The organism is Bradyrhizobium sp. JYMT SZCCT0428 (assembly GCF_018131075.1).
In the GTDB taxonomy this organism is placed as follows: Bacteria; Pseudomonadota; Alphaproteobacteria; order Rhizobiales; family Xanthobacteraceae; genus Bradyrhizobium.
The window spans coordinates 57,672-114,015 of record NZ_JAFCLS010000027.1; the positions used below are offsets into that span (position 1 = coordinate 57,672).

General features: G+C 58.1%; 57 protein-coding genes and 4 pseudogenes (2 of these 61 only partly in view). 27 read left to right on the forward strand and 34 right to left on the reverse strand.

Annotated features, from left to right (window positions below; genetic code table 11):
• Nucleotides 1-590, forward strand: partial view of a threonine/serine exporter family protein gene (locus tag JQ575_RS25700; RefSeq protein WP_212035928.1) — the 3' portion only. It extends 175 nt beyond the left edge of the window; 590 of the gene's 765 nt are visible here — the last part of the coding sequence; its start codon lies off the left edge, out of view; it ends in the stop codon at nt 588-590.
• 187 nt (nt 591-777) lie between these two features.
• On the opposite strand, the gene JQ575_RS25705 is transcribed toward JQ575_RS25700, so the two are convergent.
• A complete protein-coding gene (locus JQ575_RS25705; protein WP_212035929.1) occupies nt 778-1,044 on the reverse strand; it encodes a hypothetical protein in 267 nt (88 codons plus the stop codon).
• A 982-nt stretch (nt 1,045-2,026) separates the two neighbouring features.
• Here JQ575_RS25705 and JQ575_RS25710 point away from each other — a divergent pair.
• Entirely contained in the window at nt 2,027-3,280 is a 1,254-nt protein-coding gene (locus JQ575_RS25710) for an NAD(P)/FAD-dependent oxidoreductase (RefSeq protein ID WP_312016025.1), read from the forward strand.
• A 58-nt stretch (nt 3,281-3,338) separates the two neighbouring features.
• The gene (locus JQ575_RS25715; protein WP_212035931.1) at nt 3,339-3,785 is read left to right on the forward strand and encodes a hypothetical protein; all 447 of its coding nucleotides are present in this window, start codon (nt 3,339-3,341) and stop codon (nt 3,783-3,785) included.
• A 112-nt stretch (nt 3,786-3,897) separates the two neighbouring features.
• On the opposite strand, the gene JQ575_RS25720 is transcribed toward JQ575_RS25715, so the two are convergent.
• The 15 genes from JQ575_RS25720 to JQ575_RS25790 all read right to left on the reverse strand — a co-directional run bounded on the left by JQ575_RS25720 (nt 3,898) and on the right by JQ575_RS25790 (nt 19,492).
• Complete coding sequence (locus JQ575_RS25720) at nt 3,898-5,415, reverse strand: carbohydrate porin (protein WP_212035932.1); 1,518 nt, start codon at nt 5,413-5,415, stop codon at nt 3,898-3,900.
• 129 nt (nt 5,416-5,544) lie between these two features.
• A complete protein-coding gene (locus JQ575_RS25725) occupies nt 5,545-6,105 on the reverse strand; it encodes an NADPH-dependent FMN reductase (protein ID WP_212035933.1) in 561 nt (186 codons plus the stop codon).
• 28 nt (nt 6,106-6,133) lie between these two features.
• Nucleotides 6,134-6,919 (reverse strand): enoyl-CoA hydratase, encoded by a 786-nt coding sequence (locus tag JQ575_RS25730; RefSeq protein WP_212035934.1) that lies wholly within the window; start codon nt 6,917-6,919, stop codon nt 6,134-6,136.
• 83 nt (nt 6,920-7,002) lie between these two features.
• Nucleotides 7,003-8,229: a CaiB/BaiF CoA-transferase family protein gene (locus tag JQ575_RS25735; RefSeq protein ID WP_212035935.1), complete on the reverse strand. Its 1,227-nt coding sequence runs from the start codon at nt 8,227-8,229 to the stop codon at nt 7,003-7,005.
• 10 nt (nt 8,230-8,239) lie between these two features.
• Nucleotides 8,240-9,175 carry an alpha/beta fold hydrolase gene (locus JQ575_RS25740; RefSeq protein ID WP_212035936.1) on the reverse strand — a complete coding sequence of 312 codons (936 nt, stop codon included), beginning with the start codon at nt 9,173-9,175 and terminating at the stop codon, nt 8,240-8,242.
• A 32-nt stretch (nt 9,176-9,207) separates the two neighbouring features.
• On the reverse strand, nt 9,208-10,059 hold the full coding sequence (locus JQ575_RS25745) for an enoyl-CoA hydratase-related protein (protein ID WP_212035937.1): 852 nt from the start codon (nt 10,057-10,059) through the stop codon (nt 9,208-9,210).
• A gap of 57 nt (nt 10,060-10,116) precedes the next feature.
• Nucleotides 10,117-11,337, reverse strand: coding sequence for an acyl-CoA dehydrogenase family protein (locus JQ575_RS25750; protein WP_212035938.1), 1,221 nt, complete (start codon nt 11,335-11,337; stop codon nt 10,117-10,119).
• Between the two features lie 198 nt (nt 11,338-11,535).
• The gene (locus tag JQ575_RS25755; protein ID WP_212035939.1) at nt 11,536-12,513 is read right to left on the reverse strand and encodes a 3-hydroxyacyl-CoA dehydrogenase NAD-binding domain-containing protein; all 978 of its coding nucleotides are present in this window, start codon (nt 12,511-12,513) and stop codon (nt 11,536-11,538) included.
• Between the two features lies 1 nt (nt 12,514).
• Nucleotides 12,515-13,345: a 3-hydroxyacyl-CoA dehydrogenase gene (locus tag JQ575_RS25760; protein ID WP_249166897.1), complete on the reverse strand. Its 831-nt coding sequence runs from the start codon at nt 13,343-13,345 to the stop codon at nt 12,515-12,517.
• A 363-nt stretch (nt 13,346-13,708) separates the two neighbouring features.
• Entirely contained in the window at nt 13,709-14,020 is a 312-nt protein-coding gene (locus tag JQ575_RS25765) for a hypothetical protein (protein WP_212035941.1), read from the reverse strand.
• Nucleotides 14,021-14,547: 527 nt separating this feature from the next.
• On the reverse strand, nt 14,548-14,943 hold the full coding sequence (gene cyoD / locus JQ575_RS25770) for a cytochrome o ubiquinol oxidase subunit IV (protein ID WP_212035942.1): 396 nt from the start codon (nt 14,941-14,943) through the stop codon (nt 14,548-14,550).
• The gene (gene cyoC / locus JQ575_RS25775; RefSeq protein ID WP_212035943.1) at nt 14,940-15,572 is read right to left on the reverse strand and encodes a cytochrome o ubiquinol oxidase subunit III; all 633 of its coding nucleotides are present in this window, start codon (nt 15,570-15,572) and stop codon (nt 14,940-14,942) included. Before cyoC ends, cyoD begins: the two co-directional genes overlap by 4 nt.
• Complete coding sequence (cyoB, locus tag JQ575_RS25780; RefSeq protein WP_212035944.1) at nt 15,569-17,554, reverse strand: cytochrome o ubiquinol oxidase subunit I; 1,986 nt, start codon at nt 17,552-17,554, stop codon at nt 15,569-15,571. The genes cyoC and cyoB overlap by 4 nt, the downstream gene beginning before the upstream one ends.
• Nucleotides 17,551-18,429, reverse strand: a complete 879-nt coding sequence (gene cyoA / locus JQ575_RS25785; protein WP_212035945.1) for a ubiquinol oxidase subunit II — start codon at nt 18,427-18,429, stop codon at nt 17,551-17,553. The genes cyoB and cyoA overlap by 4 nt, the downstream gene beginning before the upstream one ends.
• Nucleotide 18,430: 1 nt before the next feature.
• Nucleotides 18,431-19,492: a heme o synthase gene (locus JQ575_RS25790; protein WP_212035946.1), complete on the reverse strand. Its 1,062-nt coding sequence runs from the start codon at nt 19,490-19,492 to the stop codon at nt 18,431-18,433.
• Between the two features lie 627 nt (nt 19,493-20,119).
• Here JQ575_RS25790 and JQ575_RS25795 point away from each other — a divergent pair.
• From JQ575_RS25795 to JQ575_RS25805, 3 genes are all read left to right on the forward strand, one after another.
• Nucleotides 20,120-20,851 carry a sensor histidine kinase gene (locus JQ575_RS25795; protein WP_212035947.1) on the forward strand — a complete coding sequence of 244 codons (732 nt, stop codon included), beginning with the start codon at nt 20,120-20,122 and terminating at the stop codon, nt 20,849-20,851.
• A gap of 273 nt (nt 20,852-21,124) precedes the next feature.
• Nucleotides 21,125-21,634: a hypothetical protein gene (locus JQ575_RS25800; protein WP_212035948.1), complete on the forward strand. Its 510-nt coding sequence runs from the start codon at nt 21,125-21,127 to the stop codon at nt 21,632-21,634.
• Between the two features lie 154 nt (nt 21,635-21,788).
• Nucleotides 21,789-22,508, forward strand: coding sequence for a superoxide dismutase (locus JQ575_RS25805; RefSeq protein WP_212035949.1), 720 nt, complete (start codon nt 21,789-21,791; stop codon nt 22,506-22,508).
• Nucleotides 22,509-23,394: 886 nt separating this feature from the next.
• Here JQ575_RS25805 and JQ575_RS45780 read toward each other — a convergent pair.
• Complete coding sequence (locus tag JQ575_RS45780; RefSeq protein WP_283842644.1) at nt 23,395-23,835, reverse strand: LysR family transcriptional regulator; 441 nt, start codon at nt 23,833-23,835, stop codon at nt 23,395-23,397.
• A gap of 938 nt (nt 23,836-24,773) precedes the next feature.
• Between JQ575_RS45780 and JQ575_RS25815 the strand changes: the two genes are divergently transcribed.
• Both JQ575_RS25815 and JQ575_RS25820 read left to right on the forward strand, forming a co-directional pair.
• Nucleotides 24,774-25,190, forward strand: a complete 417-nt coding sequence (locus tag JQ575_RS25815) for a cupin domain-containing protein (protein WP_212035950.1) — start codon at nt 24,774-24,776, stop codon at nt 25,188-25,190.
• A 100-nt stretch (nt 25,191-25,290) separates the two neighbouring features.
• Nucleotides 25,291-26,259 carry an ABC transporter substrate-binding protein gene (locus JQ575_RS25820; protein WP_212035951.1) on the forward strand — a complete coding sequence of 323 codons (969 nt, stop codon included), beginning with the start codon at nt 25,291-25,293 and terminating at the stop codon, nt 26,257-26,259.
• A 235-nt stretch (nt 26,260-26,494) separates the two neighbouring features.
• Here JQ575_RS25820 and JQ575_RS25825 read toward each other — a convergent pair whose 3' ends face one another.
• Nucleotides 26,495-27,412 (reverse strand): LysR family transcriptional regulator, encoded by a 918-nt coding sequence (locus tag JQ575_RS25825; protein WP_212035952.1) that lies wholly within the window; start codon nt 27,410-27,412, stop codon nt 26,495-26,497.
• A gap of 108 nt (nt 27,413-27,520) precedes the next feature.
• On the opposite strand from JQ575_RS25825, the gene JQ575_RS25830 reads away from it, so the two are divergent.
• The 4 genes and pseudogenes from JQ575_RS25830 to JQ575_RS44890 form a co-directional block, all read left to right on the forward strand.
• Nucleotides 27,521-28,498, forward strand: coding sequence for a tripartite tricarboxylate transporter substrate binding protein (locus JQ575_RS25830; protein WP_212035953.1), 978 nt, complete (start codon nt 27,521-27,523; stop codon nt 28,496-28,498).
• A 27-nt stretch (nt 28,499-28,525) separates the two neighbouring features.
• Nucleotides 28,526-29,575, forward strand: coding sequence for a methyltransferase (locus tag JQ575_RS25835; RefSeq protein WP_212035954.1), 1,050 nt, complete (start codon nt 28,526-28,528; stop codon nt 29,573-29,575).
• A 404-nt stretch (nt 29,576-29,979) separates the two neighbouring features.
• Nucleotides 29,980-30,171 (forward strand): hypothetical protein, encoded by a 192-nt coding sequence (locus tag JQ575_RS25840; RefSeq protein WP_212035955.1) that lies wholly within the window; start codon nt 29,980-29,982, stop codon nt 30,169-30,171.
• Nucleotides 30,147-30,269 (forward strand): annotated as a pseudogene (locus tag JQ575_RS44890) (Crp/Fnr family transcriptional regulator); the annotation flags it as partial. The gene JQ575_RS25840 and the pseudogene JQ575_RS44890, both read left to right, overlap by 25 nt.
• Before the next feature lie 78 nt (nt 30,270-30,347).
• On the opposite strand, the gene JQ575_RS25845 reads toward JQ575_RS44890, so the two are convergent.
• Both JQ575_RS25845 and JQ575_RS25850 read right to left on the reverse strand, forming a co-directional pair.
• The gene (locus tag JQ575_RS25845; protein WP_212035956.1) at nt 30,348-31,559 is read right to left on the reverse strand and encodes a sensor histidine kinase; all 1,212 of its coding nucleotides are present in this window, start codon (nt 31,557-31,559) and stop codon (nt 30,348-30,350) included.
• Between the two features lie 105 nt (nt 31,560-31,664).
• Nucleotides 31,665-31,934 (reverse strand): hypothetical protein, encoded by a 270-nt coding sequence (locus tag JQ575_RS25850; RefSeq protein ID WP_212035957.1) that lies wholly within the window; start codon nt 31,932-31,934, stop codon nt 31,665-31,667.
• 33 nt (nt 31,935-31,967) lie between these two features.
• Between JQ575_RS25850 and JQ575_RS25855 the strand changes: the two genes are divergently transcribed.
• Nucleotides 31,968-32,354: a response regulator gene (locus JQ575_RS25855; RefSeq protein ID WP_212035958.1), complete on the forward strand. Its 387-nt coding sequence runs from the start codon at nt 31,968-31,970 to the stop codon at nt 32,352-32,354.
• Between the two features lie 163 nt (nt 32,355-32,517).
• A complete protein-coding gene (locus JQ575_RS25860; protein ID WP_212035989.1) occupies nt 32,518-33,282 on the forward strand; it encodes a Crp/Fnr family transcriptional regulator in 765 nt (254 codons plus the stop codon).
• Between the two features lie 135 nt (nt 33,283-33,417).
• Here the strand turns inward: JQ575_RS25860 and JQ575_RS44895 are convergent.
• The 5 genes and pseudogenes from JQ575_RS44895 to JQ575_RS25875 all read right to left on the reverse strand — a co-directional run.
• Nucleotides 33,418-33,534, reverse strand: a pseudogene (locus tag JQ575_RS44895) (ATP-binding protein); the annotation flags it as partial.
• 197 nt (nt 33,535-33,731) lie between these two features.
• The gene (locus JQ575_RS25865) at nt 33,732-34,637 is read right to left on the reverse strand and encodes a YihY/virulence factor BrkB family protein (protein ID WP_212035959.1); all 906 of its coding nucleotides are present in this window, start codon (nt 34,635-34,637) and stop codon (nt 33,732-33,734) included.
• A 55-nt stretch (nt 34,638-34,692) separates the two neighbouring features.
• A complete protein-coding gene (locus JQ575_RS25870; RefSeq protein ID WP_212035960.1) occupies nt 34,693-34,932 on the reverse strand; it encodes a hypothetical protein in 240 nt (79 codons plus the stop codon).
• Between the two features lie 177 nt (nt 34,933-35,109).
• Nucleotides 35,110-35,325 (reverse strand): hypothetical protein, encoded by a 216-nt coding sequence (locus JQ575_RS44900; protein WP_249166898.1) that lies wholly within the window; start codon nt 35,323-35,325, stop codon nt 35,110-35,112.
• Nucleotides 35,326-35,443: 118 nt separating this feature from the next.
• Nucleotides 35,444-35,887: a hypothetical protein gene (locus JQ575_RS25875; RefSeq protein WP_212035961.1), complete on the reverse strand. Its 444-nt coding sequence runs from the start codon at nt 35,885-35,887 to the stop codon at nt 35,444-35,446.
• 317 nt (nt 35,888-36,204) lie between these two features.
• Here JQ575_RS25875 and JQ575_RS25880 point away from each other — a divergent pair, with 317 nt between their 5' ends.
• The 4 genes and pseudogenes from JQ575_RS25880 (at nt 36,205) to JQ575_RS25895 (ending at nt 38,781) form a co-directional block, all read left to right on the forward strand.
• The gene (locus JQ575_RS25880; RefSeq protein ID WP_212035962.1) at nt 36,205-36,585 is read left to right on the forward strand and encodes a response regulator; all 381 of its coding nucleotides are present in this window, start codon (nt 36,205-36,207) and stop codon (nt 36,583-36,585) included.
• A gap of 96 nt (nt 36,586-36,681) precedes the next feature.
• Complete coding sequence (locus tag JQ575_RS25885) at nt 36,682-37,407, forward strand: PRC-barrel domain-containing protein (protein WP_212035963.1); 726 nt, start codon at nt 36,682-36,684, stop codon at nt 37,405-37,407.
• A 32-nt stretch (nt 37,408-37,439) separates the two neighbouring features.
• Nucleotides 37,440-38,407: pseudogene (locus JQ575_RS25890) on the forward strand (sensor histidine kinase).
• A 173-nt stretch (nt 38,408-38,580) separates the two neighbouring features.
• The gene (locus tag JQ575_RS25895) at nt 38,581-38,781 is read left to right on the forward strand and encodes a hypothetical protein (RefSeq protein ID WP_212035964.1); all 201 of its coding nucleotides are present in this window, start codon (nt 38,581-38,583) and stop codon (nt 38,779-38,781) included.
• Between the two features lie 221 nt (nt 38,782-39,002).
• Here JQ575_RS25895 and JQ575_RS25900 read toward each other — a convergent pair whose 3' ends face one another.
• Nucleotides 39,003-39,389, reverse strand: a complete 387-nt coding sequence (locus tag JQ575_RS25900) for a hypothetical protein (RefSeq protein WP_312016026.1) — start codon at nt 39,387-39,389, stop codon at nt 39,003-39,005.
• A 1,722-nt stretch (nt 39,390-41,111) separates the two neighbouring features.
• Here JQ575_RS25900 and JQ575_RS44905 point away from each other — a divergent pair.
• Nucleotides 41,112-41,318: a hypothetical protein gene (locus tag JQ575_RS44905; protein ID WP_249166899.1), complete on the forward strand. Its 207-nt coding sequence runs from the start codon at nt 41,112-41,114 to the stop codon at nt 41,316-41,318.
• A 285-nt stretch (nt 41,319-41,603) separates the two neighbouring features.
• Here JQ575_RS44905 and JQ575_RS25910 read toward each other — a convergent pair whose 3' ends face one another.
• Together JQ575_RS25910 and JQ575_RS25915 are read right to left on the reverse strand one after the other, a co-directional pair.
• Entirely contained in the window at nt 41,604-41,783 is a 180-nt protein-coding gene (locus JQ575_RS25910) for a hypothetical protein (RefSeq protein ID WP_212035965.1), read from the reverse strand.
• Nucleotides 41,784-41,840: 57 nt separating this feature from the next.
• Nucleotides 41,841-42,212, reverse strand: coding sequence for a hypothetical protein (locus tag JQ575_RS25915; protein ID WP_212035966.1), 372 nt, complete (start codon nt 42,210-42,212; stop codon nt 41,841-41,843).
• 1,316 nt (nt 42,213-43,528) lie between these two features.
• Here JQ575_RS25915 and JQ575_RS46565 point away from each other — a divergent pair.
• Nucleotides 43,529-43,762 carry a DUF3606 domain-containing protein gene (locus JQ575_RS46565; RefSeq protein ID WP_212002177.1) on the forward strand — a complete coding sequence of 78 codons (234 nt, stop codon included), beginning with the start codon at nt 43,529-43,531 and terminating at the stop codon, nt 43,760-43,762.
• Between the two features lie 115 nt (nt 43,763-43,877).
• Complete coding sequence (locus JQ575_RS25925) at nt 43,878-44,075, forward strand: hypothetical protein (protein WP_212035967.1); 198 nt, start codon at nt 43,878-43,880, stop codon at nt 44,073-44,075.
• A 329-nt stretch (nt 44,076-44,404) separates the two neighbouring features.
• On the opposite strand, the gene JQ575_RS25930 is transcribed toward JQ575_RS25925, so the two are convergent.
• From JQ575_RS25930 to JQ575_RS25940, 3 genes are all read right to left on the reverse strand, one after another.
• On the reverse strand, nt 44,405-45,868 hold the full coding sequence (locus tag JQ575_RS25930) for a sensor histidine kinase (RefSeq protein ID WP_212035968.1): 1,464 nt from the start codon (nt 45,866-45,868) through the stop codon (nt 44,405-44,407).
• 318 nt (nt 45,869-46,186) lie between these two features.
• Entirely contained in the window at nt 46,187-46,651 is a 465-nt protein-coding gene (locus tag JQ575_RS25935) for a TspO/MBR family protein (protein ID WP_212002181.1), read from the reverse strand.
• A gap of 169 nt (nt 46,652-46,820) precedes the next feature.
• Complete coding sequence (locus JQ575_RS25940; protein WP_212035969.1) at nt 46,821-47,324, reverse strand: fasciclin domain-containing protein; 504 nt, start codon at nt 47,322-47,324, stop codon at nt 46,821-46,823.
• A gap of 205 nt (nt 47,325-47,529) precedes the next feature.
• Here JQ575_RS25940 and JQ575_RS25945 point away from each other — a divergent pair, with 205 nt between their 5' ends.
• The 4 genes and pseudogenes from JQ575_RS25945 to JQ575_RS44910 form a co-directional block, all read left to right on the forward strand.
• Nucleotides 47,530-48,129, forward strand: a complete 600-nt coding sequence (locus JQ575_RS25945) for a helix-turn-helix domain-containing protein (RefSeq protein WP_212035970.1) — start codon at nt 47,530-47,532, stop codon at nt 48,127-48,129.
• 531 nt (nt 48,130-48,660) lie between these two features.
• A complete protein-coding gene (locus JQ575_RS25950; RefSeq protein ID WP_312016027.1) occupies nt 48,661-49,230 on the forward strand; it encodes an Hsp20 family protein in 570 nt (189 codons plus the stop codon).
• A 68-nt stretch (nt 49,231-49,298) separates the two neighbouring features.
• Complete coding sequence (locus tag JQ575_RS25955; protein WP_212035971.1) at nt 49,299-49,625, forward strand: hypothetical protein; 327 nt, start codon at nt 49,299-49,301, stop codon at nt 49,623-49,625.
• A gap of 150 nt (nt 49,626-49,775) precedes the next feature.
• A pseudogene (locus JQ575_RS44910) lies at nt 49,776-49,973 on the forward strand (sigma-70 factor domain-containing protein); the annotation flags it as partial.
• Between the two features lie 478 nt (nt 49,974-50,451).
• Here JQ575_RS44910 and JQ575_RS25965 read toward each other — a convergent pair.
• Complete coding sequence (locus JQ575_RS25965) at nt 50,452-50,667, reverse strand: hypothetical protein (protein ID WP_212035973.1); 216 nt, start codon at nt 50,665-50,667, stop codon at nt 50,452-50,454.
• Nucleotides 50,668-51,099: 432 nt separating this feature from the next.
• Nucleotides 51,100-51,459 (reverse strand): hypothetical protein, encoded by a 360-nt coding sequence (locus JQ575_RS25970; RefSeq protein ID WP_212035974.1) that lies wholly within the window; start codon nt 51,457-51,459, stop codon nt 51,100-51,102.
• 36 nt (nt 51,460-51,495) lie between these two features.
• On the opposite strand from JQ575_RS25970, the gene JQ575_RS25975 reads away from it, so the two are divergent.
• Entirely contained in the window at nt 51,496-54,330 is a 2,835-nt protein-coding gene (locus JQ575_RS25975; RefSeq protein ID WP_212035992.1) for a helicase-related protein, read from the forward strand.
• 685 nt (nt 54,331-55,015) lie between these two features.
• Nucleotides 55,016-55,561, forward strand: coding sequence for a fasciclin domain-containing protein (locus tag JQ575_RS25980; RefSeq protein WP_212035975.1), 546 nt, complete (start codon nt 55,016-55,018; stop codon nt 55,559-55,561).
• Nucleotides 55,562-55,758: 197 nt separating this feature from the next.
• Here the strand turns inward: JQ575_RS25980 and JQ575_RS25985 are convergent, their stop codons facing one another.
• Nucleotides 55,759-56,344, reverse strand: the final stretch of a protein-coding gene (locus tag JQ575_RS25985; protein WP_212035976.1) for a cyclopropane-fatty-acyl-phospholipid synthase family protein. The gene runs 674 nt beyond the window's last position; the window shows 586 of its 1,260 coding nt (coding positions 675-1,260); its start codon lies beyond the right edge, outside the window — the gene reads right to left on this strand; its stop codon occupies nt 55,759-55,761.

Consider the following 56,344-nt stretch of genomic DNA (forward strand, 5'->3'; position numbering starts at 1 on the left):
CCGTAAAGCCGCTCGGGGTCGACATGGGCAAGGTGCTGGCCGTCACGACCGTCGTGGATCAGGTCTGCGATGGCAAGCTGGAGGCTGACGCTGCGCGGTCTGCACTCGCGTTGGCAGGCCGTCTGCCGCCGGTTTCGACGCTGCGCTTCACATTGTTGGCAGCCGTCGGCGCGGCGTCGCTCGGTGTCATATTCGGCGTGGCTGACGCAGTGAGCCTGCTGCTGATTGCGGGGAGCGCGGCGATCGGCGCGCTTGTGCGCCGGCGGCCGGGTTTCAGCGCCAATCCGTTCATCAAGCCGCTTTGCGCCGCGACCATCGCAGGTGCCGTGGCTGGCGCCGGCCGCTTGAAGTTGTCGGAGGCGATAACGCTGATCGCGTTCTGTCCCTGCATGGTGCTGGTGCCTGGTCCGCATCTCCTCAACGGCGCTATCGATCTTGCGCGCACGCGCGTCGCGCTCGGCATCGCGCGCCTGGCCTATGCTTGTGTCTTCGTGCTGATGATCTGCGCCGGGCTCTGGTTCGGGCTCGTCGTCACCGGCGCAAACCCTTCCGGCCGCCGAAGCGGCGGCGCCGACGCCGCTGGCCGCTGACTTGATTGCGGCAGGATGCGCCGTCGCCGCGTTCGGCACCTTCTTTTCGATGCCATGGCGTCTGCTGCGTTCCACCGATCGGGGTCGGCATGTTCGCGCATGCGATGCGCTGGGCCGTGATCTCGATGGCATCGGACAAATGTTGCAACTGGTGCCTTCATCGCCTGCTTCATTGTCAGCGTCATCGTCACGCCGGTCGCCGACCGTCTGCTCTTCCGTTGGCCGCGCTCGGCTTCTCCGCCGTCGTCTCGATGATGCGGGGTTTCTTCTTGTTCCACACCGCCAGCACCCTTGTCGAGTTGGTCTCGATCGGGCCGGGCGCGCCGGCAGTCCTGCTGACGAGCGTTGCCGTGAACGGGACCACGGCATTGTTGCCATGACGCTGGGGTTGATCCTGCCGCGCCTGCTGTTCGAGCACTTTCTGCCCGCGTCCAAATGAAATGAAACGCGACAAGGATGTTCTATGGATCGCAACGCCGTTCAATATGCATCGGCCCCGCCGCGATACCAAGGATCGGGCAGGGCTTCGTGAGCGCACTATCAGGACACCATTGACGGGCCCTGTTTCGCTTTGGGATGTTTCGAATGGGTGGAGACAAATGGATGCGACTTGGTTTGAAAGCGTTTTCACGCGTTGCTTGGCTAACATTGATGGTTTTACCCGTTTCTGCGGTCGCGCAAGAGGCTCTGGAGGAGCGACGCGCCTGCACCCCCGACGTGCTTCGCCTTTGTAGTGCGTTCATCCCCGATTCGGCCCAAATCACTGCCTGTCTTAGACAGAAGAACGCGGAGCTCGGTGACGCATGCAGGCAGATCATCCTGGCGGGAATGAAACCATCCGACAGAAGCGGGAGCGCCGGGACAGGAGGACGTATCGCCCGATGAAACGGGTAGCGAAAACGACCTAAGGACGGCCATGAATTTCGTGCTGGTGAACCACAGGACTCCACGCAAGCCGTCGTTTTGCGCATCGTGCTCGCAGCCGCTTCAGCGAAGCTACTTGCATGATCTGTCCACGCGCAGCCGGTATTGCAGCGTCGAATGCTATTCCGATCGTGCTGCCGGCAGCATGGTGCGATCGCTCGCCACGGCGGATCCCTACAATCTTGTTATTCTATCCATGGTATTGCCGATGCTCAGCATCGAGGTCGCGTCTGCAGTGTTCGACTGCACATGGCGCAGTTAAGCTCACCCGCGAAACTCATCCGTCATTTCCGGGTGCTCGGTCCATCGAACCGAACCTCGTAACATCTGCACGGCAAGGATGTCCTATGCATCGCAACGCAGTTCAAGAAGTAGCATGGACGTCGCGATAGGAATGAGCGGCGGGGGCGCGTACAACATCATCGGGTGCAGCATTGAGCACAGTTCTGACCAAGTCCTTGCCGGAGGAAAAGCCGGCAGCAGCGAATGAAGCTCCCCGGAAGAAGCGCGTTGTGATCGTTGGCGGCGGATTTGCCGGCATTGCGGCGGCGCGTGCGCTGAAGCGAGCCGACGTCGAGATCACGCTGATCGACCGGCGTAATCACCATATCTTTCAGCCGCTCCTGTACCAGGTCGCCACCGCTGTTCTTGCACCATCCGAGATCGCGGCGCCGATCCGTCAGCTCGAGGCGAAACAGAGGAACCTCAGCGTGTTGCTGGCGGAGGTCAGGGGCATCAATCTCGGAGCTCGCACCGTCGAAGCCGCTTGCCCCGGGATTGGCAGTCGAAAGCTCGAGTACGACTTCCTGGTAATCGCCACTGGAATGCGGCCGAGCTATTTCGGTCATGACGAGTTTGCGCGGTTCGCACCCGGCCTCAAAAGCCTCAACGACGCTGAGACGATCCGAACCAAGATTCTGAGCGCGTTTGAATTGGCTGAATCGACTCATGACCCGAAAGAGCGTGCTCGCCAGATGACGTTCGTGTTGGTGGGCGGTGGCCCGACCGGCGTCGAGCTTGCTGCTTCGATCGCTCAACTGGTCTCGGTGACCCTGCGCAAGAATTTCCGCAAGATCGACCCTGCCAAGAGCCGAATTGTGTTGCTGGACGGCGGGGCTCGTATTCTGCCGACTTTTGCAGAGAAGCTGTCACGAAAGGCTGCCAAGCGGCTAACCAGGCTCGGGGTTGAAGTATCGACGGGCGTAAAGGTCGAGAAGGTTGACGACCAGGGCGTGATCGCGGCTGGCGCCCGGATTCCCAGCGCCACCGTGCTTTGGACAGCAGGCGTCAGCGCCTCGCCGGTTGTGAAGATGCTCGGGACGACCACGGACCGCGCCGGGCGCGCATTGGTTGGCGCTTTCATGGACATCCCCGAGGCGCCCAATGTGTTTGTGGCGGGTGACATAGCCGCGATGACCCAGGATGGTCACCCCGTGCCGGGAGTGGCACAGGCAGCCATTCAGCAGGGAAGGTTTGTCGGGCATGTCATTGCCAACCGTGTCAGGGGACGAAAGGATGGTCGACCGTTTCGGTACCGCAACAAAGGCAATATGGCGGTGGTCGGCAAAAACTTCGCCATCCTCGAGGCCGGCCATTTCCGCAGCAGCGGCTTTGTGACTTGGCTGGTGTGGGCCGCACTCCATGTGCTCGCCCTCCCGCAACTCCAGAATCGGTTTCGCGTCCAAACGCAATGGTTCTGGTCCTATCTGTCAGGCCAACGGAGCTCACGGCTGATTTCCGAGGGGCCGCGGTCGTCCGCGTCATAGTCGTCGCCAGGCCGGCGGTCATCACCGTCGGGCTCTGAAGCTGGTTGGGATTGCAACTGTGGACGTCTCGATTATCTCCGCGCTCGCCGCGCTCACCGGAGCAGCTGTCGGCGGCTTGACGAGCGGAATCGCAACTTGGCTGAACCATCGAAGCCAGGTCCGGGTCGAGTGGATTCTTCACGAGAAGAGCCGCCGGCAGATCCTCTACAGGGATTTTATCGAGGAAGCTGCCAGGTGTTACATGGATGCACTGCAGCACGATAAAGCTGACATTCCCAGCCTGGTCGGCGTTTACGCGAAGCTGAGCGCGATGCGGGCGCTGTCCTCGAAGTCGGTGGTCCACTGCGCCGAAGACGTCGCCCGAAAAATCCTGGACACCTATTTGGAGCCAGACAAGAGCTTCGTCGAACTGCGCGAAATGGCGATCGATGGCACGATCGATCTGTTACGAGGCTTCAGCGACGCGTGCCATGACGAATTCGAGGAAATGCGGCCACTATTTTGAGCTTCACCAGCGGTTCAATCCGCTTCTTTCAGCATTCGCAGTCGCCTTGTCGGCCACTGCAACGCGCGCCAAATGAAACCAACAACCGGAAGATTGCCCTTGTTATGGCAATTCACCACGCCACGGTGAGGCGCGTCAGAAAGAGATCAGCGTGATCCTGGCCTTTGGCGACCTGGGCCCCAAGCGGATGCCATATGTGCTGGTAGCTGGGGATCAATCGGATCGCCGGCGTGACGGCAAAATTGTAAAAGACCTCGATGCCGCTCTCGTCGCGCGCGCGGGCATTTCCCAGCGTAAGCTGGGCGATGTCTGCCTTCAGATTGCCGCTGATCCTGTTGTAGTAAAATCCCGCTCCGAAGCTGTCGTACTCCCTGCCGCTGAACAGACCATGCGCAACCAGCCCGACGCTTGCGTAGCTGGTCACCGGATTGGTGGCTTCTGGGGCATATCCAGCCCTGCCAAAGATCCCGATCCCGCGGAGCGGTTGGCCACTCCTGAGCTTCTCGGCAATCGTTGTGGCGTCGTCCATGACATAGAGATATTGCGAAACGTTGGCGATCGCGGCCCAGCTATTATCCTTGAAATAGGCGGGTAGGCCGTCGGTCGGGGAGCCACCAATGAGAGCGCCAACGGCCTGGCTCGTCGCGGCTAACGTCGTCAACGGTCCGAAGGGCTGCTCGAGATTGAGTTTCGGCTTGTTCGACCAATTGAAGGCCGGTGAGAATTGACCAGGGAGACCTCCAACCGTGTAGGACAGGATGGAGGAAATGTAGAGATTAACCGTGTCGAAGACGTGGTCGGCGAAGTTGTCTGCCTTGGAATTCGGATCGAGCACACCGCCGTAGACGGTAAGCTGTGGACTGGGCGCCCACACGCCCAGCGCCGCCCATGAGACAGCATTGTAGAAATTGAGCGCTACGGGGCTCTTGTTGAAGTTGAAGTTGGCAAAGTAGTACTTGTAGCTGTCGCCGAACAGGGTTTGGTCGGGGAGGTAGACAACAGCAATTTTTCCGACCAGGACGCTGACTTCCTTGGTGAGTGATTGGGTCAGAAAGAATTGTGCGGGCAGGACATCGTTTGCGCGGAGCGGGTCGGGAAACGCCAGCCCGGTATACTGGGGAACCGCAGCGCCCGCCGTGAAGGTATTCGCCGGCGTGTCGCCGTAGCGCGAATGCAGCGTCAGATGCAGCAGGCCGCCAGACCAAAGGCCCGCACGCCCGGTGTCGATATTGAGCGAAGCCTGTGTGCTCTGCACAAAGGCGGCTCCGGTTTGTAGCCCGCCCGATGTGACGTTTTGATAGTAGCTCGTCGAGTAAACGTCGATGAAAACGCCGTGGCGCGCCCAGTCTGTTCGGACGCCACCCCAGTCGCCGGTGAGCTGGGTACGGTGCCAAATGTCCCCGGTCACCGTCCCCGGAATTCCGAATGCCGGTCCATTATTGAAGTAAGGCAAGAGGCCGGGAGCTAAGTCTGTCAGGGACACGTATTTCGTCGGAATTGGCTGCCCAGGATCAATTGGTCGATTCCGGCGCTGTATGGCGGCGGGCACAGTTTTTCGCTTGCGAGGTGCAGCCGCATGTTTCTCTTTTGTCGCGCGCTGCTCGCCCGCAAGATGATCAAAGTTGCTCAATCCAGCGTCCGCTGACGCCGTCCGCCCTAGGGCAAGGCAGAAACAAATGCCAAGCGCAACACGTCCCGCCTTCATCGTAGTCGTAGGTCCTCTTTAGCTGGATACCGTGGCCGCCGGCATTCGGCGGCCTCAGGATCGGGTCCTCTCGACCCAATTCGCGAATGCCTGCATGAACTCCTGCAGGAATTTGCGCGTGCCGTCGTTGACGAGCTTGCCGTTTTCATCGAACAGCTTGTCGGCGTGGCCGACATAAGCTTCGGGCTGCTGCATGGTCGGCACGTTCAGAAACACGAGCGACTGCCTCAGATGATGGTTGGCGCCGAAAGCCCCGATCGCGCTCGGCGAGCAGCTGGCAATCGCACCAGGCTTGCGGTCCCAGACGCTGCTGCCATACGGCCTGGAGCCGACATCCAGCGCATTCTTGAGAGCAGGCGGCACCGAACGGTTATATTCGGGCGTGACGAACAGCACAGCGTCAGCGGCCTTGACGCGCTCCCGAAACGCGGTCCATTGCGCGGGCTGAGATTCGGTCTCTAGGTCCTGATTGAAAAAGGGCAATTGCCCGATCTCGACGATTTCGAGCTTCATCGAAGCCGGCGCGAGCGACATGAGCGCATTTCCCAGCATCCGGTTGAGCGACGCCTTCCGCAGGCTTCCAACCAACACGCACACGTTCATCGGCTTATCCATGGTCATTTTCCCTTTCGATGTCTCGCGCCTATGTGGTCGCTGGAGATTTGATGTTCTTCGTGAAGTCGGGCTTTCGCTTTTCCAGGAACGCCGTAAGCGCCTCTTTCGCGTCTTCAGAACGGACCTGCGTACTGAACTCTCCGTTCTCAGCTTTCATCGCCGCCTTGATTTGCTCGCGAAATGGCTGCTTCATGAGCCTCTTGCTGGCCTGCAGCGCAGCGGCCGGCTTCGCTGCCAATTTCCGCGCCGTATCCGTCGCTCTCGCCAATGCGTCCTTGTCGGATACGACTTCGGTAACCAGACCCATCTCCGCGGCGCGCCTGGCGTCAAACGGAGTTCCCAACAAAATCAACTCCGCCGCACGGACATGACCGATCCGCGCCGGCACGGAGCAGCTCGATCCGAATTCCGGCACGAGAGCAAGATTGATGAAGGGCATATGGAATTTCGTGCTCTCGGCCGCGTAGATGAAGTCGCAGTGCGTCAGCATGGTGGTGCCGCCACCGATCGCGGCGCCTTGGACCGCAACGACGATCGGTTTGTCGAAGTTGACCAGCGCTTCCATCAGTTTTGCTTGCGGAGATTCCCCGGGTCCGGGAGGATTCTTCAGAAAATCCTGGATATCGTTTCCCGCGCAGAACGAATCTCCCGCGCCGTGCCAGAGAACGACGCGCGTGTTCTCGTCCTTCGCCGCCTCGTTGAAAATGCCCGCGAGAGCCACGTACATGGCTGACGTCATCGCATTGCGCTTGGTCGGACGGTTGAACTGGACCCGCAGGACGCTGCCTGCGTGTTCGGTAACAATATCATCCATGTCGAACTCCTGTTTCCTTAGGTGAATTTCGTTGCAAGTCGAATGTTCGGGGCAGCTCCCGCCGCCCCGACAGTGTCGTCATGCTAGACGGCATGTTCCTTTGCTTTGGGAACGGTGCCGCTCGCCCGCAACCCGTCGATTTCGGCCGCGCTAAATCCGAGCTGCCGGAGAACCTCCTCATTGTGTTCTCCGATCTTCGGGGCGCGCTTCGCAGACACTTTGGCGACGCCATGGACCTGAAGCGGACTGCTGATCGTCGAGGTCAGCTTGCCGCCGGCGCCCTCGAGCGGAACGACGATGTCGTTCGCCCGGAGCTGGGGATCGTTGATCACCTCTTGCGGCTCACGCACGGCGCCGAATGTCACGTGAACGCCGTTGAACACCTCGTACCAATGCGCCATCGGCTTCGAGCAGAAGATTTTGTCCAGAATGGCGGTGAGTTCTGACATGTTCGCCATCAGCTTCGCAGGGTCGGAAAACCGCGGATCCGTCAGGAGATCCGTTCGGTCGAGGGCTTTCGCGACGGCCGCCAGCTTGTCCGGCGTGACGATCAGAACGAACCAGGTGCCATCCTGGGCGCGATACACGTTCATTGCCGCATTGGCGGGGTGCATACGATCATGCAGACCGAAGAACTTCGCCTCGCAAAGTGCAGCCTGGATCGAGACGCTGGCGGACCACACGCCTTCGGCGAGCAGCGACGTCGTGACATGTGCTCCCTCGCCGGTGCGCTCGCGACGATAGAGCGCGGTGACAATCGCCGAATACAGCCCGACGGCGGTGGCGTTGTCGCCGCTGCCGGCCACCGGCCAGGTTGGGGAGGCTCCGGCGTCGCGCGTCATCGACAACAGGCCGCTGCGCGCCCAGTATGAAGTGATGTCGAAACCGGGGAGATTCGCATCCGGTCCCTTATCGCCGAAGCCCGAGATGTCCGCGTAGATCAGCCGCGGATTCCACCGCACCACATCCTGATATTCGAGCTTCAATTTTGCACGGGCGGGATGCGGCGTATTGACGACGAGCACGTCGGCCCATTTGACGAGCTTTTCGAGAACCTGCTGCGCGCTCGGGGATTTCAGATCAAGCGTGATGCCGCGCTTGTTGCGGTTGGCGAGGTGCCACGGGTAGGCTTCCTCGGCGACCGGCTGCGGTGGCAAGTGGTTCGCAATTCGCCACAGGTCGCCGCTCGGTGGCTCCACTTTGATGACGTCGGCGCCAAAGTCGGACAGAATTACGGCAGCGCTTGGGCCCGCGATGAAGCTCGCGAGGTCTACCACCTTGAGTCCTGAAAAAATATTGTCGCTTGGCATGTTTGTCTCCTTAGTGTTGAAGTTCGACCGCGATTGAAACGCGGCGGTCATCGTCGTTGAGTTTTTCCAGTGTCCGGGAAATCCAGCGGAGCAGGCGGGTTTGGACCTGGCGGCGGTTAATCTCGTTCAGCATCTCGTGTCGACCGCCCGGATAAAAATCGAAGGCTATGTCACGCAGCCCGGCATCACGGTACCGGCCGATCAGCCTGTGGAGTCCCCGCAGGTGCTGCCCGACGGGATCGTCGCTTCCGGAGAGCAAATAGATCGGGAGATCACCACGGATGTTCCGGAGTGCGACCGGATCGCACAACCGCGGCGCGGTGCCGAGGAAGGATTCGAGAGAGTCGCGATGAAGGTCTTCAAAGCAGAGGGGATCTGCCATGAACGCATCGACGATCGCCTGATCGCGGCACAGCCAGTCGAAGGGAGTGCGGGCCGGCTCGAATGCGGCGTTGAGGAGGTTGCTGCCCGCGGCCTCCGGACGCGCGGTCCGCGCCAGGCCTTCCAGCACTCCAGATCCCGAGAGGATCAAGCCATCGATCTCATAGCTGTGGTCGATGACATATCGCTGCGCGGCAAAGGATCCCATGCTGTGGCCCAACAGGAGCAGCGGCAGCTCGGGATTCTCTTCTCTGGCGATCTCGCTCAGGCGGAGCATGTCCTGGACGAGAAGTTCGAAGCCTCCCCTGCCAAATTCTCCTAATTGCGCGTGGGCCGAGAGGCCGTGCCCGCGATGATCGTTGGCGTAGACTGTGAGACCTGCCGCAACGAGTGCATCGACGGTGTCGGCGTAGCGCCCCATGTGTTCGCCCATCCCATGGGCGATCTGAACAACGCCGCGGGCCGGACCGCGACTGTCCCAGCGGGCGCACGCGATGCACAGCCCATCGGAGCCGGTCAGCCGGAATCGCTCTGTCGGGACTGGAGTGGGAGAAGCCGTTGCCATGATGGATGTCCAGTCTCGCTTGCGCGCGAAAGTCAGCGTCCGTGAAACTGCGGCGCGCGTTTCTCGAGGAAGGCGGAGGTGCCTTCTTTCTTGTCCTCGGTTGCCGCGCAGATGCCGAAATAGGATGCTTCGAGCGCAAACCCCTCGGCCTGGCTGGTGTCCATCCCCTTGTTGGCCGCCTCCAGCGAGAACTTGACAGCGATCGGCGCGTTGGCCGCGATCTGCTTCAGGATCGTCTCGGCACGCGCGATGAGATCGGCCGCAGGAACAACTTCGTTGACGAGGCCGATGCGATAGGCTTCCTGGGCAGAGATCGTTTCGCCGGTGAGGATCAGCTGCAGCGCGCGGCCCTTGCCGACCAGCCGCGGCAGGCGTTGCGTGCCGCCGCCGCCCGGCAACAGCCCGAGCTTCACCTCGGGCTGCCCGAACTTGGCGTGCTCCACGGCGATCCTGATGCTGCAAGCCATCGCCGTCTCGCAGCCTCCGCCGAGCGCAAAGCCATTGATGGCTGCGATTACCGGCTTGCCCAGATTTTCGATCAGATCGAGCACGCCCTGACCGAACCGGCTGGATTCTTCCGCCTCGTAGGCGTCAACATGCGCGAGTTCGCTGATGTCGGCGCCGGCAATAAAGGCCTTGTCGCCGGCGCCGGTCAGGATCACGCCATGCACGGACGCATCAACCTTTGCGTCTTCGAAGGCCGCCTTCAAATCCGTCCAGGTCGGCGTGTTGAGCGCGTTGAGCACCTTGGGCCGATTGATCGTCACGTAGGCGATCGGCCCTTTTTTTTCGTACTGGACGTTCGCAAGCGCCAACGTTGCCCTGGGCAAAGCGGTGGGTGCTGTTGCCGGTGAAGGGGTGAACGATGCAGTTTCTGAAACCATAGTCATATCTCCTGGATAGGGGGAGCAGCCGGCGTCGGTGCGTCGGCCGCCGTGAAATCACACGAAGGCGCCGTGACCGGTGATGGCTTTGCCGACGATCAGATTTTGCATCTGATACGTGCCTTCGTAGGAGTAGAGCGCCTCGGCATCGGCGAAGAAGCGCGCGACGTTGTAGTCGGCCACGATGCCGTTGCCGCCCAGGACCTCGCGTCCCCATGAGACCGTCTCGCGCGATTTCGCCGTGCAGAACGCCTTCGCCAGCGCGGCATGATGGTCGCCGAGCTTGCCTTCGTCATCGAGCTGCGCCAGGCGGAGCATCAGGCACTGGCACGCGGTCAGATTGCCAAGCATCTTGGCGAGCAGATCCTGAATCAACTGGAACGAAGCGATCGGCCTGCCGAATTGCAGACGCTCCTGGGCGTATTTGAGGGTTGCTTCGAATGCGCCCATCTGGATGCCGGTCGACGCCCAACCCACCATGTATCGCGTCATCCGCAGCACGCGTGCGGTATCGCGGAACGAATTGCCGCCCTGCAGGCGGTTCGCTTCGGAAACCCGTACATCCTTCAGCGTGATCTGGCCGTTCTGGACCACCTTGAGCGCAATCTTGTGCTCAATCTTCTCGACGCTGAAACCGGGCGTCGACTTGTTCTCAACGATGAACCCCTTCACCTGGTTGTCCGCGAGATCGCGTGCCCAGATGATGGAGAGGTCGCACCATGGCGCGTTGCCGATCCACCGCTTCTGTCCATTGAGAATCCAGGTATCGCCTTCGCGCTTGGCCGTCGTGGTCAGGCCGCCGCTCGTTCCGGAGCCGACCAGCGGCTCGGTGAGGCCGAAGCAGCCGATCTTTTCGAAACGCGCCATTTGCGGCAGCCATTTCTGCTTCTGCTCCTCGGATCCATCGAGATAGATCGAGCCCATGGCAAGGCCGCTGTGTACGCCCCAGAACGTGCAAAACGACGCGTCGGTGCGCGCGATCTCCATTGCGACGAAGCCGAAGAGCTTTTGGCTGCCCCCGGCGCAGCCGTAACCCTCAAAGCCGAGCCCGCCGATGCCGAGCTCCTTGAACGAGGGCAGCAGCTCGAACGGAAACGCGTCATCGGACCAGTATTTGTTGATAACCGGCTGGACCTTGGTCTCCATATAGGTCCGCACCTTCTTGACGATCGCCTTCTCCTCAGGGGTGAGATGGTCGACCAGCTGATAGAAGTCGCCGTTCGGTACGGGCGCCGGCTTCGGGGCTGCGGTCTTGCTTGCGGTGGTTGCGGTGGGCATGTCGCGTCTCCTTGCGTGAGGTGGATCGTGATCTCGACGACCAATCTGATGCGGAAGCGATCAGCGTTCTTGAAGCAGCTTGCGGTCTCGGGGACGTCTTTGCCCTCTTGTCTGCTCACGCTTCTGCGAGTCCTCGAATCGAAAAAAGCCCCGAAAGGCGGTTGCCTTTCGGGGCCTTGATTGGATGGTCGGCAGATCCTAGAGGACCCGCTCTCGCAATATCGGAGAGCTGGTCTTTCCGACTTGCTTGCGCAGCTCGATCAGGCCGAGCAGGACCTCGTCGCGCTCCGCCTCCAGCTCCTCGATGGTGCGCGATCCGGCCTCGGCATGGACGCTGTCGATCAGCTTCTTTTGTACTTCCGGAGTCAGCACCGGCGAGCCGAGGGTCTTCCACCAGGCCGTCATCGGGCCGGTAAACTGCTGGAAGAAGTGCTCGATGCCGCCTGGACCGCCGCCGAGATGGTTGAGCATCAACCCGCCCATAACGCCCCAGCGCAGGCCCGGACCCCAGGAGAGAGCCGTGTCGACATCGGCGGCGCTCACGACGCCCTCCGCAACCAGGTAATAGATTTCCCGGCTCAGCGCCGCCTGCAGCCGGTTCGCGACATGCCCCGGCATTTCCTTGTTGACGCGCACCGTCCGCTGTCCGATCGAGGTGTAAAATTCATCCGCGCGCCGGATTGTCGCTTCCGAGGTCTTTGCCCCGCCCACGATCTCGACCAGCGGGATCAAGTGGGGCGGATTGAACGGGTGGCCGATCACGCAGCGCTCGGGATGGGACGCGGCGCCCTTCTGGATCTCGCTCATGGTGAGCCCCGACGAGCTCGATGCGATGATCACGTCGGGCGGCAGCAGCTCGTCCAGCTGCCCGTAGAGCTTCTGCTTGAAATCGATTCGCTCGGGGCCGTTCTCCTGGACGAGGTCGGCGCCGGCGAGCGCCTGCGCGAGGTCGGGCGTGAACGTCAGGTTCGACTGCGACGCTCCGGGCGACAGGCCCAATCGCTTGAGCGCCGGCCAGGCGGCTTCAACGAACTTCCTCAGCGCAACTTCCGCATTCGGCGCGATGTCCGTCGCGACGACTTGGAGTCCCTTGGCGAGAAACAGCGCACTCCAACTCGCGCCGATCACACCGGTGCCGATAATGGCGATGCGGCGAATAGGTTTGGTTTGCGACATGTCACTTCTCCTTCGGGATTTCGGCATATGCGATGCCGGTGAGGTTGCCTTGCGCGTAGAGGAAATTTCGTTCGCCGGATCCATCGAGCCGTGCGGAATAAATCGAGCCGGCAAAATCGGTGACGAACATGCGATCGCCAGGTACATCCAGCGCGATGCCGATTCCCTCCATCAGATGGGTCACGACGATCTCAGGTTCGGTCGGCTTGTTGTCGATGGAGGCGCGGTTCACCGTGTTGCCGCGTGGCGGATCGCCACGGTCGGTCCAGTACATGACGCGGTTCTCGTGATCGAGTTCGAGATCGATCGGCTCCGGCAGCGCGTCGAAGAAGACCTCGATGTCGGTGCGATTGGCCGGCGTCTCGCCGGCGGGTATTTCAACATTGGCTCGGGAGATGCGGCCGCGTCCGGCATTGTCGGGGCCCTTTTGCGACCAATAGATCTTCCCGTGCTTCCGATCAATCGAGAGCCCGACGCACCATTTTGTCGAGTCCCGGCTGTCAGCATCTCCACGTCCGGTCTCGATAAGCGTCTCGAGTTGCGACCCGTCGAGATTGCAGCGCATGACGCGCATGCCCTCGCGGTCGCACCAGTAGAGCTTGCTGGCCTTCTTATCGAGAATGACCTGCTTCGGGGTGTGGGTAGCTCCAACAGGAACAATCACCTTGCGGTTCTTGCCGTTGAGATCGGCGCGTTCAACGGACCCGTCGTTCAGGCTGGGAACGCCCATATTGGTCCAGTAAATATGACCAGCCTCTACGTCGACGACGATACCGTCGGGAAGGTGACAGCCGGTCACGATAGTCGCACGATCGGAACCGTCCGTGTTCATCACGTGGATTTTCCCGGCGTTGATCTCGAGAACGAACAGGCGTGGGATCGTTGTTTGCGTGCTTGCACTTTTGACAATGTTCAAGGCCGCTTTTGGCATGGAGTCACCTTTGTACTTTCTTGATCCAAAGTGAGATCGATCATTCGGGTTGAACTGTGACGCAGCGGCGCTGCGCCTTATTGAACGGGATTGCCGCCGTCGGAATGGGCTTGCTTCGCATTTGGTCGTGCATCAGGAACTAGAATTGGCTTCCGCTTCAAAAGCGTTACGGAGGTGAAGACCTGAAGCCAGATCAAGAATGTGAAAAGTGGAAAGAGGATCATTGGATCAACCTCTCGAGAAGGAATGCGCCAAAGCGACGGCTCACCCGCCGCACCTGGTCGCCAGCAGGTCGTTGAAGGCGTTGATATCCGTATCGAGCGCAGTGATATCTGCATCGCCAGCGCAGCCGGCAGCCGCCTGACGTGTCGTTACCGACTGGTAGAACGCAGCCGCATAGGCGCGGCATGCGGCGTCATGGTCGGTGGCTTTGCTGAGCTGACTGCGCACGGCAGCCCAGTGCGTCCGAATGGCGGTGATTGCGGTCGGCGAGGTGCATTGCGCCGCGGCGGCAGGAACGGTGGATGCATTGATCGTTGCTGACGTCAGTAGAATGGCAAGCCTGATCATCATCATGGGGCGCTCCAGTATTGCGGGATGCTGCGATGACTTTTAGGACTCAACCGAACTGATCGCGCGAATGTCTTTGCTGGGTTTGGGACGCGCTTGTTCAAAGGGCATTTGCGGGATGTGTTCGGCAGATCGCCAAATGCGGCTTGCGGCTACAATTCGAGGCAAGTTTGTACAAGAGGCCAGCGTCCCGCTCGCTTAGGGTTGGTTGCGTCGGATCGATCTCGACGATAGCCCTCGAATCGACGAGGCCCCGACATCTGACCTGTAAGGCCGAGCGCCTGTCCTCCCGGGACGCTCAAATGTTGACGCCGGCACAAGATCAGCGACGTCAACCAGGTCGTTCAGGCCGATAGCGAGCGATCGCTATCGGCCTCTTTTTTGATGGTTGGGGAGTTGTGCCGGCCTCTGCGCCAGTTTGAATTCGTCGGCCACAGTCGGATATTGAAACGGGACCAGCTCGCCGCTGGTCCCGCCAGGCGCCTGAATCGCAAGCGCGTACGCCTATTGGATACCCCTTGCGGTGTTGCGGCTCAACGCTGCATATGCAGATTCATCAGCTCAGCTGGAAGCATCATGTTGTCGTTCAGATCTGCCATGATCAGGAGCGACCCGACGACGACCAGGACGACGATCAGCACACCGAACGCCAGCGCCATCACGTTGTTGGTGTTGTCCGGCCCCGTCGTAACATGCAGGAAGAAAACCAGGTGGATGCCCATTTGCGCGATCGCGAGCACGGTCAAGCCGAGTGAGACGCCGCCGATCCAGAGCAGCGATGTGTTGGCAACCCAGAACGACATGGCCGTGAGGACCACCGCGAGAGCCAGTCCGATCGTGTAGACAAGCAGGCCGGACGACGTCCCCTGTTCCACGTCGGGAAGCGCTGACGCGTCTCCGGGCGCGCGATCGTATTGCATATCGGTCATGAAAGGACTCCCATCAGATAGACCACCGTAAACAGCCATACCCAGACGATGTCGAGCGCATGCCAGAACAGTGAAAAGCAGAGCAGACGCCGCTCCACGGTCGCGTTAATGCCCTTGATGGCGACTTGAGCCATCATCACCGCCAGCCAGACCAGGCCGGCCGCGACGTGAAGCCCGTGACAACCGACCAGCGTAAAGAAGGCGGAGAGGAAAGCGCTGCGCTGCGGGCCGGCTCCAACGGCGATCATGCCCATGAACTCCCGCACCTCGAGCGCCAGGAACGCGGCTCCCAGCAGGAAGGTGACAAGGGCAGCCAGATAGGTAACGCCAAAGCGCCGCGAGCCAATCGCCAGCGACATCAATCCGCAGGTGTAGCTCGACGCGAGAAGGCAGCCGGTTTCGATCGCAACGCTGGGCTGGCTGAACAGCTGCACGCCGCTTGGACCGCCGGCGGTGGCGTGCGCGAGCACCGCGTACGCGGCGAAGAACGCCGAGAACATCACGATGTCGCTCAGGAGGAATACCCAGAAGCCGTAGCCGACCACGATCCGCTTTGTGGCGGGACCAGCCTCGCTTGCACTCGGCCGCGCCTCGTGACGACCCTCATCAACTGCAACAGCGATGTTCATGCTGTAATCTCCGCCTGGTGCGCCTGCTCGAACCGGGCAATCTGCTCGGCCGGAATTTCGACTTCCTCTTCGTCGCGAAATGCGAAGGCGAGCATGGTCAGAAATATCCCGATTGCCCCGAGACCCGCCATCCACCAGATGTGCCAGATCATGGCAAAGCCGGTGACGACCGCAAAGAACGCGGTGATGAAGCCGGTCGCGCTGTTCTTCGGCATTTCGATCGGATCGAACTTGCGATCCTTCGGCGCCTGGGTTTGTTGGGTGCGTTCACGCTGCTTCCTGTTCCAGAGGGCATCGAGGTCTGCGACCTGCGGAAGCGCAGCGAAATTCCAGGCTGGCGGCGGCGAAGCGGTCGCCCATTCCAGCGTGCGGCCATTCCACGGGTCCGCGGTCACCTTCAATTGTTCGCGGTTGCGGATCGAGACCACAAGCTGGATGACCTGGGCGACGATGCCAACCAGGATGATGGCGACGCCGACCGCCGCCACCACCAGCCACGGTTGCCAGCTGGCAACGTCGTAATGTTGCATGCGGCGGGTCATGCCCATGAGACCGAGCGCGTAGAGCGGCATGAAGGCGACATAGAAGCCGATCAGCCAGCACCAGAACGAAACCCGGCCCCAGCGTTCGTCGAGCTTGAAGCCGAATGCCTTCGGGAACCAGTAATTGTAGCCCGCCATCAGGCCGAACACCGTGCCGCCGATGATGACATTGTGGAAATGCGCGATCAGGAACAGGCTGTTGTGCAGCTGGAAGTCGGCGGGAGGCACGGCCATCAACACGCCGGTCATGCCACCGATCACGAACGTTACCATGAAGCCGATCGACCACAGGATCGGAACGGTGAACCGAATGCGGCCGCCGTACATCGTGAACAGCCAGTTGAAGACCTTGACGCCCGTCGGCACGGCGATGATCATCGTCATGACCCCGAAGAAACCGTTGACGTTCGCGCTGGCACCCATGGTGAAGAAGTGGTGCAGCCAGACAAAGAATGACAGCACGCAAATCGCCATCGTCGCGGCCACCATGGAGCGATAGCCAAACAGCGGCTTGCCGGAGAAGGTCGAGACAACCTCGGAAAAGATGCCGAACGCCGGCAACACGAGGATATAGACCTCCGGGTGACCCCAAACCCAGAACAGGTTGATGTACATCATCGGGTTACCCCCGGCATCTGTCGTGAAGAAGTGAAAGCCGAGGTAGCGATCGAGCAGCAGCATCGCAAAGGTGGCGGTTAGAACCGGGAAGGCCGCAACAATAAGAAGGTTTGCGGCGAGCGACGTCCAACAAAAGACCGGCATGCGCATGAGGCTCATGCCCGGCGCCCGCGTTTTCAGGATCGTCGCGACGAAGTTTATTCCCGTCATCAGCGTGCCGACGCCGGAAATTTGCAGCGCCCAGAGATAATAGTCCACGCCGACGCCGGGTGAGTATTGCAACTCGCTCAGGGGCGGGTAGGCGACCCAACCGGTTTTGGCGAATTCGCCAACCCCGAGCGAGACGTTCGTCAGGAGGATGCCCGACGCGGTCAGCCCCAGGGCTACCGAGTTCAAGGTTGGAAATGCCATGTCACGCACGCCGAGCTGCAACGGTACCGCGAAATTCATCATCCCGATCACGAACGGCATCGCCATGAAGAAGATCATGATGGTGCCGTGGGCCGAGAAGATCTGGTCGAAATGCTCGGGCGGCAAATATCCCTGCGCGCCGCCCGCTGCGACCGCCTGTTGCCCCCGCATCATGAGGGCGTCGGCAAATCCGCGCAGCAGCATGATCAGGGCCAGGATGATGTACATGATACCGATGCGCTTATGGTCAACTGAGGTGATCCACTCGTGCCACAGATAAGGCACGTAGCCCTTCAGGGTGATCCACCCGAGGACCACCGCGATGACCAGGACCATTCCGCCTGTCGCGCCCATGATGATCGGCTGGTCGAGAGGGATCGCGCTCCAATCCAGCTTGCCAAGTAGATTCATTTTTCTGCCCTCATTGACGTCGGATTTTTGCGGCACATCGCATCGTCGGATTGCATTTCGGAGACAATGATGCTGTCGAATAAGCCGGGCGCGACCGCGCGATAGGTGAACGGCGCCACCTTGGTGCTGGGCTTCGCCAGCTCCGCGTAAGTCGTGCCATTCAGTTCCACGCCAACGCTGCGCGTCGCATCGACCCACTCCGAGAATTTGTCGGGAGCAACGGCTTCGACGTTGAAGGTCATGTCGGCAAAGCCTTCGCCGCTGTATTGCGCGGACATTCCGCGGTAGCTGCCCGGCTGGTCGGCCTGCAGGTGAAGGCGGGTTACCATTCCGGCCATGGTGTAAATCTGGCTGCCGAGTTGCGGCACAAAGAAGCTGTTCATCACACCCGAAGACGTCAGCTCGAAACTGACCGGCGTGCCCGCCGGGATCGCCAAGTAATTGACGCTCGCGACGCCTTCGTCCGGGTAGATGAACAGCCATTTCCAGTCGAGCGAAGCAACCTGGACTCGCAGCGGCTTCACGGCGGATTCGATCGGTTTGCGCGGGTTCAGCTCATGTGAGCCGACCCACGCAACGCCGCCAACCAGGAACACCGTCATGGCGGGGATCGACCAGACGAGCATCTCGAGGCGGCCCGAATACGCGAAGTTTGGTCGATAGCGCGCGCGCTTATTCGATGCACGAAACCAGAAGCCGACGCCAAGCGTCGCAACGATTACCGGGATCACGATCGCCAGCATGATGCCAAGCGCGTTGAACAGAATTTGCCGCTCGGCGAGGGCAATAGGCCCTTTCGGATCGAGCACTCCATCGCTGCAGCCACCGAGTGTCGCGGCACCGATCAGGACGACGGCAAGTAAACCGTATCGCATGTTAGACCTCGCTGAAGTTGAAGGTGCAGCAGGCGCTGCGGACGGTGCCTGGCGCGAGGTCGGCGTGCGCCGATCCAAGCGTCCGTTTTTCGTGCGACGAGCGCATGGATGAAAATGATTCAGGTCCACGCTCGATCAGGAGAGTCCCAAACAGCACGAACAGGTAGGAGATGGAGAACAGGAACAATCTTTGGGCAGCGGGGCGATCGGCCCCAGCGCTCCTGTTCAGCTGCCCTGCCAGCAGAAGGAAGAGCGCTCCGAAGATAGCGGCGATCGCGCCATACGCCGTGCCTGCATACCCCAATGCCCAGGGCAGCTCCGAGGCCACAACCAAGAGGCCGCTGTAGATCAGGATCTGGCGCGTCGTCGCAGCCTTTCCAGCAACAACCGGCAGCATGGGTACGCCGGCGCGGAAATAGTCGTCGGTGCGATTGAGCGCGAGAGCCCAGAAATGAGGCGGCGTCCAAAGGAAGATAATGAGGAACAGCGCAAGCGGCTCAAGCCCGATGTCTCCGGTTGCAGCGGCCCATCCGATTACGGGAGGAGCTGCACCGGCGGCACCGCCGATGACGATGTTCTGTCGCGTGGACCGCTTCAGCCACGCCGTGTAGACGGCAACATAAAAGAGAATCGTGCCGGCCAATAGCGCGGCTGCTGTGAGGTTCGCAGCGAGAGCGAGAACCACGACTGCGGTTGCGCCAAGAACAACTCCAAAGACAAGAGCCTCGACCTTCGAGACCCGGCCCCGAGGAATTGGCCGCATCGCGGTGCGGGCCATGACTGCATCGATATCCGCGTCATACCACATATTGAGGGCGCCGGCGGCTCCGGCCCCGGCGGCGATGGAGAGAACCGCAACAAGGGCTTGCAGCGAATTGAGCTGGCCGCCTGCGCTGATCAATCCGACGACCGCGGTGAAGACAGCGAGCAACATGACGCGCGGTTTGGTGAGCTCGAAGAAGTCGGACAAGCGCCAACGCTGCGCGAGACGATCGGCGAAACGAGAAGATGCGGGAACAGCGGGCCTTTCGCAAAGCTGGCCAACGATGGTCTTGACGTTCATTGCGCTTGCTCCGGGTTCATCCGAAATGAGAGACGTCGTCTTGGCATCAGACGAACGGTGAGAGATGACGGCCTTCAGCATTGGTTCTGGAAGAGTTCATGGGGGCGCACCTGCCTGGTCGACTTAAGCTCGCTCAGAGTTCTGCAGCAATGTGATGCGAATGCTGGCTGTGGTCTTGGATGAGATTGCCGCGGCTGGAACGGCTTTGCCTTTCAGGGGAGTTACTAGGCACTAACAGCCGCTGTCATGTGCAAGGAACTGCGCAGTCACCGTCTAATTGGATCAAAAAAGAACAAGATCGTCCGACGTACCTCCGCTACTCTATGGAGCATCACGGCGCCCACGCTGCCGAGTTAACCGACACCTCGCATTGGGAGTGCTAGCATGACCGAACGTCTAATCGCCGCGCGCCGCGATCATCCTGTGAACGAGCCTTGCAGTGATAACAGCGGAGATCGTCTTCGACGCGATTGAGGCTGGATTGGAGCGCCGCAGCGTCGATTCATAGACACTCCGGTCTGAGGCTATTCATTGCCCGATCTGTCTGGAAGGCATTGCTATCCGAACGAAGCCGGGCCGGACGCTTAGCTTCATTTTTGCTTAAAGAGGACAGCCGTGGAGCACAAAATGACAGAGCACATCGTACCGTTACCGAACCCCGAAGGATCGTTGCTCCTTCGCGAATTGAACCACAGAATAAAAAACGAGCTAACATCCGCCATATGCGTGGTTTCAGCCAAAGCGGTGCAGTCGGATAGCGTGGCGGTCAAGGCGGCGCTTCTCGACGTGGTAGACCTCCTGCATCAATGCGCCGACGTTCATCGGGCGCTGCGCATACCGAATCAGGGGCGCCTCAGCGATGCCGCGAGATACCTCCAGCAGCTGTGCGTTTCTGTCACGAAATACCGACTGGACCGCCTGGCGATAAGTCTGTTGTTTTCAGCGGATGATCTGCGGCTTGAAGGAGAACGCTGTTGGAAGCTTGGGCTGATTGTATCCGAGCTACTGACCAATGTGGCACGACATGCACAATTCGACGGAAGACGCCCAGAATTGCGCGTGGAGTTGATGCTTGCCGGCAATGTTGTAAAGTGCGGGGTCTCTGACAATGGCTCGGTTCCTGAACTGATCCGGCGCGGCCAAGGGCTAACGATCGTCCGCGAACTGGCCAGCTGTTTGGGCGGCCGCGTTCATACGACTTGGGCCGCCGCAGGATATTCCTTGCTCGTCACCTTCCCATTGACCGAAGCCGAGCAACGGGCCGCCTGCGCGACTCATGTTGTCAAGTTGAAGCGAAGGAAGATGCGCCGCCCCCAGCACTTGGAGGCGTCTGGAACCGAGGATCTGGGTGTTGGCTAAGCCGCCATCGAGGAAGGTCAATTCGGATTCAAATTTCAGCAGATGTTTGCTACGAAATTCCAAATTAGGCTGCATCTGCAACAGTGGGCGCGCGCTTCGGCCGCGCCGCGCGCGCCGCGAACAACTCGTTCACTAAATTTAAATTTAATCAGGCGTGGCTCGCGGAGAGTTGAGTAACGGACCTCGTCGAAGCTGGTAGCGATTCTCCAAGATGATTCCTACGTCGAAAGCCCGGTCCTGGTTGGGAGCGAATATCTCTGACGGAGAATGGTCATGTTGCGTAAGATAGTGATCGCGTTATTGGCAGTTGCGTCCACTGGCCTGATTTCGCCAACGATGGCGCTGGCCCGTGGCGGTGGTGGCGGCGGCCACGGCATGGGCGGCGGTGGCTTTGGCGGTGGCAGTTCTCACGGCGGCGGCGGTGGCGGTTTCCATGGTGGTAGCTTCGGAGGAGGCGGTTTCCACGGCGGCGGCATAGCTGGCGGATTCCATGGCGGCAGCATGGCGGGCGGATTCCATGATGGCGGTGGCTTCCACGGAGGTGGATTTCGTGGTGGTGGATTCCGCGGCCGTGGATTTCATGATCGCGGCTTCGGGCGGCGTTTCGGCTTCGGCTTCTACCCGTACGACTACTATGGCGACTACGCTCACGACTATCCGTATGGCTATTATCCGTATGCCTATAGCGATTCATACGGTGACGACGGCAGTTGCTACGTGGTCCAGCGACGCGTGCACACTAAGCATAGCTGGCACCTGCAACCCCGTCAGGTATGCGGTTGATGGACTGTCGTAGACCTAATCCCTTGCGCCGCTGCCGCTGTGCGTTTTTCCGCCAGCATCCGGTTTTCCGCGCCTGCGGGGACCCGAGCCGTCGTGCCATGAAACTGCACGGGCGGCTTCTACCATGCGGGGGCAACCAACCGTGGAGAGTCCGATGACCATGACCACCGAACGCCGAAACTTTCTCAAGGCCGCAAGTGCTGCCGTAGCATCGACGGCGGTGCTTGCCGGAACACCGGCGCTTGCCCAAGGCAACCTGCAGGCCGCAGCTAAAGCGATGCCTTATCAAGCCAAACCGATGCCCTTCGATCCGAAAACCATCACGGGCATCTCGGAAAAGGTGCTCGTTAGCCACTATGAGAACAACTATGTCGGCGCGGTGAAGCGCCTCAACGCGATTGGCTCTCAACTGGCAGAGCTTGATTTCGCCAAGGCTCCGAATTTCGTCATCAACGGATTGAAGCGTGAGGAACTGATTGCTTCAAACTCGATGATCCTCCACGAAGTCTATTTTGATGGGCTTGGTGGTGGCGCAAGGGCCAGTGGACCTCTTGCTGACGCCATCGCGCGTGATTTCGGCAGTATGGAGCGCTGGCGATCCGAGTTCGCAGCGATGGGCAAGGCGGAAGGCGGTGGTTCGGGTTGGGTGATCCTAGCTTACTCACCTCGCGACAAACGGCTCGTCAACCAATGGGCCGCCGACCACACCACGACGCTTGCGGGAGGTCGTCCGGTCTTAGTGCTCGATATGTACGAACACGCCTATCACATGGACTACGGCGCGGCGGCCGCGCGCTACGTCGACGTCTATATGGAAGCTATTCGCTGGGACAACGCCGCCAAACTGTACCACCAATATAGCGGGGAAACTTAGGTCGCAGGCGTTGCAGCGGACCTTGGCATTCCGTGATCGGCGAGGTTTGCCTAAGGGCAACAGACCGCTGGGACAGTTGCCGTGTTCGGACGCCAAGGCCCCTCCTAGATGGCATTGTGGCGGAATGGAGGGCGGCTCAGCGATAGCCAACCGGTTTCGCTCGTCGCGACCTTCAAGCCGCAGGGCAGCCAATTGCGGTAGCCGTGACCAAATCTGCTGACCACACCGAATGACCTCGGAATTTCCCTGTTATTTCGTCACGATACCCTGTTAGCCTAAAGTCATTTCCCTGTTAGTTAGAGTAGGGAATTGCCTCAAAAGGCGCTGCAGTGCAGCGCTTTTTTGGCAATAGGACCCGTCTCCGAGCCACTAAGATCGTTAGTTTCCCTGTAAAATTCCCTGTTTGCAGGGAATTTGCGTGGAGACGGGTGCGATCTGCACTGCGTCGCCAGCCAGGCAGTCACTCAACTAGAGAGAGTGTGCCAGTATCGGTTGAAAGTACCGCATACTATAGGGTTTTCGTGCGATTGTCCAAAGTCTCTGGTCTCCGGAAATCAGCAACCTTGGCGAGAATCTACCGAAAGTCTCCAGCCCAAACCGTAGAAATTCCCGTTTTCATGGAGACGATTGGCGGAGACAGGTTCGAGCACCACTGAGCGGTAGGGGTGTCAGGTGCATCCCAGCCTTCCGTGTCTCGATTCAGGCGATCTTCCGATGCATTGTTAGCAACTAACAGCGGGCATCACTTGCGCGGTGCTGCAGGTACGAGCATCGATTTCAAGAGGCTTCTCGCCAAGCTCAGTACGTGCGCCGTGCTTGTGTGTGCGTATTACTACACGATCATCGCTGAACAGTCTCAAACGACACGGCCCCTCATGGACCCGGACTACCTGGCCCTACTCAGCGACGTCGTTGGCTCTTCGAGTGAGGCTGCCATAGCGCGCGCGTTTTCAAGCAGCTCGTTAATTTGCATGCAGACGGGTTGCAGATGAAAACCAAGTTTGGTCGGTTGGACGGGCGATCCGCGCACGAAAAGCTTACCGCCCACAGCCTGCTCCATTTGCTTTATGGCTTGACTGAGCGTTGGTTGTTTGATTCCGCACTTTTTCGCAGCACGAGTGAAGCTTAATTCCTCACAAACCGCGAGAAAATATCGTACTTGTTGTGTTTCCATGATGGAACCCGCCACGAGGCCCGTTCGCAGGGCTAAAAGAAACTTGTTTTCAATCGGATCGATTCGACAGGGGTAGCAGTAGGCCATCCACATCTCTATGGGCGATGTATGCTGCGGATGCGCAAGGGAGAAGCTTTGCAAAACGGCGCTCATGTCACTCTCCCTTTTTAAGTCAAAGTGACCAGCATTAGATCCTCCCGACGATAGATGGCGCTTGCACATACGCACTGGGTGACGCGCTCGCAAGAATCGCCGTTAAGATGATCGAGGTGCAATCGCATTTGTTTCATTGGGTGCAGAGCCGAAGGAGGTCTCGGACTGTTAAGCCGAACGCCCTACCTGTGCCGGCTTTATACGTTAGGTTTGTTGCCGACCGGTAGCGCTTCCAATTGTCAATTATCGCTTCGTATCTGACAGGCTTTTTTACTCCAAAAATTGGTTCCGAACCTGGCATCGCGCTCCCGAATTCAGCCTGTGCCGCGTTGGATAACGCCTTGGTAGGCTGCGACCTCAAGGTAACGGCGCCGGCGACGGCGGCGAGCAGAACGGCAGCCACGAACCCCGTAAACGTCCGATGCTTCCTCATGAGACCCTCCGGTCTCCCGCATTGGAGTGGGTCACGTGAGCTTGGCGAAGGTTCAAAGGTAGCGCGAAAAAATAATTGATCGCTCGGCCCACAGACCGGGCAATGATGTTGTCCTAAGTTAATTGCTATAGAGACTATGCTACAGGCCCCTAGTCAGGGGCCGCCCCAAACCAAAAAGATGCAACGTGGACATGGCGAGATATCGACTTGCGCCTATTGTTGCGAAAGTCTTTTTGGGGTGACGAACAAAAATTTTTGGAGCCGCTGATGCGGTTTACGCGCGGCGTACAGTGGCGCTGAAAAGCGACGCCGCAGCTGAGAAGTCCAAAGATCAACTTTCGCGAAATTTTTGGGGTTGTTCGATTCGACTTTTGCAACAATATCGACCCGAAGCGGACATCGTCGGCTTGGACCTCTACTGTAAAAACTGCCTAGTCTTGTACGAGCTATGTGCCGCAATGCTTTGTTGAGCAGATGCACCGCGCTCGGTGCGAGGGAGCAGCAAATGAAACAAATATTCGTGATGAGCGGATTGTTTGTTGCCGGTGCAGTCTTGGGAGGCATAACGATGGAATACAGTCGGGCTCAGTCGCCCCTGTACTCGACGAACCAAATCTTACGCACGGATTTGAACAACCTCCAGGGCCAGGAGCTGTTGATCTTCTCCTCGACATGGCAGCCCGGCTTTAGGTTGCCACTGCATCAGCACCCGAACGGACACGAGGTCACATTCGTTATCGAAGGTGAACAGACCTTCGAAATCGACGGCATCGGAACGAAGGTCGTGAAGGCGGGTGAAGCCCTATATACGCCGCCGAATACCCCTCACTTTGGGCGCAATCCAACCGACAAAGCTTCCAAGACACTAGTGGTCGGCATCAAGGATAAAGATCAGCCGGTGATGGTCGAGGTGAAACGCTAGAAGCACCAGCAGACGGACGCTGGTTCGAAAATTTCGCCCTGGGGTATGCCAGACTTATGGTACGTTACTCCAATGACGGTGTGTGGTGGGGGGTAGCGCAATGAAGCGGCGCAAATTCATCAAACTTGTCTGCGCAGCCGCGGTGTGGCCGCTGCCAGTCGCCGCTCAGCAATCTTCCGAGCGTCGGGTAATCGGCGTTCTCCTGCCGATTTCATCCGCAGCGGCGGCGCGAAATCTCGAAGCGCTTCGGGCGGGGCTGCGCGGGCTCGGCTATAGCGAGGATCGCAACATCACGCTCGAAGCACGGTACGCTGACGGAGCAATCGAGCGTCTTCCTGGTCTCGCGGCCGAGTTGGTGGCGCTCAAGCCCTCCGTCATCGTGGCCGGCTCACCGCCGGCGGTATTGGCGGTGCGCAACATCACCCGCACTATCCCCATCGTGATGAACTCGTCTCCAGACCCGGTGGCGATTGGGCTGGCCAGCAGCATCGCTCGGCCGGGCGGCAACGTCACGGGATTTTGGTGGGCTGACAGGACACTGGTCGGAAAACGGTTCGGATTGCTCAAGGAACTACTTCCCGATGTGGTTCGAGTAGCTTTCCTTGTCCATCCTGATGATCCAACCGACGCGGAGGAAATCAAGGAAGCTCCGATAGCATCCAACGCTCTGGGTCTCAACGTCCGTATCTTTGAAGCACGCACGGCAAGTGAAGCTGAGGCCGCCTTCGCAACTATAGTACGCGAAAACATGCAAGCGATTTGTTTCGGTACCTCTCCGTTATTCGTAAGTAACCGGACGGTGTTGGTCGAACTTGCAGCGCGTGCCCGCTTACCCGCAGTTTACAGCTTCCGCGAGTTCGCTATCGTAGGCGGGCTAATGTCATACGGAGCGAGCTTGTCTGATCTGTATCGGCGCAAGGCGGCCTTCATAGACAAGATACTCAAAGGCGCCAGTCCAGCGGACCTACCAATAGAACGGCCAGTCACATTTGAGTTGTTGATCAATCTGAAATCCGCCAAAGCGCTCGGCTTGAATATGCCGTCTTCATTATTCGCTCGTGCCGACTAGGTGATCGAGTGATGTCGCTTATTAGCAATATTGTTGCAAAAGTCGAAGATCGAACAAGCCAAAAAATCTCGCGAAAGTCGATCTCGTGGCTTCTCTTCTGCTGCATCGCTTGTCGCACAGCGGTGCGGCATTCGGTTCGATGACTTAGATTTAGCAAACTAGATATCCGCATGTCCCCTCCTGAAAGTTGAGCAGACAATTCACAAGCGAAGTGCGATATCGCCTCCCAAAGCGGTTATTTCGGGTCTGCGAGCGTCCCCTTCGCTCTCCTGATCGCGTTCAGGAAGTTGCGGACGACAGCTGCCGGGTCCCCACGGCGTGAAACGAGATTGATCGGCGCCTTCAACAGCCCCGATCCCTTGAGTGGATGGTAGACGATGCCCTCCATCGCCATCCGCATGACGGAGGTCGGTACAACACACACGCCTAGCCCTGCAGCCACCAGGTTCAAGGCTGACGTGACCCGGGGGGCTTCCTGTCCGAGCGTTGGAGAAAAGCCGGCCTCGCGGCATGCAGCGATCGTCGTCTCAAAGAATGCGGGGCCTGTCTGGCGGGCAAAGACGATGAACGCATCGTGCGCCAGGTCTTTCAGGGCGATTGCGCCGTTAATGCGAGCGAGTCTGTGTCCGGTTGGCAGCGCGACGACCATCGGCTCGACCAGCAAGGGTCTAACGGAAAGGTCGGTTTCCTCGAACGTCTCCGCGCGCAAGAAGGCAACGTCGATGCTTTTCTCCTGAAGGCGTTTGATTAGATCGGCGGGCAAGCGCTCTTCTAATGTCAGGTTGACCTGAGGAAACTCGTCGCGGAATGAGCGGATCGCCAGGGGCACGATTGGATGGAACGCACTAGTCGGCGTAGCACCGACGCACAGACGCCCTGTCTGGCCGCGCGCCGCGCGTTGGACTGCCTTATAGGAGGCATCGTACTGACTGAGCATCGATCGGGCGATGTCCAAAAATGCGCGACCTGCCTCAGTCAGGTCTACGCCGCGCGGGCGTCTCAAAAAGAGTTGCGCACCAAGCTCCTGCTCGATGAAGCGGATGCGCTGACTGAGCGGTGGTTGCTGCATGCCCAACCTTTCAGCAGCTCGTGTGATGTGGCCTTCCTCGGCCACAGCCACGAAATAGCGGAAATGCCTGAGTTCGAGTGCCATATCACCAGCGATATTAATTTTGTCATTTAGATATCATACCTGACTTTGGTTGGCGGTGGTACCTCTTTGCCATGGCAAGTGCGTGTCTACCGATCCGAGAGGTGAACCATGACATTGCAACGGCGACAATTTCTGCAAGGTGCAGCAGGGGCTACTGCCGCTTTCGCGCTGCCCTCTCTTGCAACTGCATATCCCGCAAGGCCGGTGCGCGTCATCGTGCCGTTCGCAGCGGGTGGACCAAACGACATACTGGCCCGCATCGTCGCGGAGAAACTGTCAGCGCGCCTGGACAAGCAGTTCTACGTTGAGAACGTCGGCGGTGCCGGCGGCAACATCGGGATGGGACAAGGCGCCAAAGCGGCAGCCGACGGGCACACCATCCTGGTTGTGCCACCCAATCTCATTGTGAATCCACTATTGTATGCGAGCGTGCCATACGATCCGTTTCGGGATTTCGATCCGGTGACGTTGGCCGTAAGTGCCAAGATCGTTCTGGCCGTGCATCCGTCGGTGGCTGCAGCCACCGTTTCCGAGCTCGTCGCCCTGATCAAGTCCAGTCCTTCAAGGTTCAGCTTCGCGTCACCGGGGGTGGGCACGCCGCCGCACCTTGTTGGGGAACAGTTTCGCCTGTCGCTGGGCCTCGACCTCACGCACGTTCCCTTCAGTGGCGGTGCCCCGGCCGCTACCTCAACGCTGGGCGGGCATACGCCGATCCTGTTCTGCTCACTTCCACCGGTCATCGAACACATCAAGCGCGGTGGTCTCCGAACTCTGGCGGTGACCAGCCGCACACGGGCGCAGGCGCTACCCGATGCGCCGAGCATGTCAGACGCGGGTTATCCGGAAATCGAAGGCGAGGGCTGGTTTGCATTCATCGTCCCCTCGGGAACGCCGGCACCTGTCAAAGTCACGCTCCACCGGGAGATAGCTGCAATTCTGGCGCTGCCTGACGTTGCCACGCGTACCGCGGCCCTCGGCTTCGAACCTGTCGCCAGTACGCCGGAGGTATGCGCGGCCTTTTTCAGAGGCGAGAGCGAGAAGTGGACGCGGGTCATCCGGACAGCCGGGATAACAGCCGTGAACTGATCAATCGCATCGCACAAGGAGTCTTCGGTGAGCAACCGCACAGGCGTCGAAACGGGTGCGCCCGCAGCAGCTGCAGCCGTTCGGCTCGCACTCTCCTATCAGGTGTCCCACGCGCTCTATGTCGCAACCCGTCTGGGGATCTGGGACCTGCTGGCGGCCGAGGTCTGCACGATAAGCGAAATCGCCAGCAGGGCCGGCACGCATGTTCAGTCCACGCAGCGGCTGCTGCGTGCGCTTGCGGCGTTCGATCTCGTGCGGGATGTCGGCGCCGGCAGATTCGAGCTGACCCTTGTGGGACAATGCCTGACCTCCAATTCGACCAGCTCCGTGCGGCCTCTAGTCCTGATGTATGGGAGTGAGCACGCGCGGCAGATGTTTGGCCATCTGGAGCAATGCATCGCCACCGGCCGCAGTGCGTTCGAGATCGCCTTCGGTGCAGAGAGCGGTTTTAGTTACCTGCAAGGGCGGCCTGACCTGGCGCAGGTCTTCAACGAAGGCATGAGCGCGGCGTCCAGGTTCACGGGGGCGGCAATCATCAAGAGTTACGACTTCGATGGCGTATGTCAGGTGATCGACGTCGGGGGCGGGCACGGTGAAGTTCTTGCAGCGATTCTGCACGCGTACCCCCACCTGCGCGCCATCCTTTTCGAATTACCGTCCGTCATTCAAGGCGCATCCGGTAAGATCGCCGGAGCGGACCTCAGGGGTCGCTGCGCCCTCGTAGATGGCGACATGTTCAGCGCGGTCCCGTCAGGCGGAGATCTCTATTTGTTGGTGCACATCCTGCACAACTGGGATGATAAGGCTGCAACGGCAGTGTTGAAATCGTGTCGCCAAGCGATGTCAGACGCAGGCAAGCTCCTTATCCTTGATCGTGTGATGCCTGAGCGTGTCGAGCCCACCGAGACGGCGCGGAGAAACGCGCTCATTGACCTGATGATGCTGGTTCGCACGCCTGGTGGGCGGGAGCGCACGGCCGATGAGTTTGCCGGCCTTCTTGCCAGCGCCGGTCTTCAACTTCAACGGATCACACCTTTGGATATCTCCGAAGCATTGATAGAGGCGACGCCGCTGTAGCCGGCACGGGCTTCGTCTCCTGGCCATATTGTCGGTATTGGGCACGAAACGGCCATGCCGGGCGGGCTGACTCGCCAAGGCAGTGACCGTCAACCCCGCGACAAAAGCTGCCGTCAGCACAACTGCACGTCGGACGATGGCGCGGATGACTGCTGTACCTCCGACGTGTGGAAAGGCAAACTCAGATGGGTGCAGGTGGCGACGAACTCCGAGTTTATCGTCCGCCTCAAGACCGAAGTCGCGGCCAGTACGCAAGGGCATGGAAGCAGACTTATGGATCGGGGACATATTGTTAGAAGGGTCGCCGTCGCGATTGGCATAACGTTCGTTACAGCGGTCGTCGCCTACCTTGCTCTGAGGTTTTTCGCGTCGCTAACTTAGGCCAATTGGGACTGGGAGCAGTTATGACTGATGAGCATCAAATAAACGCGATCATCGCCACGGCGATACTCGATAGCTTTGGCGACCATCCCGAGCTCAAGGTAGATTCTGAGGAGGCCAAAATAATTGCGAAGCGCATCCTTGGAGCTCTTGGGGATGCTGGCCTTCAAGTCACAGTGACGGAATTGCCAACAGCCGGGTCGAGGAAGACCTGATCGACCAATTGTTCAATTCGAGCGAAAAGCGCCTCGCCCGCCTTCCATTGTTGCTGGCGAATTTCGGCAAGGTAGTCATTGGACGCCCATTTGACGCGAGATGACACGCGGGTCTAATTGGCTGAGACCGGCCCATTGCCTCCCTTCGAGTTGACCGGAACACACTCGTATCGGTTTCAAGCCGAACTGGATTCGTGGGATAGGATAGGCAGATCGAGCAAGAAACGAGTCCCTGTTTGATTGTTTGACAGCGTAAGATGGCCCTGAAGCTGCCTCACCATGCCGGTAACTACCTTGAAGCCCAGGCTTGCTCGCGGCTGATCGATATCGAACCCTTCTGGAAGGCCGGTGCCATGGTCGGAGACTTCGACGTGTAGGTGTCCGTTCATTTCCCGGGCCGAGACTTCGATGTCGCCGCATCCTTCCGGATAGGCGTATTTGACCGCGTTGGTGACCAGTTCGTTGATCAAAAGACCCAGGGGAACTGCGTGATCGGCCCCGAGTAACATTGGATCTGCGTGGCAGTGCAGAGTGTGCTTTCCGGTACTGCCTCGTAGCTTCTTGCAAAGCTCGGTCATGAAGTCCGCAAGTTCGACGTAGCCGATGTGTGAACTGCGCCAAAGATGATCGTGTACCTCGGCTATAGTGGACACCCGTAAACTCGCGTCTTGCAGCGCATTCCTCACATCTTCGGACTGGGCACTGCGCGCCTGAACACGGAGAAGGCCCACGACGGATGTGAGGCTGTTCTTGACGCGGTGGCTCATCTCCCGAGTAAGCAATGCCTGGTGCTTGAGCGCTTCTTGAAGCCTGGCGTCGGCCTGCTGACGCTCGATCGCGATCCCGAGCAGGCCGGCAAAGCCGGCAAGAAAATTGGCGTCGTCCTGATCGAACTGGCCGGGATCGGCACTGTCGACTTCGAGCACCCCGAAGAAGGCCTTACCTTCTCCGCCCTTTTCTATCAGCACGTTGATGGCGCGTCTGATGCCGTAAGCAGCCAATAGCCGTGGTGTGCGGAAGCGGGTATCGGCCTCGAGGTGGTTCGAAATGACGGGCACTCCGGTCCGGTAGGCGTATCCGGCCGGCGATCCAATGTCGGCGGCGACTGAGACGGCATCGATGGTGCCCGGCGCCCAGCCGACCCCCGCGCGTACCATCAGACGCTTTCCGTCCGGTTCATATTCCAGAACCTTGGCGAACGCAGCCTGCAATCCGGTGGCGCACAGTTCGGTGGCGCGTTGCAGAATTTCCCGCAAGTCGCGGGTCTGCATGGCGGTGCGGCCGAACTCCCCGAGCAGCGACTGTTGCCGCAGCCGATAGCCGAGTTCGTCCCGCCTTTCCGGGGAAGGAGTTTCAACCGGCTCCAGGACTGCTGCGAACTCATGCATAACAAATGCTCCGAACACGGTCGCGCCCGGCAATAGATCCCGAAACTTGCAATGTGTCCCGCTGAAGTGTGCCCGCTTTTCTTGGGAGAGTCTGAGCAAAATAGCTCACCTGCCGAGTTCCACCCAATCCTGCCGATGATGAGTCTCTGTGGTCTGCACCACCGACAGCGACAGTGCCGGCGTGCGACTCACCTCAGATTTCAGAGGATTGATGCGGTCATGCCTAGTTCGAAGAACGATAGCAAACTTGAGCTCGAGCGCCTGCGCCTCGCTTCGGACCTTCGGCAGCTCGCCAAGGAAATACTTGACCCCGATTTGAGAGAACATTGCCTGCGGATGGCGGAGCAATGGTCTGGCGAGGCGGACAAGGATCAAGGATGATCCCGGGATCGACAAGGATTTAGGTCCATGATGAGCACATTAGCCAGCAAATCATGGCCAGTCGTCCTGGTCGTGGAGGATGATCCCCTGCTGCGGATGCTTGCCGTCGAGGTCGTCGAAGAAGCGGGATACACGGCGATCCAGGCCCGCGATGCAGATGAAGCGATCGTCCTGCTGGAATCTCGTGCCGATATTGCTCTGCTTTTCACCGATATCGACATGCCCGGCAGTATGGACGGGCTGAAACTGGCACATGCGGTGCGCAACCGTTGGCCCCCGATCAAGATCCTAATTGTGTCCGGCAAACAGCAACTCCAGACCTGCGATCTCCCGTCGAACAGTTGCTTTTTTGGAAAGCCTTACCGGACGGCGGCCTTGGTCGAGGAACTTCGATCGATGGTCGGTTCCAGATAATCACGCGCGGTAATCTCAACGCGGGTGATTGAGCGCTTTTGCTCAGACTCACCTGCAGAAAGAGTGCAAAATGACGGTCTCGATCCCACGCGCTCCCATCGCCGTCCCCAATTTCCGGATCACGCAGGAAGCGGAACCGGAACAACGGAAGGCTTTGCTTAAAATGCAAGCGGACCATGATCTGCGGAGCAATCGACTGCTGGGGGCGTTGGAGCCGGTCAGCCGCAAGCGAATAGATCCCCATCTTGAGCCGATCTCGTTCAAACTTGGCGATATGGTCTGCGACGCGGGAGGCCTGCTCAAGCATGCCTACTTTCCCCAGGGTTCGGTGCTGTCGCTGCTGACCGTGCTGGAAAATGGTGCAGCGCTCGAGACTGCGAATATCGGCCGCGAGGGTGCGTTCGGCCTGTTCGCCGCTATGTACAGCCGTGTCACCTTCAACCGGTGCATCGTGCAGCTCGAGGGCCATATGGTCCGCTGTCCTATCCAGCTATTGCAGTATGAATTCAAGAACAGCGAGCACGTGCGCGATCTGTTCGTGAGCTACTCGGAAACGCTGCTGTCTCAGGTCCAACAAACGGTCGCATGCAACGCGATGCATTCGACAGAAGAGCGGATGTGCCGCTGGCTCCTAATGATGCACGACAGGGCCGAGGGAGAGGCTCTTCCTTACACCCACGAATTTCTGTCTCATATCCTCGGCGCCAACCGGAAATCCGTAACGCTTGCAGCGCAGTCGATGCAGACCGCGGGCCTCATCAGCTATCGCCGCGGAGCGATTCAGGTCATGGATCGTCACGGTTTGGAGAAGGCGTCCTGCGAGTGCTACGCGATCGTGAAAGAACGCTTCGACGCGTTCCTCACGCCCCCGTCCACCGCGGTCGCGGGCCACAACAAAAGCCGAAGCTACCAGAGTGATAGGGACTAAGTTGTTCCATCCGTTTTGGACGGCGTTTCCGATCATCTCGGGGGAACACGTCCTCAACATGCCGGGACACAAACGCGCCGATTCAACCAATCCTCCATGCAAGCCTGCTGTGGAGGTTTTTGTACCGGCTGTCAGGGTGAGCGGCATCGTAAAGACAAACAGAGTTTCATCCTCTGTGGACGTCACGTTGATCCTGCCGCCGTGCGCATGCGCAATCTGCGACGCAATGTGGAGCCCCAGACCGAGACCCTGACGGCTGTCGCGCACGTCGCTCCGGGTGGGAAGATTCTATCTGCATTTCAAAAGTGGCGATGGCCTATTCTACGAGGAGGAGGGCGCATCAAGCTGAACAAGCGACCGAACCATGTGCCTAATTCAACCAGGCGAAGGCTGCTCTTAAGACCGAGAGCCCACCTCGCATCGCATTAAGCTCGAAAGTTAAGGCACCACTACGATTCTTTCAGCTTCGCCGGTCGGGCCGCCGTTTCGATTGGCTCGCGAATAATCCGCTCATATTCCGCGATCACCTGGGCGCCGATCAACAAGACCAATGCGCCAAGCTCCACACTCAATAGCACAGCGATCGACGTGGTGAGGGAGCCGTAAACAAGTTGAATCTGAGACATGGTTGCGTAGTACCAAGCCAGAATGTGCCTCATCACTTCCCAAAGGAGCGTGGCGGTCACTCCGCCAATCAGTGCATGACGCAAGGACAATCGCCCCACAGGCATCACAAAATAGATCGCAGTTAGCAGAAAGATCTCACCAGTAACTCCAACGATATAGAGGAGAAAAATGGAAAATTGGTCCAGGGAATGTGGCTGACCGAGAATCACGATACTTCGAGTGCCCACGAACTGGAGCACTCCGGAAAGGACGGTGACGATGAGTAGCCCTACACCCAAAAAAAGGATGAACAAGTAGGGCATAACGGCTGACACCAGGAAATGTCGGCGCTTGATTTTGACCCGATGAAAGAAAATCACCGACATTGCGTTCTCGAGAATAGTAAACGCCAGTGCGCTAAAGAAAAGCATTGTGACGAACAGGATCCAGCCGACGACTTGCTTTTGAGCGAGGAACGTCCGAACTTCCTCTACCAAAGCTCCTGATTGCCCTGGAATTACAAACTCGAGATATTCACTTAGGGTCAAAAGAAGGCGGTCTTCCGGGACGATGTGGGAGAGGGCCATTAGAATGAGGATAAGCAGCGGGACTAACGACAACAACGTGTAGTACGCCACTGCGCCAGCGAGCAAAACACCCTGGTTGGCACGAAACTGTGTGATCACCGCCAAAGCGAAGGCGCCTGGTTGATTTAACACCTTCTTGGCGGTTTGGCCCGCAGTCCACATCGACCAAGTCCGTTGTTTTTATGCCCAGAAAGAAAAATTGCCTAGTCGGTTGAAGCTAGTCCTCGAGAATTGATTTTGTGGCGTCAAATACCTGCTCGGCCGTGCCCTTGATTATGCCTTTCGCCCATGCCTGAAAAACCGTTACGTAGGCGTCCTTGTAGGCCGCATCGTCCGCCGAAAAATAAACCTCGTCGGTAGCGGTATCTAAAACAAGCGCCCCTTTGTCGATGCAAATTTCCTCAATAAGAGCTAGACGCTCTTCTTGTTCCGCGAGGTGACGCTTTACAATGCTCATTTGAAACACCTCTTGGTTCTTAGGTAACCCGACCGCAGAAGTACAGGCTTGATGACTTGCAGATTTGCTCGATCTCGAAGGGGCAGCAGTGACCGGTGGGCGGCTTTCGCGATTTACGGCGAGACCATGTATAGTTATGCCCGTTATCAGCCCGGGCTAAAACGAGATGTGCGCAAATCAACGGGGCGCTATCTGCAGTTCCAAAAGGGCCATTCTCTGCAATGATGATGGGTCTCTTTCACCTTCTTTGGCCGACCGCAGAATGGATTCGGCAATGGCTTGCACGTGTGACGTGCTCACGGGTTCTGGCAGCGCCGCAATCGCGGCGTCTAGAGCGATTTTCATAAGACTTATCGTTTCGGGTGGAAATGATGCATTGGAAAAGTCCCTCATCTCGCGTCACTCCTATGGGCATGCCGTGCCTTGCCCTCAGCTAAGAGGACCTTTCGCAATTGAAGACCCCACCGACCAACCCATTATCGGGCTATATTAGGAAGCGCCGTGCCTGGCTTCAGTCGTCAATTACCATCTCAACCAATTTGGCCATCTTGTCCCGTGTCAGATCACCCGAATTCGAAATGTACGGTTCCACGTCTGGAGCGTAGACATAAGGCGTCCCTCTTGCTGTTCCACTGTCTCCAGCCCGGGTTACGATGATATTCCCGAATGCAGTTGTGATGCTGGTTGGTGCGCCACTACCAATGGTGAAGGAGACCCCGACGGGCCGATGATCATTCAGCTCGATCTGGGAGGCAAACGAGAACTGGTCGCCCAAATGGTGCTTCAGCTCCGATAGAAACGGAATAACCTCCCTCTCCATTGCACGTTTGCAATGTTCAGAATCCGCCGTTCTCTTTTCAATATTCTCCGCTGCAATGCCTGTCTGCTTTTCTTTTTCGACTACGGCAGCGGCGATCTTGTCTCTAAATTTATGAGCCAGTTGTTCGGCGTTCATTTTGTTAGTTCCAGTTCAGTTGGCTGTCGAAGCATGGCTTTGCGCCGTGACTGTGGCTTATCAGCGTTCAGCACTGAAAGGAAAATCGCAGCCTATTCCTGTCGCAAACTGCTTCCGTCAAAAACGAATCCACTTTTCCTCGACAATCGTCATTTCCACATGGAACGGGTCATCGCTTAGACTGTTGTCGATAGACCTCCAGCGAAATAGTTAGTTCCAATGGCCATAGCGTGCTTTGCCGCGTTGGCGAGATTTAATTACTCAGCTTCGGCTACATTTTTGTCCGTTCGTCCCTCAGCGGCAACGTGGGAGACGCAATGAATCACGAGCATTCACCTGTTGTTTTGGTGGTGGAGGACGAGTGGCTCCTTCGGTTGCTTGCAGTTGAACTTGTCGAGGATGCTGGATTTGTTGCTCTACAGGCCGCTAACGCTGACGAGGCCATCGTAATACTGGAACAACGAGTGGACATTGCGCTGATATTAACGGATGTCGACATGCCCGGAACTATGGATGGTCTAAGACTCGCTCACGCCGTGCGGCGTCGGTGGCCGCCTATCAAGATCATAATCGTCTCTGGTAAAACGCGTTTATCCGATGCGGAGTTGCCAACCGAGACGCGATTTTTTCCAAAGCCCTATTCTGTGCCTGAGATGATCGGTGAGCTGCTGTCGCTGGTTGCGCCTCCCTCCATCTAGGGAGTCGATTGGAATAGTCAGTACGAGTTCAACCGCCACCAGTTCGTCAATGTTCTGCTTCCAGCACTTAGTTCGGTTCCTACCGAGGAGAGTTCTTTGATCTTTAAACTAGCCTTCGCAGCCCTTTTAAGCGTGACATTCATCGCAGAGTGCAGCGCTGACTGCCAGATTGCGGACGCGGGTCTTGAAGAGGCCGTGCTGCAAAATCCACGACTTCGGGGACCGGCGAACAGCCAATCGGTCCGCGATCTTCGGAGCCTTAGAGACGCTGCGTTTACCCTGCGCTCATACGGTCGTCATGATGATTGCGAGCGGCTCCTGGCGAACATCCGCGAGCTAATCGCCGGCCCGCCTATGGGGTCTCTTGGAGATAACGATGAGGACGAAGCAGCGAAGCAGACCAACGCTAGCGAACCTAAAGTCCAGCGCGGTGCTGCTCTAGGGACCCGCGGAAAAAAGGATGCAAAACCCCTGATGGAAATTGGTGACCTGGCTCCTAGCTTGAGGTCTGATGAAATCGTAGGTGCCGAAGTGCGTAGTGCGGACGATAAAATTGTGGGCGAGGTCAGAAATATTGTATTCGGTGCCAAGGACAGTCGGGATTACGTGATCGTAGCTTCAGGTGGATTTTTCACAACGGGGAAGGACAGCGTGGTTGTTCCACTTAAGCTGCTTAAGGTCTCGCAGGACCGGTCGAGCTTTTATCTGTTAGTGACAAAGGATGCGTTGAAGTCAATACCCACTATGCCCGACCAAGACTACAACTGGCTTACAGACGAAAAGTGGAGGGCCCGCAACGACCAACTGTTCAAGCAGCAATGACTCTCAGAGCATCACGAGCCAATCCCCCTGGAATGGAAGGTTACGCCTTGCCCATATCAACATTGTTATTGGAGGGATGGCCCGCAAAGCAGGTCTCGTTGGCGCTAGAAGCCGGTGGCGTTGCGCTCTGGACCTGGAATTTGGACACTGACCGCTTTACCATGGATGAGCGGGCTTTCGGCCTCTGGGCACTGCCGACCAGTGAGACTGTGACATTCGACGAACTCTCCAGCAAAATACACCCGGCCGATCGGGATAGGGTTAGAGCGGGTTTCAACGCAACGCGAAGCATTCACGGTCCTTACGAAATCGATTTTCGTATCATGATTGATAAGGAGGTTCGCTGGATATCAGCCCGTGGGTTAGGAAGCGATGCCGGCATTGTCGGCCGCATAATGCTAGGAATCTTCCTGGATGTTACCGGCCGGAAGCAGGTCGAGGAAGCAAATGAGCTCCTCGCGGGCCGAGATGAGTCATAGGGTGAAAAACCTACTGGCGATTGCCGCGGGTCTAGCGGCTCTCACATCACGATCTACTGAGACTGCTTCGGACATGGCACGGGAGCTCACGCAGCGGCTGACAGCCCTAGGACCGGCTCACGATCTCGTTCGCCCGCTGCCCGGCGAAGAAACTAAAGACGCCCTATTGGGATCTAATTTCAGTGTTGTTGGCGCCTTACGATGACATGGGAGCTTTTAGCGGGCGAGTGCGGGTTTCGGTTCCACGAATGGCGGTTAGCGAAGCGGCGGCAACTACGCTGGCCCTAGTTGTCCATGAGCTGGCCACCAACTCTCTGAAATACGGTGCGCTATCGTCTGATGCTGGCACTCTTGACGTATCTTGTGCTCCGCATCCCACGGAAGTGGTCCTCGTCTGGACTGAAAGAGGAGGGCCACCGGTTAAAGCACCGACCGGGAAGGGCGGGTTCGGCAGCAAATTGATCAACCGGGCGGTCGGCACACAGCTTGGTGGGACCATTGCTCGTGAATGGATCGCCTAAGGAGTGGTAGTGGCGCTGACGGTGCAAAAAGACCGTTTGTCGTGCTAACTTCAGTTAATCTTTACTGATGACGATTGGTGGCGTTGGACCTCGCGTTGACGTTCGGGTTAACGAAAGCGGTCGAGCCAGCCAGCTCGCGGTGAACCACGGGCCGCATACCTGAGGAGGGTGCCATGAACGAGCCATTACAAGGGTACGTTCGCACCAACGTTCCGTTGCGTATTTTGGGTACGGCAATCCAGAAGTCGCCTGGTGCCCCGTCGGAGGGCTTCCTGGAAATTTCAACTGAGGATGGCGTACTCCGACTCTCCATAAGTAGCGACGCGGCCAGAGACCTGCAGATTGATTTGGACCAATTTATAGGCGAAAAATGAGGTCCGCGCCGGGCTTCTAAACAATGGAGCGATCGTTACCGAGTTTGCTTGATTCCACACTACCGGATGCAACGTCCCCCACATTGTATCCGATGAAAAGTCGGCTCCAGTCGCCGTCCCGCCACTGGCGTCGTGTATTTGACGCTCAAGACACCACACCCTGCCAAAGCGCAATGCCGACCAGGGTTACTATTCTTGGCGTCCCGTTTGCCGCGAAAGCCTTACTGGTTTTGCCATTTCAATCTTAGTACTTCCCATTTTTTCTCTATCCACGCCAAGGCAGTAACGAGAGGCTTTTGTAAAAAGGGGATGTCCTGTGCAATCAACAGGAAACCGAGGGGCAGCATCCAGACACCCAACACAGGTAAGAAGCTAAAAATGCCACCGAGAATGAATAGTAAGGCCACCGCTAGCCGAGCCGCGAATGACGACGGTTTGCGCAACCAGCGAATGAACTGAGAGACCCTTGCCGGAACTCGCCGGTTGATCATCTCAAAATACCTGTTCAACTCCGCTTTGGTGGCTGGCATTTTCTGCGCCTTCGCTAGTAGCGTGCTCGGATTTACTATCCGGCGAAAGACCAACGCTGCTGGTGACGAAAGTTTCATGTTGAGGCATCTTTTTTCGGCCTAAACATTTGAGCGGGGCCGAACATTGCGAACACAATATAACCCGCGGCTCGATGCAGGTCCGGATCTCTTGATCGGATCTTCCTCGCTGACTGGCCGCTACTAGCTCCACCACCGCTTGATAGGCCGCTCATCCAATGAGAACGCCCGAATACGTGCAAATCTGCGCCTCGACTTTTTATCATTTTTGGCTCACTGCCTTGCGTCGGTGCGCTTGCTAAAGACCAAGTGAAACCCGGCGCCTAGTGCCAGCAGACGACCCCCGAAGCCGCCCCATCTCCCCCGAGGGGGCCGTTTCTTTTGGGAGTAAGCTTGTCTCCGATTCCATCTGCTAGGGTGGGGGATGGGAATAAGCCGGTTGGGCCGGGAGCGATCTTGCTCGCTTCATTTGCTTCGGTGCCATGCGACTATAACCGTGGCGGCTTCCAGCCAATCGGTCATCCGAAATTGAAGGCCACTTCCGCGAAGTCCTGGCGTGATGCGAATTAGACTGCAACCCTCCAACTGTCTACGATACGCAGGCTAGGGAGAGGTTACCACACCGGCAATTGAAGCGCCGTTGCGAAAGACCTGTTACCGTACAGACCGGACGGTCTTGCTGCTTACTTGGATGGACTGCGCAAGGGGGACCGCCGGAGTCACCAGCGCTTCTGGGAGCAACTCTAGCGGGAATCGATTTTCGGACGGTATCTGACCGCCGTTTTATGCGCCGGTGCCATCGGGCACCTAGCCCAAAAGAAACGGCCCCAGCACTGGGGAGAGCTGAGGCCGCCATTCCAACGAATGCCATCGAGCGCTGCCATCCGGTAGTTTGCAATGAATTCACCCCTGAAACATTCGTTCCAAATCAGTGGCCTGTTTTTTTGAATCTGCGAGTGGCCTCTAAGTCTTCGGCGCGCGCGACCCGCTACGCTCTATCCCGTTGTTGATTTCGCTTATGCAGGCTTCGACGGCCTTCTCTCGGGTCGGGAAAAGGTCGCCGCTGATGACGGGACGCCCGTTGGCCGGAAGGATTATCCAGGCCCATTTGTGCGGCTCGATCTCGCGAACCTGGTATTCAATCGAACGGTACTGCATTCTAAGCATATAATCACAGCGGCCTACTTTGTTCCGGCGAGTGGCCTACCTCGGCCAGTACCGCCAAGGGGTACTGGCCTGTTTCGACCTCTAGTGCCTAATTTGAAAACCGCAGTGGCCTGTTTTGGTTTTTGGGGGCGTAATCAGGGAATGATGTTTTACAAGAGAAGATCGGTCCTCCGGGGCCATTGCCGCCCGCCACGGAGCCTCCCCATGTCCTGCCACTTTCACCGCACAATCGAATCCCTGAAACGCGAGAACGCTTGGCTTCGAGCGCAGCTAACCCGTTTGTCCGAGCAAAGTAAGTCAGGGCCAGGGCTTGATGCCAGATCAAGATGCGGAACGCTTTCGTCAAGAAGCCGAGGAATGTAGGCATCAAGCGGGGAAGGCCACAGTCAGCGCGACAAAGAGGAATGGCTCCGGCTTGCCGCTGAGTGGATCAAGTTGGCGCAATCGGCTGATGGACGAAAGTCGCTATTCTAAAGGCATAAAAGGAGGAAGGCGACCATCAGTGGGGTAGCCGCCAAGATCAAAGACGGTCCAGGCGATGCATCGGCGGACAATTGGTACTCATGACGCACGGTACCCAGAATCTGGCCAATCGCCGGCCCCACCGTGGGGGACGTGCGCTTCGCCAGTGAGACCGAACAACGCCGGTTTGTGTTTCTCGGCAAGGCCGCGATCTATTCGGCCGGGACCACCTTTATGAGCTTCTTCATGCGCGAGAACCGCTATCTGTCCCGCGGCACGCGGCTGAGGATTCACGATCGCAAACTGGCGAAGCACCTGGTGATCGATGGCCCGCTTACAACCTGCCTCGCGACCGTGTAGGCCACGCTGAACGAAATCGAGTGCTCGATCGCCATTCAGAACGAGGGTTTCCAGAATCTGGTGCTGGGCTCCAGTTTCGGCCTCGATGAAGTGCTCAAGCGCGCGCAGACATAAAGAATATTCAGCTAGAGCCGTATGTCGCTCGGCCGAGTGGGGCAGCATCGATATTCGAGCAATCGAAGGTTCTAGAAATGTGGTCATGCCCAGCGGCGTCCTCGAAAAGGAGGACGTTTCTGCGCCTGGGGATTAAATATCAGGGACTGGGTCAAGCAGGTCTGAGCATAATCACTGCTTCGACTTTTTCCCGGTCTTCTTGCTTTTAGAAGCTTTCTTCCCACTTTTTTTGGCGGTTTTTGCAGAGCGCTTTTTAGCCGCGGTTTTCTTTTTTTTCTTTGCCATGGCGTTCGTGATCTGGCGCCCCGTCATCGGTACGTTAGAGTCATTGCGTTTGGATTTCTTCGCCATGGTTTCTCCCTCGCCCAGATGATGTGAGGCGTTTCAAAGTCTAAAAAGAGCTAAACGTTAGCGCTTTGACTTTTTACTTTTCTTCTTGGATGACCTTTGGGCGGATTTCTTCGACGCCTTCTTAGCTGACTTCTTCGGTGCGGTCTTCCCGGCCTTTTTCGCAGAACTCTTGGCCGATTTCCTTGCTGCTTTCTTTGGAGCTTTCTTCGCTGTCTTCTTAGTCGCGGCTTTGGCTACTTTCTTGGCGGCCTTCTTCACCGACTTCGGCACGCGCTTCGCAACCGCTTTAGTGGCCTTCTTAGCGACAGTCTTGACGGCGGCCTCAGCCAATGTCCCGGCGGCCCCGGCGACCAGGTCGGTCATTTGCTCCATGATGGGCTTCTTGGATTGGTCGGCCTCATTAGCTTGCTCGGGCTTTTCAGTGTCCATGGTGTCCTCCAGAATCGGCATCCTAGCTCATTTTGCCTTCAGGCGGCATTGGTAGGGTGGGGTATCTCCCCAAGAAATCATTCAGAGGGACTGATTTTATGGAAATAGTGGCAGCCATCATCACGGGGGTCTTGAGCTTAGATTATCCTGGCTAAACGCCGATCCGCCATTCGGCCCCTAAGTTGCCACGCAATCGCTTAATGCTAGAAGGGCACCTCACCCTTGTAAGAAAGCTAAAGCCAAGAAGACGGCGGCACGTCGTGGATATACGAAAGACGATCTAAAACTGCTGAAGACGCATTCGAAGTCTAAGACGCCGGTGGAGCGTATCGCAAAGCTTATGAAGCGATCGGGTGCGACGTTGCGTCAAAAGGCGAGGGCAATGGGTCTGCCGCTGGGCCACCGTCGATAAATTGAGACCGGGCGGCCCGTCTGCATGGTGTCAGGTGGACCGCCCGGCCAGAGGACCGTCTGTGGCTAAACGAGACGGCTGCCCCGAGAATACACAAGCGCGGCTTGAGTTCCTATTTTTTAAATGGGAGCCCAGGCGCAGTAGCGAGGTTTGATTGCCGTCGCGCCTGTGGCCCACAGAGTGCTTGTTTGGAATAGGAACGGTGAAGTAATTACAAAGTTTCTAACGCGCAAGAGTGGTGAGGACCCATGTACGCTGCGCACTTTCCCATTACCGAAAACAACCCCGACTTGTGCCAAGCTATGACTATCGCCATGGGCTACGTGCACGCGACCGGGCTCGTTGATAAGTTTCCCAATCCTGAATTGTTGATTGCCACGGCGATCTCAAATGCCTGGAAGGGTGGGATGAGGCACCCGATACGCCTAGCTAACGAAGGCATCGTTTGCGCGGAGCGAACGGCCCAGCTCGGAACCCTGCCATCTGTGTTTGCGAGACTCGTATAAGGCCGGGTCCGCACTCCGCACTCGTCCGCGCTCTGCCTTGGAGGTGCTGCATAAGTCGGGCATTCAATTGGCGAATTTCCCGTAGCGTAACTTCCAGAACCCGGCCGGGCGGCAACAACTGAGCTCCTTGCTCAAGTTTGGTAATGCGCTCTTCGATTTGTTCCGGGGTTTTATAAATGTCGTCGGAAAGATCGCGCATATCGCCTCCAGTAGCAGGCGGGAGCGTAAACAATCTCTCAGTCACCGACGCCTACGGTCAGAGCCTCGGCCAGTGATGCTAGACAAACCCCGGTAGAATGAATGGTTCCCTATCCCGCGCACTGCACAATTCTTCGGGATATAGGAACTCGGATTTTGCATGGTGGTTATTGGGGTTGAACACTTGTTGAGTAACGCCCATGCAAAAGTCTGTTCCATTCTCGGAAGTTGTGATTGACCCCTCGAGCGATCTCCAGATTCATTACTGGGCCAAGGATATGCTTATCCAACCGCACGAACTTCGAGACGCTGTCCGATTGATTGGACCGCGTCTTTGCGACCTTCGGAAGTATTTCGGAAGATCCGCGGCCATCATCTGCCTGAGAGATAGGCGTGAGCCTCGGACAGTTAGCCCCTATGGACTTCCTGCATAAGAGGCAGAAGTCCCGTAGCAACCTACGTGGCACTGGTGTATTGTCTCAATATCACCGCCCCGCCCAAGGCTTCTATCGGTTTCGGTAGTACTCCCGCCTCTCATGGGAGTTTTTTTTGCCAGACTATCGTACCTACACCCTCGGACACGACGGACACTTTCAGGGCTCCATCCCTCTTCCGGACTGTCCCGACGACGATACCGCCATTGCAGCTGTGAAGCAGGTGCTCGACGGGCATGACGTTGAGCTGTGGCAGCTTGATCGAAAGGTTGCCGTCTTCGACCATAAAACCAAATCAGTAAAGAGCGCGTAACGCGCCTTCCAAACGCTGGGAGGCGTCCGTTGAACCCAAGAAGTCACTGGCAAGGCCGTCTTGAACAAGCGCGGCGCATTGTGTCCCGAATGTCCGACCAGCAGACCGTTCAGAACCTCAACAAGCTGATCGCGGACATCGAAGAAGATATTCGGAAGGCAGACGGCTCCGGCGGGACTTCTCCATAGAGTTCAGGCTGTACCGAGCCGAATACGGCCCCGCCGGTTAGGCTCGTTTACGTTCGATTTTCTTCACTTTTTTCCGCGCAGGTTTCAGCGGCATGTTGATTTGCTTGGTCACGGGAATTTCAAAGCTCAGCAAAGGACGCCTCAGTTCCTTCCCGGAGCTGGGGCCGTCTTCTGATCGTCGCTCTTCAGGTTCGCTGCCGGAATTGAGACGCGCCAGCTCAGTCCGGAAGCCGCAAATTCCACAGCGACCTTGCCATTGAGAGAGCGTTCAATCATGTCCTCGAACACAATATGGCCAAACCCTTTGTGGGATGGAGGGACGACCGGCGGCCCACCTTGCTCGATCCAGTTCAAAAGCAATTGGCGCGGCGCGTCCTCATCACCATCGAATGCCCAGGACACTTTGACTTTTCCAGTCGGTACCGACAGAGCCCCATATTTGATGGCGTTCGTCGTCAGTTCGTGGATCGCAAGCCCAATTGCCTGCGCGGCTTCCGCGCTGACGACAATGTCGGGCCCACTAAGCTCAAGGCGAGAACTTTGAACGTCCACAAAGGGCTCAAGGTGTTTGCGCATAAGGTCGGCGAGAGGGGCACCTTGCCAACTGTTAAGAACCAACACGTCGTGCGACGCCGCGAGGCCCTGCAGACGCCGTCCGAACCGGCTTTCAAACTCTTCCATCGTCGCGACCGTCCGAGCTGTCCGGCGAGCAATCGACTGGATTACGGTGAGCAGATTCTTTGATCGATGCGATAGTTCATGCATCAAGAATTGAATATGATCTTCTGTGGCCTTGCGCTCGGTGACGTCGGCTACAATGCTGACCATGCGGTGAGCTTTTCCGTCGGGCGTGCGAGCGACGACTTGGCCGTGGCCTCTAAGCCAGAGAATTGAGCCGTCGGGCCATACCACGCGGTATTCCGACGTAAATGAGTCCTGCTTGTCTGCAAGTTCGTGGAATTCATGCATCAAATGACGGTCGTCCGGGTGCAATGCGGACCAATACTCATCATCATCACCCCCCACGTGGCCGCGCCCATCGGTAAGGTTGAGGCCGAACAGGGCCATACCTTCTTGCGTCCAGAGCCGTGTCTTACTTACCAAATCGGTTTGCCAGGTGCCCATTCTGCCAGCGGTCAGGGCGGACCGATAAAGCGCCTCGCTCTCACGCAATGAAGTTTCGGCGGCAACCTGCGCGGAGATATCAACATTAGTGCCTAACCAACGAACGACTAAGCCCGCCGGGTCTCGCAGCGGAACCACCCGTGTTAGAAACGGACGAAAAATTCCGTCGTTTCCCTTCAAAGGAAACGTCATCTCGAATGGCTCGCCCGTCGCGATGGAATGTTTCCATCGCTTTAGCACATCGGGCAGCCGATGGGCATCGTGAACCGAGGTCCAGCCCCAGCCGTGCTGACTCTCAGGTGAGGCTCCCGTGTACTCGTACCAACGACGATTATACCAAAAGATGCTTCCGTTAGGGTCAGCTATCCAGCAGAGCGTCGGAAGGTTGTTGGCGACATCGTAGAAATCTTCGGCTCTTCGGAGGGCTTCCTCGGAAGAGGTGACGTCACTCTCGGCACCTGGTTCCGATAACGCTTTCATCTGCACATTCTGTTGGCTTTGCCTCCCACCAGATATCAGATGCGGGGTATCGATGCCATCCTAAGTATGGTGCCGATCGATTTCGGGCCGATCGCGCGATCCCACAGGCTCCAGACCTGCAGCGAGCGGCCGAAACTCGTCACGACAATATCGGTGAGGTATTTGCCTCAGAACACGCCGAGTTCGAGCATCTGCCTGGGCGCCAAATCGGGCCGGAATTGCGGGTCGAAATCGCGGCCGGCGGCGCAGAATACATCGCGATAGCCTCTCTGCATTTGTCGCTGACGATCACGATGCTGCGGCGCATCCGACCTCCAGTCAGTTCAACAGCCAGATGGCGCCGTTCAGAACCGAAGCGAACGCCACCCACGCGGCGTAGGGCGCGAACAGGAGAGATGCAATCTTATCCTGTCGCCGCGTTATCATGATGAAGCCAATGATCGTGATCAGGAGCAGCAAGATCACGCCAAGGGCGATATCGATGCGATGGCCTGAAAAGAAGATGGGTGACCAAACGAAATTCAGAGCCAGCTGCCCCCACCACAGCTTCATTGGTGGGTTGTTGCGGCCTTTTCTCCAAACACGCCACCCAGCGATCGCGATGATGACATAGAGCGTGCTCCAAACAGGGGCAAAGATCCAGTTAGGCGGACTGAAAGGCGGCTTGCTTAGCGCCGCATACCATGCACCGGGGGCGGTAGCGAAACCGATGATAAGGCCGCCACCAAGAACGAGCGCAACAAACAAGACTAAACTGCCGAGCTCGGCCGCGCGCATTTTCATTCGAATGGGTCTTCGTCGCTATTGTTCGGCAAAAGAATGTCAGTGGTTCTCTTGTCTCGGATGAGCAGCAGCGATCGCATCTCCTGTGGGGTGCCTCGTCGAGAAGGTGCCGGTCCGCTTGGAAGCAAAGCGGACTGGCGGTCGATCGCTTGTGGGAATATATGGCCGATCAGCTCTGGGGCGGCAGGATGACCTTGTCGATGACGTGGATGATGCCGTTCGAGGCCGCGGTATCAGCCTTTACGACGGTGGCGTCGTTGATCGTCACCTTGCCGCCTTTGGTCGTGAGCTTCACCATTGCGCCGTTGACGGTTTTGGCCTGGTCCAGCTTAGTTACCTGCTCGGCTCTCACCGCGCCCGGCACCACGTGGTAAGTGAGGATGGCCGTCAGCTTCGCTTTGTTCTCGGGCTTCACCAGGTTCTCCACCGTGCCGGCCGGCAATTTGGCAAATGCCTCGTCCGTCGGTGCGAACACCGTGAACGGTCCGGGCCCTTTCAGAGTAGCAACCAGATCGGCCGCCTTGAGTGCTGCCGCCAGCGTCTTGAACTGGCCGGCACCGACCGCCGTGTCGACAATGTCCTGATTGCTGGCGCGCGCGAAATTGCTGCCGATCGCCAACGCTGCAACGGCCAGAACGACCGCGGCCTTCGACACAATACCTAGTCTGCTCATCTTTTAGCTCCTGTGACGTGATGGGGCCGGCTTGGGCCGGCGTTCCGTTTTCGAGGAAGGGAGAAAACGCATTTCGCCTCGCACCTTGTTGAATGGTGGTAAAACTGATTTTCTTCAAGGGCACATTGACCTGATATGAAAAGTAGTTTTCGTGGAGATAAAAATACGCCCCATCTTTGAACTTGGATGAAATGAGGCCGGAACCATGCTGTCGGAGACCCTGATCACGGCCCTTAAGGGCTATGCTATCGGCCCAAAGATCCGCCGGCTGCGCCTGCGCAAAAAGCTGGGGCTGGTCCAGCTAAGCGAGCACACCGGTCTCTCGCCGGCGATGTTGTCGAAAATTGAGCGAGGGCATCTGTTTCCGACGCTACCGACCTTGTTGCGGATCGCTTTGGTGTTCGGCGTCGGGCTCGATCACTTTTTCAGAGAGGACTGCGACGGGCCGGTTCATGCCCTTGTGCGCAAGGCGGACCGCATTCGTCTTCCGGAGAAGGCAGGGCGGACTTCGCCCGCTTACTGCTTCGAGTCGCTCGACTATCCTGTCAGCGACCGAAAGCTCAACGGCTATTACGTTGAGTTTGGTGAGGAAGACGAGCAGTCGGAGCCGCACGAGCATCCCGGCGCGGAGATCATCTACATTTTGGATGGCGAGCTCGTGGTGAACCTGGAGGGAGAGGACTTCACGCTCGGCCAGGGCGACTCGATGTATTTCGATTGCGCTCACCCGCACAGTTACCGCCGTAAAGGGGCGTTGCTATGCGCGGCCATTATCGTGGTGACGGCGGAATCAGCTTCAGCGTGACTGGGATCGCGAGACAATCCCTAGAGGAACAGGAACCATCCTCGCTCAAGCTCGCAAACGGAGCTTGGGCGACGTTCATGAATGAAACCGGCGATGGGCTTCACAACGAGCTTCAAGTTCATAATTGGGTTGGATGCCAAACCAAAAACCGCAAAGCGTTCGTTCCGGTAGCCCACTTGCTCTGGTGCGTCTCAAGGCCGCCAACGCGCTTGAGTTTGGCGACGGTTGTTGAATGAAGCGGCGTCACTTCATTGCGGCGCTCGGTGGCGCAGCGGCAGCGTGGCCTTCTCGGCTGTGGGCCCGGCCCTGGGACCGTTTTTTTCGTCCTAAAGCTGCCAACTGAGGTACTCTGAACTCGTTCGATAAGTTCAGTCTAGTTGCGATAATTGTGCTGTTCTGACCCCGGTGGCAAAGTTGCCGGCGGTCGGGGCGGCCCCGGTGCAGTGAAGCCTGGGCCGCCTATCCAGGGCTCAAGGGGGCGCCAAACTCAGGCACCATAACCCCGGCCCTAAAAAAAATTTGCAGGGCCTCTTGAAACTTTTTTGGGCCCAAAATATTTCGCTGTCGCCGGATGCCAAATGGTCCGGTGCGGGCGTCGGCGGATGTCCGACGCGCTGCTTGTATCCATGTTGCTCAACGGAGGATGTGGTTATGAGGACTTTCGACTTTACTCCCTTCGCGCGGTCGAGCATCGGCTTCGACCACTTGTTCGACCTTCTGAACAATCCGCAGTTGGCGGAAGATCAAGGCGGCTACCCGCCGTATGATATTGTTCGGATCGGCGCCGACACCTATCGCATCGCGGTAGCAATCGCCGGCTTCACATCCGACGAGATTACGGTCACCAGCCAACAGAATCTCCTGACGGTGGAAGGCCGCAAGGCGAATGAGGACAACCAGCAGTACCTGCATCGTGGCATCTCGGCCAGAGCCTTTACGCGCCGCTTCAATCTTGAAGACCACGTTGAAGTCGAGCAGGCAAATTACGACAACGGCCTGCTGCAGATCGATCTGGTTCGGAAGATTCCCGAAGCGATGAAGTCTCGGAAGATCGCAGTCGGCAGCGGCTCTAAGCCGATGAAATCGCTCAACGCAGCCTAACAACAACCTGGTATGGGGCGGTTCTGCCTCCTGCTCGAACCGCCCCTTCAAGCAAAATGGAGGGAACGATGTCTATTGCACGTACGTCTGCCGTAGAAATTGACGCAGTGTTGCACCCAGCGCGCGCATTCAGCCATCCCATGGACGTTGTCCGGGACGCCGATCTGACCCTGTACGAGAAGCGCGCGATCCTGTCGTCCTGGGCATCAGATGCCTGTGCGGTAGAAAATCTTCCAGAATTTCGCCATCCGTCCGGTGCTGCCCCCGTGAAGTTCGACGACATCATGGACGCATTGCGTGTTCTGGATTCCGAACAAGAGCGAAGGGTTGGTCCCACTCAACGCATTGGCTGGCGCTCAAGTCCTCAAGAATCCGGAGAGGCCCCACCCCTGTAACTGTAGCAGCGATGAGGAGCGAACAGCAATGCTGTTTGAACGACCGGACGTGAAGAAAGTGCTCGCGATGACCGCGTGCCTCCTGAGCCTGTTGAGCGGTGTTCGACCGCCGCTCTAGCTGATTGTGCCTGGAGACCTTGAGGATTACCAATGAACCCGACTGCCGCTCTTCCCATACCATCGGTCGGAGCCGGACTGTCTCGGTATCTAACCGAAATCAAAAAATTCCCTCTCCTCACGCCCGAGGAAGAATTTACGTATGCCAAGCGCTGGCGCGAGCACGGTGATCGCGATGCTGCGTACCGTTTAGTGACAAGTCACTTGCGACTGGTTGCTCTGGTAGAGCTGACGTGCGCGGTGGCCATGCTCATTTCCAGTGGCCCAGACTGGACTAATCGGACAAAACGTTGGGCGGCGCGTGCGCCCGGCCTCGAAATCTTTACCCAAGCATTTGTCTTGCGTGACAAGTCCGGCTGGCAGATCACCGAAGCTGGCCGAGCTTTGCTTGCCTCGATCGAGGCTCCGCTACCAAAGATAGCTCCGGAAGAGCCGAGCGGAGCCGTTGTTTTACTTGTCCGACCTACGGCTGCACGACCTCCGCTCCAGCCCGCGGGTACGAAGCATCGCCGGATGCGTCACCGCCGGAGAGACGGCCGACGCCAGCACCTAGGTCAGTGACATTGGGCCGAGCGGCCTTATTCTAAACCAATTTGATCACAACGCTGGGAGCCTCTCTGCACAGGGGGCTTCCCACGTGATTAGAGCGGTCGCGCTTGGAGTGGTTTGCCTAGCTGCACTAGGTGCTATTGCTGCAGCTGCGAAGAAATCAGCGCCGCCGCCCGCGCCTGAAGTTGTCATGCCCGTAGTGGCTGGTAACAAAGCCGATCGAATGCCGCTTGTAATCAATCAGGACACGCCGGCTGCCTCTGAGAGTGTCGATGTTGTGTATGTTCAGCTTAGCGAACAAGGCCAAGCCGATTTGAAACCACCAGCTCCAAAGCAGGCTGCCATTTCCCCGCATCGCGGCATTACTCTTCGTCATTGGCACGATCCGCTTGATCTTAACGCCAAGGCCGCAAGCAATAGAGCCAAGATCACAAAGCAATCAAAGAAGCGCGCCGCTGATAAGCCTCCGAAGCAGGTTAGTGAGGTTAAGCGGTGTCGTTCTGACGGGCTGGATCCACTCCTAAGAAAGCTGAATTTATCACCCCCGTGTGATTCCTAACGTCACTCCAGCGATCCGGCTCCATTGCGATCAATGATCGCGACCGCCCGATCATTCCAGCCGATGCGGAAGTCAGTCATCAGTTTGAACCGCTTCGGGTCGGCCCACTTCGTTCGACGAAACTTGTAAATATTGTTGGGCATCCCGGCATCAATTTAGGAGGACGTTAGTTCGGGATAGAGTTTGCCGCGAGAACCGCCGGAATACATTTGGTCCAATGGCGGCCCGAAGGTTCTATTATATTTGAACTCAGGCCATCGACGAGCTTTGCTCACGCCATGACAAGGGAAGGAGCTTTGGGATCTGCTTCAGCTGGACTGCATCGCCACGCAGAACGACCTCTAACGCGGCGGGCGCAAGGAACGCCAGTCTAAGTCCCTGCCGGATGACTTTCGGGTGGAGATTGGCAGCAGCAGCCAACTCTTCAACGGAAGTATAGCGGCCCTCCGACAGATCGCCGAGCCACGCGTGAGCCCGGACAATTGACTTCAAGAGCTTTTGGTCCGGTTTGTTCTCTGGAGCAAGCCGGACTTGCGCGATCCCCTTCAACCTTGGCGTCCAGGGGATGTCGATCGGACCTCTTCTTTTGTGGACTTTCAGCAGCGTCACCCGAATCCGATCCGCCGCTCGACGGCAGAGGCGATCATGGAGCGGCTCCCTTTGCCGGCGAGTTGGTCGCGCATCAGCCTAAGCCTGAAGGTGCAAGCGTCGTATGCCGAGCGGGACCTCAAGGACCGCATGGAAGAATTGGGCTACGATCTCGACGAAGAGGCAGAATATCCGGGCACCGTGCTCTTTCACGGCGCGACATTCGAGATCTTCCCGGCCGGTGCTCTCGGGCCGTACCGGATCGAGCATTCCGGCGGTGCGATCCGCAGAATTGTTGCCGTCGACCCGAATGAGCATGACGTCATATCCGATTTCAAGGAGCTGATTATCGATCCTCCGATGTCCGAACGCCTCGCGCTGGGCGGCGACCGGGCGCAGCGGGCTACCTTCCTGGACTATTGCGATCGGGCACGGTGGTTCGCGGATGCAAAAGTTCCGGACCACGCTGACAGCTGGCTGAGTACGATCGAGGAGGCGGCCGGCCGCAGGGACTCGGAACGCGAGTATCTGGGGCGAGAGGACTGGAAGAAGCTGAAGAAGCGCACGAGTGTGCTTCCTGGCAAGGCGGCGTTTGTGGCCACGCCCGACTTCTCGAAGGTCGCGGCACCGAGGAAAGCGCTTCGCGCGTTCGTGGCCCGTGCGGAACGCGCCGGATCTCGTTTGCTCTTCGTCGCCGCGGTCGAAGACGATCTGCGCGCGATGGAGCGCATGAGTGGGGTCAGGGCGGAGCGTTTCGCCAACTGGGACGAGGCGGTGGAGGCCAGAAGACGCGAGGGCGCGCTGTCGGCCGACTTTGACGCGGGCTTTTTCGCTCCCAGCAAGAAGCCAACCCTAGTTGTGACTGCGTCTGACGTGCTGGGTAGCCGGGCCCATCATCCGCAACCGATGGCCAAAGCCTGGACAGTTGCCTTCAATCACCCGGATATTCCCGAGCGCGGCGCGGCGGTCGTTCATCTCCAGCGTGGCCTGGCTTTGCTTGATAGTTTGCAGACCATCGACATGGGAAGCGGCACAAAGCGCGAGATGATCAGACTCGAATTCGCAGGCGATGATGCTGCACTTGTTCCTCCTGCCGATCTCGCCTTGATCTGGCCCTACGCCGCAGAGCCCGGCAAGCTCACATTAGACAAGGCCGATGGCAGCACGTGGTGGAACAGGCGTGGCGAGGCTGAGCAGGAAATCGAAGCAGCGGCCAAGCAGCTTGCGAAACACATCGCCCAACGACGGCGCCGGCGTGCTCCCAAGCTGGTCGCGCCGGGGGCGGCCTATGAAAGGTTCGTCGCGCGTTTTCCCTGGTTCACGACGGTTGATCAGGCCAAGGCGATCCGGGACGTGCTGAACGATCTGGCGGCTGGTCACCCAATGGATCGGGTGGTCTGCGGTGATGTCGGCTTTGGCAAGACCGAGGTCGCCTTGCGGGCGGCGGCGGCTGTCGCGCTGTCAGGAAAACAGGTCGCTGTTGCGGTTCCGACTACCGTTCTAGCCAGACAGCATGTTGAGACGTTTCGCAAGCGGTTCGGCCCGCTCGGAATCGAGGTTGCGAATTTATCGCGGGCAGCATCGGCAGCGGAGATAAGGGATACCAAGGAAAAACTCCGTCGCGGCAAACTGAAAGTCGTCGTCGGCACGCAGGCTCTCGCCTCGGCTGACGTGAGGTTTGCCGACCTCGGGCTTGTCATCATCGATGAGGAGCAGCACTTTGGTGCGGCGGAGAAGGCGAAACTTTCGGGTCTTGCGAAGGGCGTTCATACCCTTTGGATGAGCGCCACGCCGATACCGCGCACGCTGGCCGCGGGTCTTGCAGGTTTCAGGGACCTGAGCGTTATTGCTACGCCGCCGGTTCATCGGCTGCCGATCGTTACCAGGGTTGCTCCGCTATCGGACGCCGCGATCGCCGCGGCGTTGCTGCGTGAGCAGCGACGCCACGGGCAGAGTTTTCTGATTTGCCCCCGTATCCAGGATCTGGAGCCGATGCTGGCAAGGGTCAAATCGACGGCGCCGGACCTTCGCATCGTATGTCTTCATGGCCGGTTGCCTGCCGAGGATATCGACGATCGAATGATGAGCTTCGTCGAAGGTGAAGCGGACGTGCTCCTCGCGACCAATATCGTGGAGAGCGGCCTCGACATTCCCCGGGCGAACACCATCGTCATCTGCTGGCCGGAGAAGTTTGGTCTGTCGCAGCTTCATCAGCTCAGGGGCCGCGTCGGACGGGGCGGCACGCGTGCTTTCGCGTATTTGTTAAACGAGTCGAACTCCGAACAATCCGAGAAGCGTTTGGCTGTGCTGGAAGAGTTCAGCAAGCCCGGCGCCGGCTTTGCCATCAGCGAGCGTGATCTGGATCTCCGGGGCGCCGGAGACCTGTTCTCCAAACAGCAGTCTGGCCATCTGCAGGTATTCGGGCCCATGCTCTATAGCCATCTTCTCAAGCGGGCGTCGGAGAAGGGCGCTGACGGTGGCGCCGATCTGTGGGTGCCTGATCTGAACCTGCCAATCGCCGACATGCTGCCTGCGGGCTACGTACAATCGGACGCTGTTCGCCTGGAAATCTATGGCCGTATTGCCAGATGCCGCACAGACGATGATCTCGAGGATTTGGAGGACGAAAGCGCACGGCGTTTCGGCAGGCTACCGCCGGAAGCGCGCGAGTTTTTCGCGGCCGCAAGACTCAGGCTCGATTGCAAGCGGCGCGGCATTATGAGGCTCGACGTCGGCCCCGAAGCTGTTGCGGCGACGTTCCTCCCTGGTCGGCTTCGAAAGTCGAGAGCGAAGTCGCTGGAGCGCGGTGGCGATCGCGTGGTCTATATCGGCAATCGCAGTGCGAAGCCCTTCGAGCGAATAAACGACTTCCTTGAGCTGTTGGACGAGTGAAGGTCAACCTTTCGAGCCCGATTGTTACGGTCTCCGGCGAGCGTCGTCTTTCGGATGAAATCAATCCGCTGACTTATGAGGTTTCGGCACAATGGAGTCAGTTCGATCACTGACAAGGAAAATAGACAAACCTTATCAGTCGTGAAGGGCCGCTTATGGCGCCAAGCGGTCATTCGGTCGAACATCCATGTCCGCTAGGTGAGAATACCCGCAGTATGGCTGGAAGACGAAGCTCGTGTCGGCTAAACCGGTGTCGCCTCTATGAGTGCTTCGGAGATATCCAAGGGTGTGATCCGTTGAAGTTGAAGACCGGCGCTGGCAAGAAGGCCGGCAAACTCATCCGATCAGCAAGCCGCCCCCGATCACGAAAACAACGAAAGCGGCAAGGCGCATCATGGATGACATCATTCGCTTTTCGGCAACGCGGCGCAGCGCGCATCCAGTGAAACATCGTATCACAGCGTCTCCAACAGACCGTCCGCCACGACGTAACTCGCACTTGTAGAAACGTTGTTCGATGCCTGACGGATCACCAGCGCGCGTTCGCTAATAAAAGATTCATGCCGACGTGATCCGGCCCGCGACAGGCGTCGTTACATGTCAGATGCAACAAATGGTGGGTAGGTTTTTCTCAGTTCAGGAATACGGCCTCCTCGCAATCCCCAAACATGAATGGAGTACAAAGATGAATTCTCGCTTGCTTTTTTCCGTCGCGACACTCTCGCTCGCCGCATTTGGGTCGGCAACGCTCTCTCAAGCGAAGGACAAGACGGTGATGGTCGGCGGTGCTGCGATGTATCCGTCGAAGAGCATCGTTGCGAATGCGGTCAATTCGAAGGATCACACCACCCTCGTCGCGGCCGTCAAGGCCGCTGGACTGGTGGATACCCTGTCGAGCACGGGCCCTTTCACCGTATTTGCTCCCACCAACGCCGCGTTCGCCAAATTGCCCAAGGGCACGGTGGATACGCTCGTGAAACCGGAAAGCAAGGCGACGCTCACGAAGATACTTACGTACCACGTGGTACCGGGCAAGGTGAACGCGGCGCAATTGTTAGACGGGCAGAAGCTGACGACGGTCGAGGGCGAACAACTTACCGTTAAGAAATCCGGCGGCGCGGTCATGATAGTGGACGCGAAGGGTGGCTCCGCCACCGTCACAATTGCCGACGTCAACCAGTCGAACGGCGTGATCCATGTGGTCAACAACGTTTTGATGCCTGCAAGCTAGGCCTAGCTTCGTTAATGCCGCGCCGGTACGACAGTTTCGGCGCGGCTCCGTTAAGGCGTTTTGCAGCGCTTCCTGCGTCTTCGCGTGAAGGCATCCATTGGCTCCAGGCAGTCAATTGCTAATATTTCTCAGGGTTCGAAGAACATTGTCCAAAATACGCCTTCGCCTGAAGTCATCGTGGCACGAGAATTCGTTGCTTATGCTGAAGCGCCTCGTTGAGTGGTGGGCTGGGGCTCAATCTTATAGAGCCCGACATTCAGAATGCCGATTTCAAAGCCCAGGCGGCAGTAGGCCAGATAGTACTCCCACATCCGCTTGAAGCGATCATCGAAACCGAGCGCCTTGATGAAGGGCCAGGCTTCCAGAAAGCGGCGATGCCAGTCAGCGAGCGTGAGCGCGTAGCTTTCGCCGAAGAATTCCGATGACGTCAACCGCAATCCGGACTTGGCGACTAATTGCCCGATGATCTCCTTGGTCGGCAGCATGCCGCCCGGAAAAATATAGCGTTGAATGAAATCCGGTCGCCGACGATAGCTTTCGAACCGGCACTGGTCGATCGTGATCACCTGCAGCACTGCGACGCCCTGCGGATTAAGCCGCTCCCGCAGATTTGCAAAGAAAGTGGGCCAATAGGCTTCGCCGACGGCTTCCAGCATCTCGACCGATACGACGCGATCGTAGGTTCTGCTTTCGTCGCGATAATCCTGCAGCTTGAGGTCGGATTTTCCTGCGTAACCGCGCTCGGCCAGCTGCTGTCGCGCATAGGAAAGTTGCTCGTTTGAT

Coding starts and splice junctions, on each gene's coding strand:
- JQ575_RS25725 (WP_212035933.1), bottom strand. CDS start 6,105: ATGGATAAGCCGATGAACGTGTGCGTGTTGGTTGGAAGCCTGCGGAAG.
- JQ575_RS25730 (WP_212035934.1), bottom strand. CDS start 6,919: ATGGATGATATTGTTACCGAACACGCAGGCAGCGTCCTGCGGGTCCAG.
- JQ575_RS25735 (WP_212035935.1), bottom strand. CDS start 8,229: ATGCCAAGCGACAATATTTTTTCAGGACTCAAGGTGGTAGACCTCGCG.
- JQ575_RS25740 (WP_212035936.1), bottom strand. CDS start 9,175: ATGGCAACGGCTTCTCCCACTCCAGTCCCGACAGAGCGATTCCGGCTG.
- JQ575_RS25745 (WP_212035937.1), bottom strand. CDS start 10,059: ATGGTTTCAGAAACTGCATCGTTCACCCCTTCACCGGCAACAGCACCC.
- JQ575_RS25750 (WP_212035938.1), bottom strand. CDS start 11,337: ATGCCCACCGCAACCACCGCAAGCAAGACCGCAGCCCCGAAGCCGGCG.
- JQ575_RS25755 (WP_212035939.1), bottom strand. CDS start 12,513: ATGTCGCAAACCAAACCTATTCGCCGCATCGCCATTATCGGCACCGGT.
- JQ575_RS25760 (WP_249166897.1), bottom strand. CDS start 13,345: ATGAACACGGACGGTTCCGATCGTGCGACTATCGTGACCGGCTGTCAC.
- JQ575_RS25765 (WP_212035941.1), bottom strand. CDS start 14,020: ATGATGATGATCAGGCTTGCCATTCTACTGACGTCAGCAACGATCAAT.
- cyoD (WP_212035942.1), bottom strand. CDS start 14,943: ATGACCGATATGCAATACGATCGCGCGCCCGGAGACGCGTCAGCGCTT.
- cyoC (WP_212035943.1), bottom strand. CDS start 15,572: ATGAACATCGCTGTTGCAGTTGATGAGGGTCGTCACGAGGCGCGGCCG.
- cyoB (WP_212035944.1), bottom strand. CDS start 17,554: ATGAATCTACTTGGCAAGCTGGATTGGAGCGCGATCCCTCTCGACCAG.
- cyoA (WP_212035945.1), bottom strand. CDS start 18,429: ATGCGATACGGTTTACTTGCCGTCGTCCTGATCGGTGCCGCGACACTC.
- JQ575_RS25790 (WP_212035946.1), bottom strand. CDS start 19,492: ATGAACGTCAAGACCATCGTTGGCCAGCTTTGCGAAAGGCCCGCTGTT.
- JQ575_RS25795 (WP_212035947.1), top strand. CDS start 20,120: ATGACAGAGCACATCGTACCGTTACCGAACCCCGAAGGATCGTTGCTC.
- JQ575_RS25800 (WP_212035948.1), top strand. CDS start 21,125: ATGTTGCGTAAGATAGTGATCGCGTTATTGGCAGTTGCGTCCACTGGC.
- JQ575_RS25805 (WP_212035949.1), top strand. CDS start 21,789: ATGACCATGACCACCGAACGCCGAAACTTTCTCAAGGCCGCAAGTGCT.
- JQ575_RS45780 (WP_283842644.1), bottom strand. CDS start 23,835: ATGAGCGCCGTTTTGCAAAGCTTCTCCCTTGCGCATCCGCAGCATACA.
- JQ575_RS25815 (WP_212035950.1), top strand. CDS start 24,774: ATGAAACAAATATTCGTGATGAGCGGATTGTTTGTTGCCGGTGCAGTC.
- JQ575_RS25820 (WP_212035951.1), top strand. CDS start 25,291: ATGAAGCGGCGCAAATTCATCAAACTTGTCTGCGCAGCCGCGGTGTGG.
- JQ575_RS25825 (WP_212035952.1), bottom strand. CDS start 27,412: ATGGCACTCGAACTCAGGCATTTCCGCTATTTCGTGGCTGTGGCCGAG.
- JQ575_RS25830 (WP_212035953.1), top strand. CDS start 27,521: ATGACATTGCAACGGCGACAATTTCTGCAAGGTGCAGCAGGGGCTACT.
- JQ575_RS25840 (WP_212035955.1), top strand. CDS start 29,980: ATGACTGATGAGCATCAAATAAACGCGATCATCGCCACGGCGATACTC.
- JQ575_RS25845 (WP_212035956.1), bottom strand. CDS start 31,559: ATGCATGAGTTCGCAGCAGTCCTGGAGCCGGTTGAAACTCCTTCCCCG.
- JQ575_RS25855 (WP_212035958.1), top strand. CDS start 31,968: ATGATGAGCACATTAGCCAGCAAATCATGGCCAGTCGTCCTGGTCGTG.
- JQ575_RS25860 (WP_212035989.1), top strand. CDS start 32,518: ATGCAAGCGGACCATGATCTGCGGAGCAATCGACTGCTGGGGGCGTTG.
- JQ575_RS25865 (WP_212035959.1), bottom strand. CDS start 34,637: ATGTGGACTGCGGGCCAAACCGCCAAGAAGGTGTTAAATCAACCAGGC.
- JQ575_RS25870 (WP_212035960.1), bottom strand. CDS start 34,932: ATGAGCATTGTAAAGCGTCACCTCGCGGAACAAGAAGAGCGTCTAGCT.
- JQ575_RS44900 (WP_249166898.1), bottom strand. CDS start 35,325: ATGAGGGACTTTTCCAATGCATCATTTCCACCCGAAACGATAAGTCTT.
- JQ575_RS25875 (WP_212035961.1), bottom strand. CDS start 35,887: ATGAACGCCGAACAACTGGCTCATAAATTTAGAGACAAGATCGCCGCT.
- JQ575_RS25880 (WP_212035962.1), top strand. CDS start 36,205: ATGAATCACGAGCATTCACCTGTTGTTTTGGTGGTGGAGGACGAGTGG.
- JQ575_RS25895 (WP_212035964.1), top strand. CDS start 38,581: ATGAACGAGCCATTACAAGGGTACGTTCGCACCAACGTTCCGTTGCGT.
- JQ575_RS25900 (WP_312016026.1), bottom strand. CDS start 39,389: ATGAAACTTTCGTCACCAGCAGCGTTGGTCTTTCGCCGGATAGTAAAT.
- JQ575_RS25910 (WP_212035965.1), bottom strand. CDS start 41,783: ATGGCGAAGAAATCCAAACGCAATGACTCTAACGTACCGATGACGGGG.
- JQ575_RS25915 (WP_212035966.1), bottom strand. CDS start 42,212: ATGGACACTGAAAAGCCCGAGCAAGCTAATGAGGCCGACCAATCCAAG.
- JQ575_RS46565 (WP_212002177.1), top strand. CDS start 43,529: ATGCAAAAGTCTGTTCCATTCTCGGAAGTTGTGATTGACCCCTCGAGC.
- JQ575_RS25930 (WP_212035968.1), bottom strand. CDS start 45,868: ATGAAAGCGTTATCGGAACCAGGTGCCGAGAGTGACGTCACCTCTTCC.
- JQ575_RS25935 (WP_212002181.1), bottom strand. CDS start 46,651: ATGAAAATGCGCGCGGCCGAGCTCGGCAGTTTAGTCTTGTTTGTTGCG.
- JQ575_RS25940 (WP_212035969.1), bottom strand. CDS start 47,324: ATGAGCAGACTAGGTATTGTGTCGAAGGCCGCGGTCGTTCTGGCCGTT.
- JQ575_RS25945 (WP_212035970.1), top strand. CDS start 47,530: ATGCTGTCGGAGACCCTGATCACGGCCCTTAAGGGCTATGCTATCGGC.
- JQ575_RS25955 (WP_212035971.1), top strand. CDS start 49,299: ATGTCTATTGCACGTACGTCTGCCGTAGAAATTGACGCAGTGTTGCAC.
- JQ575_RS25965 (WP_212035973.1), bottom strand. CDS start 50,667: ATGACGAAGAGTAATGCCGCGATGCGGGGAAATGGCAGCCTGCTTTGG.
- JQ575_RS25975 (WP_212035992.1), top strand. CDS start 51,496: ATGGAGCGGCTCCCTTTGCCGGCGAGTTGGTCGCGCATCAGCCTAAGC.
- JQ575_RS25980 (WP_212035975.1), top strand. CDS start 55,016: ATGAATTCTCGCTTGCTTTTTTCCGTCGCGACACTCTCGCTCGCCGCA.